The sequence below is a fragment of the Actinomycetota bacterium genome (genome assembly GCA_040881665.1).
Lineage (GTDB): Bacteria > Actinomycetota > UBA4738 > UBA4738 > HRBIN12 > JBBDWR01.
Genome location: JBBECT010000006.1, coordinates 57672 through 106461 on the forward strand (window position 1 = coordinate 57672; position 48790 = coordinate 106461).

General features: G+C 68.3%; 48 protein-coding genes (1 of these 48 running past the window's edge). 4 read left to right on the plus strand and 44 right to left on the minus strand.

All coding sequences use genetic code 11. From position 1 onward, the window contains the following. The 23 genes from WEF05_09970 to WEF05_10080 form a co-directional block, all read right to left on the minus strand. Nucleotides 1-1312, minus strand: partial view of an ATPase, T2SS/T4P/T4SS family gene (locus tag WEF05_09970; GenBank protein MEX1102208.1) — the 5' portion only. 377 nt of this gene lie to the left of the window's left edge; 1312 of the gene's 1689 nt are visible here — the first part of the coding sequence; it begins with the start codon at nucleotides 1310-1312; its stop codon lies off the left edge, out of view. A gap of 48 nt (nucleotides 1313-1360) precedes the next feature. After that, nucleotides 1361-2080 (minus strand): hypothetical protein, encoded by a 720-nt coding sequence (locus WEF05_09975; GenBank protein MEX1102209.1) that lies wholly within the window; start codon nucleotides 2078-2080, stop codon nucleotides 1361-1363. A gap of 99 nt (nucleotides 2081-2179) precedes the next feature. Continuing rightward, the gene (aroE, locus tag WEF05_09980) at nucleotides 2180-3019 is read right to left on the minus strand and encodes a shikimate dehydrogenase (GenBank protein MEX1102210.1); all 840 of its coding nucleotides are present in this window, start codon (nucleotides 3017-3019) and stop codon (nucleotides 2180-2182) included. A 20-nt stretch (nucleotides 3020-3039) separates the two neighbouring features. Then, nucleotides 3040-4137, minus strand: coding sequence for an endolytic transglycosylase MltG (mltG, locus tag WEF05_09985; protein ID MEX1102211.1), 1098 nt, complete (start codon nucleotides 4135-4137; stop codon nucleotides 3040-3042). Nucleotides 4138-4160: 23 nt separating this feature from the next. Beyond that, entirely contained in the window at nucleotides 4161-4634 is a 474-nt protein-coding gene (gene ruvX / locus WEF05_09990) for a Holliday junction resolvase RuvX (protein MEX1102212.1), read from the minus strand. After that, entirely contained in the window at nucleotides 4627-7254 is a 2628-nt protein-coding gene (alaS, locus tag WEF05_09995; GenBank protein MEX1102213.1) for an alanine--tRNA ligase, read from the minus strand. Before alaS ends, ruvX begins: the two co-directional genes overlap by 8 nt. 25 nt (nucleotides 7255-7279) lie before the next feature. Continuing rightward, nucleotides 7280-7558 (minus strand): hypothetical protein, encoded by a 279-nt coding sequence (locus tag WEF05_10000; GenBank protein ID MEX1102214.1) that lies wholly within the window; start codon nucleotides 7556-7558, stop codon nucleotides 7280-7282. Between the two features lies 1 nt (nucleotide 7559). Further along, nucleotides 7560-7940 carry a DUF948 domain-containing protein gene (locus WEF05_10005; protein MEX1102215.1) on the minus strand — a complete coding sequence of 127 codons (381 nt, stop codon included), beginning with the start codon at nucleotides 7938-7940 and terminating at the stop codon, nucleotides 7560-7562. Nucleotides 7941-8011: 71 nt separating this feature from the next. Then, nucleotides 8012-9265 carry a replication-associated recombination protein A gene (locus WEF05_10010; protein MEX1102216.1) on the minus strand — a complete coding sequence of 418 codons (1254 nt, stop codon included), beginning with the start codon at nucleotides 9263-9265 and terminating at the stop codon, nucleotides 8012-8014. A gap of 9 nt (nucleotides 9266-9274) precedes the next feature. Next, a complete protein-coding gene (aspS, locus tag WEF05_10015; protein ID MEX1102217.1) occupies nucleotides 9275-11053 on the minus strand; it encodes an aspartate--tRNA ligase in 1779 nt (592 codons plus the stop codon). Nucleotides 11054-11082: 29 nt separating this feature from the next. Next, nucleotides 11083-12354, minus strand: coding sequence for a histidine--tRNA ligase (gene hisS, locus WEF05_10020; GenBank protein ID MEX1102218.1), 1272 nt, complete (start codon nucleotides 12352-12354; stop codon nucleotides 11083-11085). Continuing rightward, the gene (locus WEF05_10025) at nucleotides 12354-12989 is read right to left on the minus strand and encodes an MBL fold metallo-hydrolase (protein ID MEX1102219.1); all 636 of its coding nucleotides are present in this window, start codon (nucleotides 12987-12989) and stop codon (nucleotides 12354-12356) included. Before WEF05_10025 ends, hisS begins: the two co-directional genes overlap by 1 nt. A gap of 65 nt (nucleotides 12990-13054) precedes the next feature. Then, nucleotides 13055-13504: a D-aminoacyl-tRNA deacylase gene (gene dtd, locus WEF05_10030; GenBank protein MEX1102220.1), complete on the minus strand. Its 450-nt coding sequence runs from the start codon at nucleotides 13502-13504 to the stop codon at nucleotides 13055-13057. Between the two features lie 15 nt (nucleotides 13505-13519). Next, a complete protein-coding gene (locus WEF05_10035) occupies nucleotides 13520-15757 on the minus strand; it encodes a bifunctional (p)ppGpp synthetase/guanosine-3',5'-bis(diphosphate) 3'-pyrophosphohydrolase (protein MEX1102221.1) in 2238 nt (745 codons plus the stop codon). Nucleotides 15758-15961: 204 nt separating this feature from the next. Beyond that, nucleotides 15962-16207, minus strand: a complete 246-nt coding sequence (locus tag WEF05_10040; GenBank protein ID MEX1102222.1) for a hypothetical protein — start codon at nucleotides 16205-16207, stop codon at nucleotides 15962-15964. Between the two features lie 192 nt (nucleotides 16208-16399). Continuing rightward, nucleotides 16400-16921 (minus strand): adenine phosphoribosyltransferase, encoded by a 522-nt coding sequence (locus WEF05_10045; protein MEX1102223.1) that lies wholly within the window; start codon nucleotides 16919-16921, stop codon nucleotides 16400-16402. A 3-nt stretch (nucleotides 16922-16924) separates the two neighbouring features. Then, nucleotides 16925-18028 (minus strand): protein translocase subunit SecF, encoded by a 1104-nt coding sequence (gene secF, locus WEF05_10050; protein ID MEX1102224.1) that lies wholly within the window; start codon nucleotides 18026-18028, stop codon nucleotides 16925-16927. Nucleotides 18029-18033: 5 nt separating this feature from the next. Further along, a complete protein-coding gene (gene secD / locus WEF05_10055) occupies nucleotides 18034-20010 on the minus strand; it encodes a protein translocase subunit SecD (protein ID MEX1102225.1) in 1977 nt (658 codons plus the stop codon). Beyond that, nucleotides 20007-20759, minus strand: a complete 753-nt coding sequence (locus tag WEF05_10060; GenBank protein MEX1102226.1) for an HD domain-containing protein — start codon at nucleotides 20757-20759, stop codon at nucleotides 20007-20009. Before WEF05_10060 ends, secD begins: the two co-directional genes overlap by 4 nt. A 50-nt stretch (nucleotides 20760-20809) precedes the next feature. Further along, nucleotides 20810-21211: a preprotein translocase subunit YajC gene (gene yajC, locus WEF05_10065; protein ID MEX1102227.1), complete on the minus strand. Its 402-nt coding sequence runs from the start codon at nucleotides 21209-21211 to the stop codon at nucleotides 20810-20812. Nucleotides 21212-21287: 76 nt separating this feature from the next. Next, nucleotides 21288-22358, minus strand: a complete 1071-nt coding sequence (ruvB, locus tag WEF05_10070; GenBank protein MEX1102228.1) for a Holliday junction branch migration DNA helicase RuvB — start codon at nucleotides 22356-22358, stop codon at nucleotides 21288-21290. Next, nucleotides 22355-22924 carry a Holliday junction branch migration protein RuvA gene (gene ruvA, locus WEF05_10075; GenBank protein MEX1102229.1) on the minus strand — a complete coding sequence of 190 codons (570 nt, stop codon included), beginning with the start codon at nucleotides 22922-22924 and terminating at the stop codon, nucleotides 22355-22357. The genes ruvB and ruvA overlap by 4 nt, the downstream gene beginning before the upstream one ends. Further along, the gene (locus WEF05_10080; protein ID MEX1102230.1) at nucleotides 22921-23433 is read right to left on the minus strand and encodes a crossover junction endodeoxyribonuclease RuvC; all 513 of its coding nucleotides are present in this window, start codon (nucleotides 23431-23433) and stop codon (nucleotides 22921-22923) included. Before WEF05_10080 ends, ruvA begins: the two co-directional genes overlap by 4 nt. 95 nt (nucleotides 23434-23528) lie before the next feature. Here WEF05_10080 and WEF05_10085 point away from each other — a divergent pair, with 95 nt between their 5' ends. After that, nucleotides 23529-24776: a cation:proton antiporter gene (locus WEF05_10085; GenBank protein ID MEX1102231.1), complete on the plus strand. Its 1248-nt coding sequence runs from the start codon at nucleotides 23529-23531 to the stop codon at nucleotides 24774-24776. A 24-nt stretch (nucleotides 24777-24800) separates the two neighbouring features. Here WEF05_10085 and WEF05_10090 read toward each other — a convergent pair whose 3' ends face one another. The 9 genes from WEF05_10090 to WEF05_10130 form a co-directional block, all read right to left on the minus strand. Then, nucleotides 24801-25553 carry a YebC/PmpR family DNA-binding transcriptional regulator gene (locus tag WEF05_10090; protein MEX1102232.1) on the minus strand — a complete coding sequence of 251 codons (753 nt, stop codon included), beginning with the start codon at nucleotides 25551-25553 and terminating at the stop codon, nucleotides 24801-24803. 5 nt (nucleotides 25554-25558) lie between these two features. Further along, the gene (pdxT, locus tag WEF05_10095) at nucleotides 25559-26116 is read right to left on the minus strand and encodes a pyridoxal 5'-phosphate synthase glutaminase subunit PdxT (GenBank protein ID MEX1102233.1); all 558 of its coding nucleotides are present in this window, start codon (nucleotides 26114-26116) and stop codon (nucleotides 25559-25561) included. Nucleotides 26117-26135: 19 nt separating this feature from the next. Then, nucleotides 26136-27020, minus strand: a complete 885-nt coding sequence (gene pdxS / locus WEF05_10100; GenBank protein MEX1102234.1) for a pyridoxal 5'-phosphate synthase lyase subunit PdxS — start codon at nucleotides 27018-27020, stop codon at nucleotides 26136-26138. A 152-nt stretch (nucleotides 27021-27172) separates the two neighbouring features. Beyond that, nucleotides 27173-28234: a DUF3048 domain-containing protein gene (locus WEF05_10105; protein ID MEX1102235.1), complete on the minus strand. Its 1062-nt coding sequence runs from the start codon at nucleotides 28232-28234 to the stop codon at nucleotides 27173-27175. 123 nt (nucleotides 28235-28357) lie between these two features. Beyond that, complete coding sequence (locus WEF05_10110; GenBank protein ID MEX1102236.1) at nucleotides 28358-29266, minus strand: M48 family metalloprotease; 909 nt, start codon at nucleotides 29264-29266, stop codon at nucleotides 28358-28360. 6 nt (nucleotides 29267-29272) lie between these two features. Then, a complete protein-coding gene (locus tag WEF05_10115; GenBank protein ID MEX1102237.1) occupies nucleotides 29273-29845 on the minus strand; it encodes a LemA family protein in 573 nt (190 codons plus the stop codon). A gap of 1 nt (nucleotide 29846) precedes the next feature. Then, nucleotides 29847-31004 carry a glycosyltransferase family 4 protein gene (locus tag WEF05_10120; GenBank protein ID MEX1102238.1) on the minus strand — a complete coding sequence of 386 codons (1158 nt, stop codon included), beginning with the start codon at nucleotides 31002-31004 and terminating at the stop codon, nucleotides 29847-29849. Further along, nucleotides 31001-31987, minus strand: coding sequence for a phosphatidylinositol mannoside acyltransferase (locus tag WEF05_10125; protein MEX1102239.1), 987 nt, complete (start codon nucleotides 31985-31987; stop codon nucleotides 31001-31003). Before WEF05_10125 ends, WEF05_10120 begins: the two co-directional genes overlap by 4 nt. Next, the gene (locus WEF05_10130) at nucleotides 31984-32547 is read right to left on the minus strand and encodes a hypothetical protein (GenBank protein MEX1102240.1); all 564 of its coding nucleotides are present in this window, start codon (nucleotides 32545-32547) and stop codon (nucleotides 31984-31986) included. The genes WEF05_10125 and WEF05_10130 overlap by 4 nt, the downstream gene beginning before the upstream one ends. 125 nt (nucleotides 32548-32672) lie before the next feature. Between WEF05_10130 and fusA the strand changes: the two genes are divergently transcribed. Both fusA and WEF05_10140 read left to right on the plus strand, forming a co-directional pair. Further along, nucleotides 32673-34748 carry an elongation factor G gene (gene fusA, locus WEF05_10135; GenBank protein MEX1102241.1) on the plus strand — a complete coding sequence of 692 codons (2076 nt, stop codon included), beginning with the start codon at nucleotides 32673-32675 and terminating at the stop codon, nucleotides 34746-34748. Between the two features lie 61 nt (nucleotides 34749-34809). Beyond that, nucleotides 34810-35718 carry a hypothetical protein gene (locus WEF05_10140; protein MEX1102242.1) on the plus strand — a complete coding sequence of 303 codons (909 nt, stop codon included), beginning with the start codon at nucleotides 34810-34812 and terminating at the stop codon, nucleotides 35716-35718. Between the two features lie 6 nt (nucleotides 35719-35724). On the opposite strand, the gene WEF05_10145 is transcribed toward WEF05_10140, so the two are convergent. From WEF05_10145 to WEF05_10180, 8 genes are all read right to left on the minus strand, one after another. Continuing rightward, on the minus strand, nucleotides 35725-36243 hold the full coding sequence (locus WEF05_10145) for an HIT domain-containing protein (GenBank protein MEX1102243.1): 519 nt from the start codon (nucleotides 36241-36243) through the stop codon (nucleotides 35725-35727). Between the two features lie 7 nt (nucleotides 36244-36250). Further along, nucleotides 36251-38185 (minus strand): threonine--tRNA ligase, encoded by a 1935-nt coding sequence (thrS, locus tag WEF05_10150; protein ID MEX1102244.1) that lies wholly within the window; start codon nucleotides 38183-38185, stop codon nucleotides 36251-36253. Between the two features lie 64 nt (nucleotides 38186-38249). Beyond that, complete coding sequence (locus tag WEF05_10155) at nucleotides 38250-40793, minus strand: FtsX-like permease family protein (GenBank protein ID MEX1102245.1); 2544 nt, start codon at nucleotides 40791-40793, stop codon at nucleotides 38250-38252. Beyond that, nucleotides 40794-41546: an ABC transporter ATP-binding protein gene (locus tag WEF05_10160; GenBank protein ID MEX1102246.1), complete on the minus strand. Its 753-nt coding sequence runs from the start codon at nucleotides 41544-41546 to the stop codon at nucleotides 40794-40796. Nucleotides 41547-41627: 81 nt separating this feature from the next. Then, entirely contained in the window at nucleotides 41628-41765 is a 138-nt protein-coding gene (locus tag WEF05_10165) for a hypothetical protein (protein ID MEX1102247.1), read from the minus strand. A gap of 74 nt (nucleotides 41766-41839) precedes the next feature. Further along, nucleotides 41840-42661, minus strand: a complete 822-nt coding sequence (locus WEF05_10170) for a hypothetical protein (GenBank protein ID MEX1102248.1) — start codon at nucleotides 42659-42661, stop codon at nucleotides 41840-41842. 160 nt (nucleotides 42662-42821) lie between these two features. After that, nucleotides 42822-43847: a phage major capsid protein gene (locus WEF05_10175; protein ID MEX1102249.1), complete on the minus strand. Its 1026-nt coding sequence runs from the start codon at nucleotides 43845-43847 to the stop codon at nucleotides 42822-42824. A gap of 510 nt (nucleotides 43848-44357) precedes the next feature. After that, entirely contained in the window at nucleotides 44358-44606 is a 249-nt protein-coding gene (locus WEF05_10180) for a P27 family phage terminase small subunit (GenBank protein ID MEX1102250.1), read from the minus strand. Nucleotides 44607-44987: 381 nt separating this feature from the next. Here WEF05_10180 and WEF05_10185 point away from each other — a divergent pair, with 381 nt between their 5' ends. Then, complete coding sequence (locus WEF05_10185; GenBank protein MEX1102251.1) at nucleotides 44988-45848, plus strand: hypothetical protein; 861 nt, start codon at nucleotides 44988-44990, stop codon at nucleotides 45846-45848. A gap of 108 nt (nucleotides 45849-45956) precedes the next feature. Here WEF05_10185 and WEF05_10190 read toward each other — a convergent pair whose 3' ends face one another. The 4 genes from WEF05_10190 to WEF05_10205 form a co-directional block, all read right to left on the minus strand. Next, nucleotides 45957-46172 (minus strand): hypothetical protein, encoded by a 216-nt coding sequence (locus WEF05_10190; protein ID MEX1102252.1) that lies wholly within the window; start codon nucleotides 46170-46172, stop codon nucleotides 45957-45959. Between the two features lie 87 nt (nucleotides 46173-46259). Continuing rightward, nucleotides 46260-47135, minus strand: coding sequence for a hypothetical protein (locus WEF05_10195; protein MEX1102253.1), 876 nt, complete (start codon nucleotides 47133-47135; stop codon nucleotides 46260-46262). A gap of 106 nt (nucleotides 47136-47241) precedes the next feature. Further along, a complete protein-coding gene (locus WEF05_10200; GenBank protein ID MEX1102254.1) occupies nucleotides 47242-47727 on the minus strand; it encodes a hypothetical protein in 486 nt (161 codons plus the stop codon). 164 nt (nucleotides 47728-47891) lie between these two features. After that, nucleotides 47892-48506 (minus strand): cation transporter, encoded by a 615-nt coding sequence (locus tag WEF05_10205; GenBank protein ID MEX1102255.1) that lies wholly within the window; start codon nucleotides 48504-48506, stop codon nucleotides 47892-47894. Between the last annotated feature and the right edge of the window lie 284 nt (nucleotides 48507-48790).

Sequence of the window (48790 nt, forward strand, 5' to 3'; positions counted from 1 at the left end):
CGACCAAGAAGGTCTCGACGTCCATCTCGGTGAGCCTGGTGATCGCCGAGGGAGCATCGTTGGTGTGCAACGACGAAAGCACGAGGTGACCGGTGAGCGCGGCCTCGACCGCGATCATCGCCGTCTCGCGGTCGCGGATCTCTCCGATCAGCACGATATCGGGGTCCGATCGCAGGATCGATCGCAGCGCCGTGGCGAAGGTCAGGCCCGCCTTGTTGTTGACCTGGATCTGGTTCACGCCGGGAAGTCGGTACTCGACCGGATCCTCGACGGTGATGATGTTGCGCTCCGGGTCGTTGAGGATGTTCAGCGTCGCATACATCGACGTCGACTTCCCCGACCCGGTCGGGCCGGTGACGAGCAGCGCGCCATACGGCTTGCGGAACGACTGCTCGAACCGCTTGTAGCTGTCCTCGAGGAACCCGAGCTCCTCGAGGCGGATCAGCGCGTGGCTCGTGTCGAGGATCCGGATCACGATCTTCTCGCCGTAGACGGTCGGCAGGCTGGCGAGCCGCAGGTCGACCTTTCGACCGCCGACCGTCATGCCAATGCGGCCGTCCTGGGGGAGGCGCTTCTCCGCGATGTTGAGATCGGCCATGACCTTGAGCCGGCTGACGAGGCCGTTCTGGACGTTCTTCGGGACGCGCTGCATCGCCTCGTGGAGCACGCCGTCCACGCGGAAGCGGACGCGGACGTCCTTCTCCCCCGGTTCGATGTGGACGTCCGATGCCCGGTCGGCGACGGCCTGGGTCATGATCGAGGTCACGAGCTTGACGATCGGTGCGTCCTCGACCGCCGCCTCGACGTCGCCCAGACCGTCCTCACCGGCCTGCACGTCCGCCGACGCCTCGGCGACCATGTCGTCGAGCTGCGCATCGAGCGACGCGAACTTAGCGATCGCCTGTTCGACGTCGCTGGCCGTCGCCACGACCGGCTTCACGTCTCGGTTCGTGATCGCCCGGATGTCGTCGAGCGCGTACACGTTGGCGGGGTCGGACATCGCGACGAGCAGCTTGTCTTCGCGGGTCGCGATCGGGATCGCCCGGTAGCGGCGGGCCAGGGTCTCCGGCAGCAGGGAAGCGGCCATCGGATCGATCTGGAAGTCGGAAAGGTCGACGAACTCCAGGCCGACCTGCTCGGAGAGGGCGCGCACGAGGTCGGCTTCCTTGATGAAGCCCTTGTCGATCAGGACGCGGCCGAGCGCCTTCGGCGTCTTCTTGTGCTCGTCGAGTGCCTGATCGAGCTGTTCCTGCGTGAGGAGCCCCTGCTCGATCAGGATCTGACCGAGCTGCTTGGGCTTGCGCTTCGCCATATCCTCCCCTTGGGGTCACGCCCCTCGCTGGCGAGTAGTTCGGACTACTTAGGACTCTTCGTCATCGACGCTGGTCTCCTGAAGGAGTCGGGAGAACTCCTGGGCGAGCAGCACCCGATCCACCTCCCCGTCCTCTTCCGGCGACGGCTTCGGTGCCTTCGCCGGCGGGTCCGCCGGAGGCGTCTGCGCGGCCGGCTCGGGCTCCGCCGCAGCCGGTTCCGGGGCCGCCGCCGGCTCCGGAGCGGGCGCGTTCCCGGCGGGTCCGGCGCCTTCGCCCGGGCCACCGGCCGCCCCTGCGGCGGTCTGCTTGGATTCCGCGGCGATGGGCTGCTCGACCGGCGCCTTCGCGTCCTTGTGCAGAGATGTCCGCGGCTTGCCGCTGGGAGCGGCGGGAGCGTCGGGGATCTTCAAGGCGTCCTTCTTCGCGCGCCCCTCCTCGGCCTGCAGCAGTGCTTGCTCGAGCTGATCGATCAGCAGTCCCGGACGGATCGTCGTCCCCCCCAAGGCGAACGCGCCGTACGGACCGCGACGGACATAGACCCAGAGTTCGTCGGCGAACTCGAGGAAGCCTTTGTCGGAGTCTCCGAGCGTCGCGAACCGGAGCCAGGCCGGCTTGATCTCCTGCTCGGCGTCCGGGGGGAAGGCGCCCAGGACCAGACCGTCGCGTGAGACGATCAGCACGCCGCGCAGGTCGTTGAACGACACCGCGATCCGTGACGCGAGCGCCGCGAAGTCTTCCAATCCCGGATCTCCTCTCTGAGGAGGCATCGGGAGCGCATCCGGAGCGCTTGAGGCTCCCCGCGCACGCACGACCGGGAACCATCACAACGGCCCATCCCGGCGTGGTTCCGCCGTGGAACGACGGTCCTACGAGGGCTCGGCCAGCTCCACCAGCGCGGCCGCCGACATCCGCTCGAGCGGAGGCGTTCGGCCGGTCCAGAGCTCGAAGGCCAGCGCCGCCTGGTGCAGCAGCAGGCCCAGTCCACCGAACACCGTCGCACCCGCCGCCCGAGCGGCGGTCTGCAGCGGGGTCACCGACGGCCGGTACAGCAGATCGACGACGAGCACGTCCGGGTGCAGGGCGGGGTGTGGCAGTTCCTCCCCCTGGGCGCCGAGCGGGGTGGCGTTCACCACGAGCGGCACGTCGAGCCCGGCCGCATCGGCGATCGGAACGACCGAGACCTCCGTGGACATCCCCTCCAAGCCCGACGTGAGGGCACCTGCGCCGGCCGGGTCGCGCACGGCGACGTGGAGGCGACCCAGGCCCGCTCGTGAGAGTGCGAGTGCACACGAGCGTGCCGCTCCCCCGGCGCCGAACACGAGCGCATCACGATCCGCCGGATCGAAGCCGGCGTCGAGCCGAAGGAAACGATCGAACCCCGGTGTGTCGGTGTTGTGTCCGACGAGTGCGGTCGGCGTCACGACGATCGTGTTCACGGCCTGCAACCGTTCCGCGTCGTCGGAGAGCTCGTCGCAGATGGATGCCGCCTCGGTCTTGTGCGGCATCGTCACGTTCGTCCCCGAGAACCCCAGGACCCGCAGACCGCGTACCGCGTCGGCGAGCCCGTCGGGTGGCACCGGGAGGGGCACGTACACCCAATCGAGATCGAGCGCACCGAACGCCGCGTTGTGGATCGCGGGCGACAGGCTGTGCTCGACGGGCCACCCGATCACCCCGACCGTGTGGGTTCCTCCGCGCACCCGCATCGCGTTCCCTTCCTCAGCCATCAGCCGAGACAGCGCTGTTTGTCGGCGAGGAACTCGTCGTAGTCGTCGGTGAACTCGTGGCTGCCGTCCTCTCCGCACAGGACGTAGTAGCGCACGTTCGAGTCCGCCGGCTCGAGGGCGGCTCGGATCGAGTCCAGGCCCGGGTTCGCGATCGGTGTCGGCGGCAGACCCTTGAACAATCGCGTGTTGTACGGGCTGTCGATCTCCAGGTCGGACTGGGTCAGCCCATCCTCGGGATTCGGGTCGATGTACTGCAGGGTGGCGTCGATCCCGAGGATCTCCCCGACCTCGAGACGGTTGTAGATCACCGCCGACACGAGCGGCCGTTCGTCCGTGACGGAGGCCTCACGCTCGACCATCGAGGCGATCGTCACGATCTCGTACGGCGTGACGCCCAGCTCCTTCGCGTTCTCCCACGGGAGCTTCGCGACCTGGGAATCGAACTGCTGTAAGAGGACGTCGATCGCTTCGCCGGGGTTCGTTCCCTTCGTGAAGAACTCGTAGGTGTTGGGGAACAGGAACCCCTCCGTCGTCTCCGTGCCCTCGGGGAGGGAAGGCGGCAGCGACCGAGACCCGTCGGTGGCAGCCGTCAGGAGCTTGTTCTCCGACAACCCCAGCTCGTCGGAGAGCACCTCGACGATCTGCTCGACGGTGTAGCCCTCGGGGATCGTGACCGTGGTCGTCGGAGTGGCCGGGGGCAGGGGTTTCGACAGGATCCTGATCGCCTGGTCGAGGGAGATCTCGGTGCGCAGCTCGTGTTCGCCCGCGCGGACGTCCTCGGCCTTGTCGTTGCCGTTGAGCAGGATGCGTCCGATGAACCCGCCGCACCGGATCACCTCCTCCTCGCTGAGCACCTGGACGACCTGCTCGCCGGTCGCTCCGTCGGGGATCGTGATCGTGATCGGCTCGTGGCGATCGCCGCTCCCCTTGCACCACGAGTAATAGGTAGCCGCCCCGGCCACGCCTCCCGCGACCACGAGGAACGCGACGATCAGCGCCACGAGGCCCCAGCGTCGTCGGCGCCGGGATCTCCGTGACTCCTCCTGTGGGTCGGGTCCGGGGAGGTTGCCGAGCAGGGTCTGCGGGTCGTGTGGCATCCCGGCGAGGATAGCGGCCGGGGTCAGGTCCGGCTCGGCCCGGCGGTCGCGCTCGTGCCCCGGCGCCGGTCGAGCCAGGACTGCAGGATCACCGTCGCGGCCGAGCGGTCGGACGCCCGCTTGCGCTCACGTGCCGACGCACCGGCCGCTGCGAGCGCGCGCTCGGCCTCCGCGGTGGACAGGCGCTCGTCCTCCAACTCGACGGGTACCTGCAGGAACGTCCGCAGGGCGCCCGCGAACGCCTCCGCGTGGTCGGCCCGGGTCCCCGCCGCGCCCGACATCGACAGCGGCAGGCCGACCACGATCGCCACGATGCCGTGCTCGCGAACGAGCGAGGCGACCGCCTTGAGATCGGCGGCAGCACCCGTGTGGATCGTGCCGAGCGGCACGGCGAGTCGCCGGCCGGGATCGGAGATCGCGACACCGATCCTGGCGTCGCCGTGATCGAGGCCGAGCACCCGGCCGGTCGCGGGAACGGCATCCCCGCCCTCAGTCACCGGCGGTCAGGAGCTCCTGGAGCCGCGTGGGGATCGTCGCGAGCGCGTCCGGGACGGCGTCGCCCTTCTTGCCGCCGGCGAACGCGAGGATCGGTTTGCCTCCGGCTCCGCCGCCGACCTGCTTCGCGGCGGCCTCGAGCAGCTTCGGCGCCTCGACGCCGCGCTCGAGCAATCGCTTGGAGACGGCGGCCACCAGCAGGGCCTTCCCCTCGGAGCCGTTGCCGAGCACGACCGCGGCTCCGCCCTTGCCTTCGAGCTTGCCGACGGCCTTCTGGGCCAGCTCGCGCAGGGAGTCGGCGTCGGCGTCCTGCGCCGACGCCACGAGTCTGGCTCCTCCGACCTCCGAGGCGCGCCCGACGATCTCGTCCACGAGCCCGACGACGTCCTGCTTCTTCAGCGATCCCAGCTCGTTCTGGAGCCGCTTCAGCTCCGCCATCACGTGTGACGCGCGTTCGGGCGCCGAGCGCAGGTCCCCCGCGCGGAGCACCTCGCTGACCTCCTCGAGCAGGCGGCGTTCCAGGTTGATCTCCCGGATCGCGTCGGGTCCCACGAGCGCCTCGACCCGGCGCATGCCCGCACCGATGCTCGACTCTCCGAGCACCCGGAGGATCGCGACGTTGCCCGTGCGGAGCACGTGTGTTCCCCCGCACAGCTCGCGGGAGTACTCACCGATCTCCACGACCCGGACGAGGTCTCCGTACTTCTCGCCGAACAGCGCCGTGGCTCCCAGACGCTTCGCCTCGTCGAAGGTCGTCTCGAAGATCCGGACCGACTCGTCGTCGGCGAGCCGGCGGTTCACGAGCTCCTCCGCCTGTTCGAGCTGCTCGCGGGGCACCGACGCATGATGGGAGAAGTCGAACCGGAGCCGCCCCGGCGCGACGAGGGAACCCGCCTGCCGGGCGTGCTCCCCGAGCAGGTGCTTCAACGTCCAGTGGAGCACGTGCGTGCCAGTGTGCGAACGCGCGGTCGACGCGCGGAACAGCGGGTCGACGGCGGCGTGGGCGTGCTCACCGACTCGGATCTCGCCCGACGCCACGAGTCCGCTGTGCACGATCACCTCGCCGGGCGCCCACTGTGCGTCCGTGACGCGGACCACACCACCCGAGGTCCGGATGACGCCCTGGTCTCCGACCTGCCCTCCGGCCTCGGCGTAGAACGGGGTGCGCGGCAGGATTAGGCGGACCTCGTCGCCCTCGCCCGCGACCTCGACCCCACCGACGGGCGTCAGCAGCGCGGCGATCTCGGCGTCGGACTCGAGCTCGCGGTATCCCACGAAGTCGGTGGCGCCGGTACGACCGACAGCGTCGGCCACCGCCGCGTCGACCGATCCCTTCTTGACGGCGTCCTTCGCGCGGCGCCGCTGCTCGTCCATCAGTGCCTCGAAACGATCGAGGTCCACCTCGAGACCCGCGTCCCCCGCGAGCTCGAGGGTGAGTTCCTTCGGGAAACCGAACGTGTCGTGCAGCTTGAACGCGTCGTCGCCCGAGAGCTTGGTTCCCGCGTCGGTTCGATCGATCGCCTCCGCCAGCAGGTCCCGGCCTTGGCGGAGCGTTCCGGAGAACCGTTCCTCTTCCGAGCCTGCGACCTGGGCGGCGAACGCCCGGTTCTCGCGCAGCTCGGGGTAGGTATCGCCGAGCAGCTCCACGGTCGTGTCGACGAGCGGCTCGGTGACCGTGCCCGCGATCCCGAGCCGGCGGGCGTGGTCGACCAGCCGGCGCAGCATGCGCCGCAGGACATAGCCCCTCCCCTCGTTCGAGGGTTGCACGCCGTCGGCGATCAAGAACGTCGTCGCCCGCCCGTGCTCCGCCACGATCCGCAGCGAACGATCGGTCACCTCCCCCTCGCCGTAGCGCTTGCCCGACAGCGACTCCGCCACCTCGACGAGCGGACGCATCAGGTCGGTGTCGTAGAACGAGTCGAGCCCGTTCAGCACCGTCGCGAGCCGTTCGAGGCTGGCGCCGGTATCGATGTTCTTGCGCGGCAGGTCCCCGATGATCTCGTCGTTCACGTCGACCTCGTTCTGCATGAAGACGTGGTTCCAGATCTCGACGAACCGCTCCTCGTCGACGGCCGGACCGCCGTCGGGTCCGTACTTCGAGCCCCGGTCGACGAAGATCTCCGAGGACGGACCGGCCGGGCCCGCTGCGTGCATCGACCAGAAGTTGTCGACCTTCCCCCGCTTGACGATCCGATCGCGCGGGATGCCGATGTCGTGCCAGATCTGCACCGCCTCGTCATCGGTCTCGTAGGTGGTGACCCACAGCAGGGCCGGATCCAGTCCGTAGACCTCGGTGACCAGCTCGTAGCCCCAGGCACACGACTCGGCCTTGAAGTAGTCGCCGAAGGAGAAATTGCCGAGCATCTCGAACATCGTGAGGTGCCGCGCGGTCCGCCCGACGTTCTCGATGTCGTTCGTCCGGAAGCACTTCTGGGCGGAAGTCGCCCGTCCGAACGGGGGCTCGGCGATCCCCAGGAAGGAGGGGATGAACTGGTTCATGCCCGCGTTCGTCAGCAACAAGCCGGACTCGGGTGGGGGGATCAGCGACGCGGACTTGACACGCGTGTGCCCGCGCTCCTCGAAGAAGCGCAGGAACCGCTCACGGATCTGGCGACCCTCCACGGGGGGTGAGTCTACCGGCGGAGGCTCAGTCGGCCGGCAGGCGAGGAACGTCGCGGCTCTGCCGGCCGCGCCGCGCGGCGTCGAGTCGGTCGCGCGAGTCGTCCTCGGCGGCCGCCATCGCACGCTTGCCCTCTTCGAGCGACTCGCTCACGAGCTTGGAGAACTCGAGGAGGCCGCCCTTCGCCTCGCGCGCGATGCTCGCCGGAGCGACCCTGTTGGCCTGCTTACGCGTCCAGCGGGTCGCGGCGACGCCCGCCACGGCGCCGGCGCCGAGTCCGAACGCGAGCCAGAAGATGCGCCGCACGTCAGGCCTTGGAGCCCTTCGAACCGCCCATCCGGGAGGCGAAGTTCTTCAGCCCGGCCGAGAACCCGATGAACTTCACGAGCGGACTCGATGCCGCCTGCTCGACGAGATCGGTGATCCGCTCGACGCGGGCGACGATGTTCCCCGCCGATTCCAACATGCCGTCGACGCGCTCGAGCTCCTTGTTCACGTTCTGCACCGAGACCTTGACCTCGCCCATCAGAGGGAGGGTCTCCTGACGCACGCCGTCGATCAGCATCTTCGTGCTCTCGAGCACGCGGAAGGTGTTGAGCAACACGACGCAGAGGAACAGCACGAGCAGACCCCAGAAGGCGGCCAGGATGATGAGGGCGATATCTCCCCCGGAGGCGGCAACGAACATCGGCTTCTCTCCTCTGGACTCGAGACCTGGACGCGGAGGCCGTAGTCTACCCACCCGGTTCCCGGCGGTGTCTACTCGGAGCGGTCGCCTCCGTGCCAGGTGACCGACTCCTCGCCCTCGCCGCTGGGCTCGTAGTACCGCTCGCCCTCGAACCGGGCCGGTCGATGTGCCTGCTCGACCCAGTGACCCGGCGCGTCGTGCGGATACCGGTAGCCCTTCCCGTGCCCGAGCTGCTCCGCTCCCTTGTAGTGGGCGTCGCGCAGGTGCAGCGGGACGGGCTCGGCGCTGCGGGCGTCCTGGGTCGCCGCGCCGAGCGAGGCGATCACGCTGTTGGACTTCGGCGCTCGCGCCAGGTACAGCGCGGCGTGCGCGAGGTTGAGCCGAACCTCCGGCATCCCCACGTGCTCCACGGCCTGGGCCGCCGCGACGGCGACGAGCAGCGCGCGGGAATCGGCCAGGCCGATGTCCTCGCTCGCATGGACCACGAGCCGGCGCGCGATGTACCGGGGGTCCTCGCCCGCTTCGAGCATGCGGGCGAGCCAGAACAGGGTCGCGTCCGGATCCGAGCCGCGGATGCTCTTGATGAAGGCGCTGATCACGTCGTAGTGCGCGTCTCCCTGACGGTCGTACACGATCGCGTTCTTCTGCACGGCGTCCGACGCGATCGCGAGATCGATCTCGCCGCCGTCCCCGACCGCGAGCGCGGCCGCCTCGAGTCCGGTGAGCGCAACGCGGGCGTCACCACCGGAGAGCTCGACGAGGTGCTCCCGGGCCTCGTCGGTCACGCTCACGCCCATCGAGCCGAGCCCGCGGACCTCGTCGGTCAGCGCCCTGTCGAGCAACGCCCGGAGCGCGTCCGGTTCCAGCGGTTCGAGCCGCAGCAGGATGCTTCGCGACAGCAGTGGGGTGTTGAGCGAGAAGTACGGGTTCTCGGTCGTCGCACCGATCAGCGTGACGGTGCCGTCCTCCACGCCGGGCAGGAGCACGTCCTGCTGCGTTTTGCTCCAACGGTGGACCTCGTCCACGAACAGGACCGTGCGGAACAGGCCCGGACCTCCCTTGGCCGCATCGAGCACCTTCCGCGCATCGGCCACGCCGGAGGACACCGCGGACAGCTGGACGATCTGCGCGCCGACGGCGTCGGCGAGCAGGTGGGCGAGCGTGGTCTTCCCGGTTCCCGCGGGACCCCACAGCACGAGGGAGGGGAGGTGGCCGCCCTCGATCAGCTTCGTGAGCGCCTTCCCGGGCCCCAGGAGGTGCTCCTGCCCGACGAACTCGTCGAACGCGCGAGGCCGCATCCGCGCGGCGAGGGGTTGGTCGGTCACGTCGTCAGGCTAGACATCGCCCACGGATCCGTCGGGCGGCTCGTGCGGTCGCAGCAGCGCGAGATTCAGCTCGCGCAGCTGCACCTCGTCGACCGGGGCGGGAGCGCCGGTCATCGGATCCGACCCCGACTGCGTCTTCGGGAACGCGATCACCTCGGAGATCGATCGCTCCCCGGCCAGCAGCATCACGAGACGATCCCAGCCGAACGCGATCCCGCCGTGCGGCGGCGCGCCGTAGCGGAAGGCCTCCAGCATGTGTCCGAACTTCTCCTCCGCCTCGTCCGGGGAGATCCCGAGGACATCGAGCACCGCGCGCTGCATGTCCGCGCGATGGATCCGGATGCTGCCCCCGCCGAGCTCCAGCCCGTTCAGGACGAGGTCATAGCCCCGGCCGGTCGCCGTCGCAGGGTCCAGATCGTCGGGGTCGGTCGGCGCGGTGAACAGGTGGTGGACGGCGCTCCACCGCCCGTCGTCCTCGCTCCACTCGAACAAGGGGGGCTCGGTCTGCCAGCAGAACGCCCACTCCCCCTCCGGGATCAGGTCGAGCCGTTCGGCGAGGCTGCGACGGAGCCCGTCGAGGGCCACCGCGACCCGGTCCGGTTGGTCGGCCACGAGCAGGATCAGGTCGCCGTCGTCGGCGCCGGTCGCCTTCACGACACCGGCCAGCTCCTCCGGGGTGAGGTGCTTCTCCACCGGTGACCGGAAACCGCCGTCCGCGTAGACGATCCAGACGAGCCCGGCGGCTCCGCGGCCCTTCGTGTCGGCGACGAGCTGATCGAGCTCCTTGCGCGAGAGCTGGGCTCCTCCCGGCGCCGCGATCCCCTTGATCGCTCCGCCGCCGTGCAGGACCGATGCGAACGCTCGGAACCCCGTTCCCTCGAACACCGGCGCCTGGTCGGCCAGCTCCATCCCGTAGCGCAGATCGGGCTTGTCGCTCCCGAACCGGTCGAGCATCTCCGCGTAGGTCATGCGCGGGAACGGAGCCTGTACGGTCGCGCCCGCGAGCTCGGCCAGGAGCTGCACCATGAGCCCCTCCATCAGCCGGATCAGGTCCTCCTCTTCCACGAAGGACATCTCGAGATCGAGCTGGGTGAACTCGAGCTGACGGTCCGCTCGATGATCCTCGTCCCGGTAGCACCGGACGATCTGGTAGTAGCGATCCTGCCCGGCGACCATCAGCAACTGCTTCAGCTGCTGCGGCGACTGCGGCAGCGCGTAGAACGCTCCCGCGGACTGGCGGGAGGGAACGAGGAAGTCGCGCGCGCCCTCGGGCGTGCTCCGTGTCAGCGTCGGGGTCTCGATCTCGGTGAACCCCCGCTCGTCGAGGTAGCGACGGGTCAGGCTGTTCACGGCAGCCCGCAGCCGCAGGCGCTCGGTCATCTCCGGCCGGCGCAGATCCAGGTAGCGGTAGCGCAGGCGGAGCACCTCGTTGGCCTCGACCCGGTCCTGGATCGGGAACGGCGGGGTCTCGGCGGGTGAGAGCCGGTCCACCACGCTCGCCGCGACCTCGACCTCACCCGTCGGCAGCTCCGGGTTCACAGCGCCCTCCGGGCGGGGCCGGACCAGCCCCTCGATCCGGACGACGTCTTCCGAGCGCAGCTCCTGCGCCGCGGCATGCGCCTGGGGCGCGTCCTCGGGATGGAAGACGAGCTGGATCAGCCCGTCACGGTCCCGCAGGTCGACGAACGTGACCCCGCCGTGGTCGCGGCGGTTCGCGACCCACCCGCACAGCGCCACGTCCGTGCCCGCATCGCCCGCCCGCAGGGCTCCGCACCGATGCGTGCGCATCGAGGTCGACAGATCGGTCCGTTCCTCGCTCACGCGCGCTCCTGTTCCACCGTGACGAGGCGCGCCACCGCCGTCTCGATCGGGATCGTCTCCTGCTCTCCGTCGGCCATCCGCCGGAGGGTCGCCTGCCCGGCCGCGATCTCGCGCGCTCCCAGGATCGCCGTGAACGTGGCGCCGCTGCGGTCGGCCATCTTCAGCTGCGCTTTCATCGGGCGGTCCTCGAGCGCCGTGGTGACGGGGACACCGGCGGCGCGCAGGTCGGCGATCAGCGTTCCGGCGGCCGCGCGCGCCTCGTCCCCGAGTGCCACCACGAAGCAGGCGGGGGCGGTCGAGGGAGCGGGTGGTGCTTTCTCCGCGTCCGCCGCCAGCAGCACGCGGTCCAGCCCCATCGCGAACCCGACACCGGGTGTCGCCGCCCCGCCGAGCTGCTCGGCGAGTCCGTCGTAGCGCCCGCCCGCGTTGATCGTCGACTGCGCCGCGTCCAGCGCGCTCGAGATCCACTCGAACGCTGTCCGCGTGTAGTAGTCCAGACCGCGGACGAGCCGAGCGTCCAGCTCGTAGGCGACGCCGGCCCCGTCCAGCCCCGCCCGGACCTGAGCGAAGTGCTCGGTGCACGCCTCACAGAGATGCTCGACGATAGCGGGCGCCGACCGGACGAAGTCCTTGTTCCCGTCCACCTTGCAGTCGAACACCCGCAAGGGGTTGGAACGCAAGCGCGTCCGGCAGTCCTGGTCGAGCTCGTCCAGGTGCGGTTCAAAGTGAGCCACGAGCAGCTCCCGGTAGGCCGGACGGCAGGCGGCGTCGCCGATCGAGTTGAGGTGCAGGACCTGGTCGCGTAGCCCGCGATCGCGGAGGAAGCGCTCGCCGAGCTCGATCACCTCCACGTCGGCGTCCGGTCCGGCCACCCCCAGGACCTCGACCCCGAACTGGCGGAACTCCCGCAGACGCCCGGCCTGCGGGCGTCCGTGACGGAACTGCGATCCGACGTAGTAGGCGCGGAACGGCGCACCGAGATCGTGCTGGTGGGTCAGGTAGGCGCGGACGACCGACGCCGTGTTCTCGGGTCGCAGCGTGAACGATCGGCCCTTCGTGTCCTCGAACGTGTACATCTCCTTGGTCACGACGTCGGAGGTCGCGCCAGAGGTCCGTGCGAACAGCTCCGTGTGCTCGAAGGTCGGCGTCTCGACGTAGCGGTAGCCGTACAGGCGCGCCGTGCGGTGCGAGCGTTCGTACAGATCGAGCATCGCGTCCGCGCGCGGGGGCAACAGGTCCGCGGTCCCCCGCGGCGGCGCGAGCTCCATCAACGCGTCCCGAGGAACCCGCCCGGTTCGAGGAACGGGTTGGTCGCGCGCTCGCGCCCAAGGGAGGTCGACGGCCCGTGGCCGGGATGAACGGGGAGCGCGTCGTCCAGCTCGAGGAACCGTCGCAGGCTCTCCCGGATCTGGGACGCGGAGGAGTTGGGGAAGTCGTGGCGCCCGATCGAGCCGGCGAACACGAGGTCACCGGAGAACACGAGCCCATCGGTCCGGAAGCACACGCTCCCGGGCGTGTGACCCGGCGTGTGGAGCACCTCGATCTCGAACCCCGCGAACATCAGCCGTTCGCCGCCGGCGAGCGTGCGGACGTCCTTGACCGGAACCGGGGGGGCGGCGTACCCCGCACCCCAGGTCTCGGCGTCGGACAGCGCGAGCGCGTCGGCCTCGTGGATGTAGAGCGGGACCTCGTCCCCGCAGAGGTTGGCGGCGGCGCCGATGTGATCGTGGTGCCCGTGGGTCGCGAGCACCGCCACGGGTCGCTTCCCCGCCTTCTCGAGCTGGCGGAGCACCCGCGGGGCCTCGAACCCGGGATCGACGACGACCGCGTCGTCGCTGCCCTCGGCCGCCACGAGCCAGCAGTTCGATGCCATCGGGTTGTCGTTGAACACGTCCAGGAACATGAGGCCCCTATCCTAGCGGGGCACCTGCGGCCGACCGGGGTCCGTGGGCTTGCCGAGGCCGGGACCTAGAAGGTCTTCTCGGAATCGAGCATGAGGGTCACGGGGCCGTCGTTGTTCAGCTCGACGTCCATGTGCGCGCCGAACCGGCCGCGTTCGACGCGAACCCCGCGCTCCTCGAGTGCACGAGCGAAGGCTTCCACGCCCTCGGCTCCCTGCTCGGGAGGCGCGGCTCCGAGCCACGAGGGGCGACGGCCCTTGCGCACGTCGCCGTAGAGCGTGAACTGCGAGACGACGAGTGCCGCTCCGTCGACCTCGGCCAGCGGCAGGTTCATCTTGCTCTGCGCATCGGAGAACACGCGCAACCCGACGATCTTGTCGGCGAGCCACGCGACCTGCTCGGGCGTGTCCTCGTGGCCGGCCGCGACCAGAAGCAGGTACCCGCGACCGATCTCCCCGGTGACCTCGCCGTCGACGGTCACCGATGCGCGCGAGACGCGCTGCAGGACGATCCGCATCCGCGAGCGCGCGCCTTACCGGGGAACGACCCGGTACGCGTCGTAGACACCCTCGACCTTCTTCACGGCCGACAGCACGCCGGTGAGATGGGTGATGTCGGCGAGCTCGAAGGTGAAGCGGAGCTTCACGATGCGGTCCCGATTCGTGGTCGAGGTCGCGGACAGGATGTTCACGTGATTGTCGGACAGCACCGTGGCGACGTCGGAAAGCAGCCGCGTTCGGTCGAGCGCCTCGACCTGGACCGCGACCGTGAAGATCGTCGGCTTGCCCTCGGCCCAGCTGACGTCGATCAGGCGCTCGGGTTCGCGCGCGAGCGCCTTCGCGTTCGGACAGTCTGTGCGATGCACGGACACGCCCTGACCCCGCGTCACGAACCCCATGATCTCGTCCCCCGGCACGGGCGTGCAGCAACGGCCGAGCCGTACCCACACGTCGTCGGCGCCGGGAACCACCACGCCTGCGGTGACGTCCGGGCGGGCGATCTTCACCGGTCGCGCGAGGGGGACCTCGGTGACGTCCTCCTCCGGCGTGCCGGCCAGCATCCGGGACATCCGGGCCACGATCGACTGCGGCGACACCCGGTTCTCCCCCACCGCGACATAGAGCGCGTCGAGGTTCGGGTAGTGCAGCTCGCCGGCGATCTGGTTCAGCGCCTCCTCGGTAGCGCGGCGCTTCAGTGGGGCGTGCTGCTTGCGCAGGACCCGCTGGAGGGTGTCCCGCCCTTGCTCGAGGGCGTCCTCGCGCCGCTCCCGAGAGAACCACTGCTTGATCTTGTTGCGCGCGCGCGGCGTCGCCACGAACTGGAGCCAGTCCTGCGAGGGACCCTCCATCCGGGACTTCGAGGTGAGCACCTCGACCGTGTCCCCGGTTCGCAGCTCGTAGTCGAGCGGCACGAGCTTGCCGTTCACCTTGGCGCCGATCGCGCGGTGACCGACCTCGGTGTGGATCGTGTAGGCGAAGTCGACGGGCGTCGCGCCGGTCGGCATGTTCACCACGTCGCCCTTCGGACTGAAGACGAACACCTGCCCGCCGTAGAGGTCGACCTTGAGCCCCTCCATGAACTCGCGCGGGTCGCGCATGTCCTTGAGCCACTCGAGCATCTGTCCGAGCCAGGCCAGGTCGGCGTCACCCTTGGACTGTTTGCCGCCCTCCTTGTAGCGCCAGTGCGCGGCGATCCCGTACTGCGCCGTGCGGTGCATCTCGCGCGTGCGGATCTGGAATTCGATCGGCGTACCACCCGGGCCGAGAACGGTCGTGTGCAGCGATTGGTACATGTTGTTCTTGGGCATCGCGACGTAGTCCTTGAAGCGACCCGGAACCGGCTTCCACAGCGCATGGATCGCCCCGAGGGCGCCGTAGGTGTCGCGCACCTGATCGACGAGCACCCGCACGCCGACGAGGTCGTAGATCTCGTTGAACTCCTTGCCGCGCAACACCATCTTCTCGTAGATCGAGTACAGGTGCTTGGGTCGCCCTTCGACCTCGCCCTTGATGCCGAGCTCCTTCATCTTCGAGCGCGCCTGCTCGAGGACGTCGTCGATCAGCTCCTGACGCTCACCCCGTCGCTTGTCGACCAGGCTCGCGATCTCGCGGTAGGGCCCCGGGTGCAGGGTCTTGAACGACAGGTCCTCCAACTCCCACTTGATCTGCTGCACGCCGAGGCGATGTGCGAGCGGCGCATAGATCTCGAGGGTCTCGGTGGCCTTCGCGCGCTGCTTGGGCGCGGGCATGCTTCCGAGGGTGCGCATGTTGTGGAGCCGGTCGGCCAGCTTGATCAGCAGCACGCGGATATCGCCGGCCATCGCGACGATCATCTTGCGAACGTTCTCCGCCTGTTCCTGCTCGCGGCTGCGGAACTCGATCGCCTCGAGCTTGGTGAGCCCGTCCACGATGCCGGCCACGTCCGGGCTGAACCGGTGCTCGAGCTGCTCGATCGAGACCTCGGTGTCCTCGACCGTGTCGTGCAACAGCGCCGCGACGATCGTCGTCGTGTCCAGGTGCAGGTCGGCCAGGATCTGCGCGACCGACAGCGGGTGCTCGATGAAGTCCTCACCCGAGACGCGCTTCTGTCCGGCGTGGGACGCCTCGGCGAGCCGATAGGCGTCCTGGACCTCGTCGAGGTCCGCCTTCGGGTTGTAGGACTTGATCACCCGAAGGAGCGGCTCGATCCCCTCGGGCGGGGCCTCCGCCGGCCGCAGGCGCGACAGCAGACGAGGTCGACGCTCGCTCCTGACCTGCTCACGGCTGTCCACCGGCGTTCCTCCTCGTCACAGCCAGTGTAGCCGCGCAGGTCCTCGACCCCGGGCAGCCGATGTGGAGAGCTGATGGGGGCCCGGAGGTCTCCAGGGTCGCACTGTCGAGCAGACCAAAGTCCCGGAGCATCGTCTGCCCAAGCACCCGTGCGTTGATCCGGGCAACATCGTCCGCCGTCAGGTACTGCATGCCGCCTTCCCTCTCTACAGGTCAGCGAGCTTTTCGAGCGCCACCGCGTATCGGTCCTGCGCCCGCCGAGCGAAGCTGTCGACGGCATCCCGGTGCCCCTCGTTCGACAGGTAGTCACGAACCGCTCGCAGCACGATCTCGTTCGCGCTTACCTCGATTGCCACCGACAACGTCCGGATGGCCTCGTGCACCTCCTCGGGAACGCGGACCGTGAGCTGCCGAGTGGCGCCTTCCCTTCCGTTCTTGGATCGCTTCCGCATGTCCTGCATGGCCCAGGCCTCCCAAAGGACCCCGCCCGGGATCCCTCCGAAGGTAAAAGTATGACCTCATGCTGTCATGCTGTCAATGGCCTCTGTGGTATCTGCCCGACGGGACAACAGGAGGCCGTAAAGACACCGGGAGAAACACCCAGCCAAGGAGGGCTGTACCCCCCGCCTGGAGTGAGGCGTCTCTCAGTACTCGAGGAGCGTGAACAGGTCGTAGCCGTCGACCTGCTTGGCGCCTTCGAGGAACCCGAGCTCGATCAGGCAGGCGATCCCCACGACCTTGCCCCCGATCCGCTCGACCAGGTCGGCCGTGGCCTTCGCGGTGCCCCCGGTGGCGAGCACGTCGTCGACGATCAGCACCCGCTCCCCGGGGTTCACGGCGTCCTTGTGGATCTCCAGGGTCGCCGTCCCGTACTCCAGGGAATACTCCGCGGCTTCGGTCTCCCAGGGCAGCTTGTCGGCCTTGCGCACGGGGACGAACCCGGCACCGAAGTGGTAGGCGACCGGCGAGGCGAGGATGAAACCGCGCGCCTCGATCCCCACGACCTTGTCGATGTTCCCTCGGCCGAAGTGGACCACGATCAGGTCGATGATCGTCGAGAACGCGATCTCGTCGGCCAGCAACGGCGTGATGTCCTTGAAGACGATGCCTTCCTGCGGGAAGTCGGGGACGTCCCGGATCAACGACTTGATGGCTTCGATCTGCACCGCTTACCTCCGTTTGGGCTTCTTGGGTGGCTTCCGCTTGCTCTTGGGTGGCGGCTTGGAGCTCCGTCCCGCGCCCGAGGAGGGCTTCGGCCGGGCGCTCACGGCGGCGGCGGTCTCATCGGCCTCGACCGACCCGGTGGCCCGCGCACCCGCAGCTGCGGCCGCCACCTGACGGGTCTTCGAACGTTCGCGGAGCTGGCGGTAGCGCGGATCGCGCTCCTTCAGCACCACGAGCGCCGGCGCCGCGATGAAGATCGACGAGTAGGCGCCGGTCAGGGTTCCGATGAACATCGCGAAGGCGAAGTCCTTGAGGGTCTCGCCGCCGAACAGGAGCAAGCTGAGGATCGGGAGCAGGACGACGACCGAGGTGTTGATCGACCGCATCAGGACCTCGTTCATCGAACGGTTCACGACCCCGTCGTACCCCTCCTTGCCGACGGCGGCGAGGGAGGCCGCGTTCTCCCTGATGCGGTCGTAGATCACCACCGTGTCGTAAAGGGAGAACCCGAAGATCGTGAGGACCGCGATCACCGTCTCGGGGGTGACCTCGCGGCCGGTGAAGACGTAGACGCCGGCGGTGATCGCCACGTCGTGGAACAGCGCGATGATCGCGCCGATCGCCATCTTCCACTCGAACCGCAGGGTGATGTACAGGGTGATCGCGGCGAGGACGACGACCATCCCCGTCAGCGCCTTGCGCGAGATCTCTGCGCCCCAGGTGGGACCCACGTCCTCGAGCGTGACCTCACCCTGTGGCACCCCCACCGCTTCGGCGATCGAGGCGATCACGTCCTGGGCACCGCCGGAGCCGAAGCTCTCGGTCCGGATCGTGATCGTGTCCCCGCCCACCTCCTGGACCTCCGCCCCGGACACCCCGGCCTCGGTCAGGACGTCCTCCACCTGCTCGACCGTGATCGCGTTCGGGTTGTCTACCGTGATCAGCGCACCGCCCTCGAAGTCGATCGAAAGGTTCAACCCGGGCCAGAACAGCCCGACGATCGAGACCGCGATCAGCACGCCGGAGATCGCGAACCAGATCTTGCGCCTGCCCATGATGTTGAATTGGGGCGTCTCCTGACCGCGGAAGATCGCTACGGCGTGCGACATCGTGCTCATCGCTCACCTCCCGCGATCGGCGCCGTCTCCGCGTCGTGTGCGATCCCGAGCCCCGCCTTGAGGCCGATACCCGGGATCGACACGAGGCGTTCGTTCCGAGCGATCAGGAACGCGACCGGCCGTTTGAAGAAGTAGACGACGAACAGGTCGAGGAACACCGCCACGCCCAGGGTGAGCGCGAACCCGCGCACCGAGCTGACGGCCGTGACGTAGAGGCCCATCGCCGCGATCCCGGTCACGACGTCGGCGGCGACGATCGTGTGCCACGACTTCGCGAACGCCGGCTCGACGGCCGTCCGCGGGGTCTTGCCCCTTCGGACCTCGTCCTTCAGCCGTTCGAAGAACACGATGTAGGAGTCGGCCGTCACGCCGAGCGAGATCACGAGCCCCGCGACGCCTGCCAGCGTGAGCGAGTAGCCGAACGCCTCGCCGCCGAGCGAGATCAGGCCGAGGGCGAGCACACCCCAGGTCGCCATCCCGAGCCAGGCGACCAGCCCGAGGATCCGGTAGTAGAAGAACAGGTACGCGGCCAGCAGGAACAGTCCGGCGATCCCCGCGATCAGGCCCTGCCGGAGAGATTCCTCACCGAGGGTCGGGCTGACGGTGACGAGCTGCTGCTGGGTGAGCTGCACCGGGAGCGACCCGGCGTTGAGCGTCGTGGCCAGATCGCGCGCCTCCTGCTCGGTGAAGTCGCCGGTGATGTTCGCGCGGCCGCCCGTGATCGGCTCGTTGATCGATGGGGCCGAGACCACCTCCTGGTCGAGGACGATCGCCAGCTGGCGGCCGACGAGCTCGGTGGTCACCTCGCCGAACGTGTCCGCTCCCGCCCCTGTGAGCTGGAACTCGACCGACCACCCCGCGGCACCCGTGGTCTGCTGACCCGGTGCGCTGAACACCGCGGTCGCACGGCGGATCGCATCTCCCGTGAGCCGGACGGGGCCGAGACGGTACTTCGGCGCGGTCTCCGGATCGCCCGGGCCTCGGAACACGACCTCTTGATCCTCGAGCGCCTCGAACGAGCACTCCTCGGTCTCCTGTTGCTGCAGGGTCGCGCAGGTGACCTCCGCCTCCTCGAACCCCGGAACCCCGGGTGCGAGCGTCTCGAGCACCTCGCGCTCCTCGAGGCGGGCCGTCGCCCCGATCAGCTGGATCAAGCGCTCCTGGCCCGTCTCCTGCAGGCGCGCCTGTGCGGCGTCGCGCGTGAAGAAGCATCCGAGGTTCTGTTCCGCCGAGGACACGACGCAGAACCGGCGGTCGACCTCGCGGATCTGGACGGAATCGAGCAGCTCCTGCGCTTCCTCGTTCGTCGGGAAGCAGTCGACGTTCTCGCCGTCCGCGTCGCGCACGCACGAGGCGGTTTGCTCCTCGATCCGTAGGTCCTGGACGAACGCCTCGGCGTCCGCCCGCTCGGGGAAGCAGCGCAGGTTGCCGCCGCCCTGGCTCGTCACGCAGAACTGGTCCCCCTGGCGGGCCACGTTCGCCGAGTCGAGCGATGCCTGCGCGTCGCGCTCGGACCCGAAACACCCGAACTGCCCGTCGTCCCCCACGATGCAGTACTGCGGCGGCACGTCGACCACCTCGAGCTGATCGAGCACCGTCTCGGCCTCGGCCGAGGTCGGGAGACATCCGAGGTTGCGGTCGCCGCGCGCGATCAGACAGGACTGCGGCTCACGGTTCTCCTGGATCGTTCCCTCGGCGAGTCCGGGGATCTGGACCTCGATGCTCGTTCCCGTGACGAAGATCTCGGGTTCGGCGACGCCGAAGGCATCGACGCGGTTGCGGATGCTCTCGAGCGCTCGGTTCATCACCGGCTGGGGCGTGCCCTCGGGCGCCGAGAGCGTGACGGAGACCCCGCCCTCGAGATCGAGGCCGAGCACCGGGACGATGCCGACGATCCATCCCACGATCGAGGCGGCCACGAGGGCGACCGAGAAGAAGATCGACAGCCACCAGTTGCGCGTGCGCTTCTTCACGCGAGCTCGGCCTTGTTGATCGTGAGCTTGAAGCTACAGCCGAGCTTCTCGGCCGCGAGCCTGCACATCTGCATCCTGCCCAGGAAGATCTCGAAGTACTCCATCACTTGGCTGATCTGGGTGTCGATCGTGAGCTCGAGGGTGATCGTGCGGGCACCGGAGTCTACCCGCAGGAAGCTCTGCTCCGCCGCGTAGTTCACGCGATCGTGGATGTCGAACTCCGGCCGGCCGGACTTGCGCACCCGGCTGCGGTGCACGTCCGACTTGTCCGCGAGGATCACCGCCGCCGACTCGATCGAGATCCGCGACCCCTCGGGTTCCTCGTGGTTCGCCACGGCCGCGACGATCGTCGTCAGATCCTGCGGGGAGACCTGGTCACGGAGTGCCTCGTAGACGAGCACCGCACCGGTCTGCCCGTGCATCTCTCTAGAGATCATGTTCCCGACGTCGTGCAGGTAGGCCGCGACGCATCCACGGACCGCCTGCTCCTCGTCGAAGTCGAGCCTCGCGAGGACCTGGTAGGCGATCTGCGCGGTCAGGTTCGCGTGGCGGAACCCGTGCTCGGTGTAGCCGAGCCCCTCCATGACGCGGTCGGCGGCCGCGATGAAGCTCGACAGCTCCGGATGATCACGGACGAGCTCGAGCGTGATGCCACGGGCCTCGGGAGCGTCGACCGGGTCCTCGGGGAGGATCGCTCCCCCCGTCTCCGCGCCGGTTGCATCATCGGGTGGGCCGGGAACAGTGGCCATCGCTGCGTCGGCTGCGCGTCGGCGTGACGCCCGCTCAGCGGGTCCCGCGCTCAGCGGGTCCCGCGCTCGTCGGCCGCGTCGTCCGCGTCGTCGAGCTCCACGACCTCGTCGTCCTCGTCGACGTAGGTCTCGTCGTCCTCGTCCACCATCTTCTGGGAGATCGCGCGACGGACCATCCGCGTCTGGACGCCGGGGGCGATCTCGACCGTCACGATGTCGGCATCGTCATCGATGTCGATCACGGTGCCGATCAGCCCGCCTGCGGTCATCACCTCGTCGCCCGTCTCGATGCTGGAGAGCAGCGCGGCCTGGGCGCGAGCGCGCTTCTGCTGCGGCCGGATCAGCAGGAAGTAGAACAGGCCGCCCATCAGCACGAGCGGCAGCAGGAACCCGACGATGTTGCCGCCCCCGTCCGAGGTCTCTGCGGCGATGGATGCGATCAGCTGGGTCATGATGTGGGGGCCCCTCCTCGAGCCTCGGGGAGCTTACAGGCTACCGCCGCCGCCCCCGGAAGGTCGATCGGCGCAGCTACAGGGGCAGCGCGCCCTCGGCGGCGATGCCCAGGTGCCGGTAGGCACGCTCGGTCGCCACCCGCCCACGGGGGGTCCGGTGCAGGAACCCGAGCTGGAGCAGGTAGGGCTCGTAGACGTCCTCGACGGTGTCCGACTCCTCGCCGACGGCGGCTGCCAGGGTCGACAGCCCCACGGGACCTCCCCGGAAGCGCTGCACGATCGCCTGCAGGATCGCCAGGTCCACCTTGTCCAGGCCCTCGTCGTCGACCTCGAACAGCTCCAGACCCGACCGTGCGACGTCCGCGGAGATCCGGCCGTCGCGTCGCACCTGCGCGTAGTCGCGCACCCGCCGCAGCAGCCGGTTCGCCACACGCGGGGTGCCGCGCGAACGTCCCGCGATCTCGGCTGCCCCCTCGTCGTCGAGCTCTGACTCGAGGATGCCCGCGGACCGGTGCACGATCGTGCCGAGGTCGTCGGCGGAGTAGTAGTCCAGCCGGGGTGAGAACCCGAAGCGCTCCCGCAACGGCAGGGTGATCCGCCCGGGCCGGGTCGTCGCCGCGACGAGGCTGAAGTGGGGAAGCTCGAGCCGGATGCTCCGGGCGCTGGGGCCCTTGCCGAGGATCACATCGAGCTTGAAGTCCTCCAGGGCCGGATACAGGATCTCCTCGACCGCGCGCGGCATCCGATGGATCTCGTCGACGAACAGGACGTCGCCTTCCTCAAGGTTGGTCAGGATCGCCGCGAGGTCGCCCGCGCGCTCGAGCGCCGGACCCGACGTCGGCTGGAACCCGACCCCCATCTCGTGCGCGACGATGCTCGCCAGGGTGGTCTTGCCGAGCCCCGGTGGACCGCTGAACAACGTGTGGTCGACGGTCTCGCCGCGCGACCGGGCGCCGTCCATCAGCAGCTGCAGCTGTTCCTTGACCTTTGCCTGGCCGACGAACTCCGAGAGCGTGCGGGGGCGGAGAGCGTTGTCGAAGGAACGTTCCTCCTCGCCCAGCTCGCCGGTGTCCACGAGCCGCGCACCTTCGCCGAGATCGACGACCGCATCCGCGTCTGCGTCGGTGCCGTGGGGCTCGCCGGTCATGCCCGTCCCACCTTCTGCAACGCCTCGCGGAGCAGTTCCTCGGCGGGACGGGTTCCGTCCGGGCCGAGCTCGGCGATCGCCTCGGTCGCCTCCTGTGGCGTAAGCCCCAGCGACAAGAGCGCCTCGCGCACGTCGGCAAGCGGACCTTCGAGCACGATCACGTCGCCGCCGAACGTGTCCTTCAGGTCGAGGACGACCCGTTGCGCGACCTTCTTGCCGACGCCCGGAACGACGGTGAGCGCCGTGACGTCGCCGGCCAGGATCGCCCGACGCAACGCATCCGGCGTGAGGGCGGACAGGAACGCGAGTCCGACCTTCGGACCGACCCCCGTCACGCCGGTGAGCAGATCGAACAGCGTACGCTCGTCGGGAGAGGAGAACCCGTACAGGGTGATGCCGTCGTCGCGCACGACCATGCGGGTGTGGATCTTCGCGGGCTTGCCGACCCCCGGGAGCCCCGCGACGGTCGACGTCGGGACCGCGAGGTCATAGCCCACGCCCCCGGTTTCGACCACGACGCGGTTCGCGCCCTTCTCGGCCACGGTCCCCGACAGGAAGGCGATCATCGCGCCACCGCCCGGTCCGCGGCCCGGCGCAGACGGGACTGCGTCACGTGGCACACGGCGACGGCGACGGCGTCCGCTGCGTCCGGTTGCGAGGGCACCCCGCGGAGCCCATGCGCGGACACCAGGGCGGCGTGGACCTGTCGCTTGCTCGCGTTGCCGACCCCGGTGATCGCCAGCTTCACCTCGAGCGGACCGTACTCGGCGACGTCGATACCGGCGTCGGCCGCGGCCAGCAGCACGACACCGGTCGCCCGGGCGACCTGCAGACCGCTGGTGACGTTCCGGTTCCACGCCACACGCTCTACCGCGAGCGCGGCGGCCGCGTGGGCGTCGATCGCGGCGCGCACCGCCGCATAGATCCGCGCGAGCCGGTGCTGCTCGCGCTGATCCGCCGGCGTGCGGACGGTCTCGGTCCACAGCAGATCGGGACGGCGGTCGCGACGCGCCACGGCCGCGATCCCGAGCGAGGCGATCCCCGGGTCGACGCCGAGGACACAGGAATCGAACATATGTGCGGAGTCTAGGTCGCCCGCGAGACGTGGGCAATCATCCCCCCCGGGCGCTTTCCGGGAGCGAGCGCCGACGACCTGAGAACATCGACCACATGGAGGAGCACGCCCCCGAGTTGATCGCGACGATCGCGATCGCGCTGCCGGCCGCGTTCGTCGGGGGGTTCGTGGCTCGTCACCTGCGCCTGCCTGCGATCGTCGGCTACCTGCTCGCGGGCGTGGCGATCGGGCCCGCCACCCCCGGACTGGTCGCGAACACCGACATCGCGCTCGAGCTGGCCGAGATCGGCGTGATCCTGCTGATGTTCGGCGTCGGCCTGCACTTCAGCGTCCAGGACCTGCTCCGGGTGCGCTCGGTCGCGCTGCCGGGGGCCGTCGGCCAGATCACGGTGGCCATCGGGCTCGGCATGGCCGTCGGGCTGGCGATCGGAGGCGACCCGCTGGAGTCGTTCGTGCTCGGACTGGCGATCTCGGTCGCGAGCACGGTCGTCCTGCTCCGCGCCCTCGAGCGACGCAACGCGGTGAACACCCCTCCGGGGCAGGTCGCGGTCGGGTGGCTGATCGTCGAGGATCTGTTCACCGTGATCGCCCTCGTGCTGCTTCCTACCGTGGCGACCGCGTTCGGGGCCGAAGGTCAGCCCGGCTCGGAGGGCTCGGCACTCGTGTCGGTGGCGGCCGCGATCGGGAAGGCGATCGTGTTCACCGCGCTGATGCTCGTCGTCGGGGCGCGCGTGCTGCCGTGGATCCTGGATCACGTCGAGCGCGACGGGTTCCGTGAGATCTTCACGCTCGCGGTGCTGTCGATCGCGCTCGGCATCGCGTTCGTCGCCAGCGTCGTCTTCGATGTGTCGCTCGCGCTGGGCGCGTTCCTGGCAGGAGCCGTCCTGAACGAGTCGCACCTCACCGAGCGCGCGGCGAAGGACATCCTTCCCTTGAGCGACACGTTCGGGGTGTTGTTCTTCGTCGCCGTCGGCATGTTGCTCGATCCTGCGATCCTCCTCGACAGTCCGGCCGCGATCGCGGCATTGGTCGGCGTCGTCGTGATCGGCAAGTCCCTCGCCGCTCTGTTGATCGTGTTGCTCCTTCGACGGCCTCTATCGATCGGCCTGACCGTCGCCGCGGGCCTGGCGCAGATCGGTGAGTTCTCGTTCATCGTCGCAACCGCGGGCACGCAGCTGGGGATGCTGTCCGACGAGGGGTTCCAGCTCGTCGTCGCGACCGCGGTGCTGTCGGTCTCTATCAACCCGCTGTTGTTCGCCGCGATCGAACCCGTCGAACGCTGGGTGCGCCGACGCCCGTCCCTCGCTCGCACCCTGGAGCCGGGATCGGCAGACGTCACCTGAGCCGGCCGCTGGGCCACCGCCTGCTCAGCCGAGCTCGGCCATGACCGCCTCGGGGATGTCGAAGTTCGCGTAGACGTTCTGGATGTCTTCCAGCTCTTCGAGGGCCTCGATCAGCGCGAGCACCTGCTTCGCCTCGCCGCCCTCGACCGGGATCGTGCTCTTGGGGATCATCGTGATCTCGGCCGAGAACACCGGCACGCCCGCCTGCTCGAGCGCACTCTGCACGGCCTTGAACGCCGAGGGGTCGCACACGATGTCCCACGAGCTCTCGGAATCCCGCAGATCCTCGGCGCCGGACTCGAGCGCCAGCTCGAGCATGCGCTCTTCGTCCGGAGCGAGCGACTTCTCGACGACGGCCAGGCCCTTTCGCTCGAACATCCACGCCGTGCTCCCCTGCTCGCCGAAGTTGCCGTTCGAGCGTGTGAACGCGTGACGGACCTCCTGACCGGTCCGGTTCCGGTTGTCGGTCAGCGCTTCGACGAGCACCGCGATGCCGCCGGTCGCATACCCCTCGTAGAGCAGCTCCTCGTACCGCGCGCCCGAGTCGTCCTCACCGCTCCCGCGTTTGATCGCCCGGTCGATGTTGTCGTTCGGGACCGACAACCCCTTCGCCTTCTCGATCGCCGATGCGAGGGTCATGTTCCCGTCGGGATCTCCCCCACCTTCGCGCGCCGCGACCTCGACCGCGCGCAGCAGCTTCGCGTACATGTTCGAACGCTTGGCGTCGTTCGCCGCCTTCTTGCGCTTGATCGTCGCCCACTTGGAGTGCCCGGACATCCCCGCTACACCTTCTCCAGCCAGTACGCGTGGAGGCCCGTCTCGCCCACCAGCTCCGGGTGGAACGACGCGACGAGGACGTGCTCGTGCTCCAGGACGACGGGGCGGCCCTCGTGTTCGGCGAGGACCTCGACTCCGGGACCGATCCGCTCGACCCAGGGAGCGCGGATGAAGACCCCACGCACCGGATGCTCGATCCCGCGGACCCGCAGATCGGCCTCGAACGATTCCACCTGCGGTCCGTAGGCGTTGCGCCGCACGCTGACGTCGAGGAGCCCGAGCAAGGGTTCGCCGTCGAGCACTTCCGCTGCGAGGACGATCATGCCCGCGCAGGTCCCGAGCACCGGCATCCCGGCGTGGACGCGATCGCGGATCGGTGCGACGAGCCCGGCGGACACCGCGAGCTTGCCGATCGTCGTCGACTCGCCGCCGGGGATCACCAGCCCGTCGACCTCGGCGAGATCGGCGGGTGTCCGGACCTCGAGCGGCGTGGCGCCGGCGTCGGCGAGGGTGCGAACGTGTTCGCGGAAGTCTCCCTGCAACGCGAGCACGCCGACCTTCATCGCGCAACGCCTCCCGGTGCTACCAGCCGCGCGTCTGCAGCAGGTTGTCGCCGAGCTCGGCGATGTCCAGGCCCGGCATCGCGTCGCCGAGGTCGTGGGAGACCTTCGCCACGACGTCCGGGTCGTTGAAGTGTGTCGTCGCTTCGACGATCGCGCGCGCCCGGCTCGCCGGGTCCGAGGACTTGTAGATGCCCGAGCCGACGAACACCCCGTCGACGCCCAGCTGCATCATCAGGGCCGCGTCGGCCGGGGTCGCGATGCCCCCGGCGGCGAAATCGACGACCGGAAGTCGCCCGGTCGAGGCGACGTCGCGGATCAGGTCGACCGGCGCGCCGTGTTCCTTCGCGAGGGTCACGAACTGCTCGGGGGAGGCCGTCGTGAGCTGCTGCATCTGACGCGTCATCGTGCGCTGGTGGCGCACCGCCTCGACCACGTTACCGGTGCCGGCCTCGCCCTTCGTGCGGATCATCGCCGCGCCCTCGGCGATCCGGCGGAGCGCCTCACCCAGGTTGCGCGCGCCGCACACGAACGGAACGGTGAACGCCCACTTGTCGATGTGGAACTCCTCGTCCGCGGGCGTCAGCACCTCGGACTCGTCGACGTAGTCGACACCGAGCGCCTGGAGCACCTGCGCTTCGACGAAGTGACCGATCCGCGCCTTGGCCATCACCGGGATCGAGACGACCTGCTTGATCTCCTCGATCTTGGTGGCGTCGGACATGCGCGCCACGCCACCGTCGCGACGGATATCGGCGGGAACCCGCTCGAGCGCCATGACCGCGCACGCGCCGGCGTCCTCGGCGATCTTCGCCTCGTCGGCCGTCGTGACGTCCATGATGACGCCACCCTTGAGCATCTCGGCCAGGCCGGACTTCACCCGGAAGGTGCCGGTCTCGCGTTCCACGCGGATCTCCTCCTCGACGGGCCCCGACCCGGGAACGAGACGGGAACGGTGCGCCTGCTGGGTTCGCCCGAACGAGGCGTCCGGGCCGCTTCCGGCAGTGTACCGCCGCCGGCGCACCCGCAGGCACGCCCGGCGGCGTCACAACGCGTCGCCTACTTGGAGACCTCCAAGCTGGACTCCACGAACCCGTCGCTGCTGGGGAACAGCTCGATCCAGGTGTTCCCGGGGGTCAGGACGAAGGCGTCTCCCTCCCTCGTCGTGAACGTCGTCCGGTCCTCGAGCGAGGGCCGCTCCCAGGTGCCGGAGAAGACCCGGCCGTCGCGGAACAGCATCGCCTTGCCCTTCCCGGTCACCTTGACCTCCGGCGACGGGGAACCCGACGCGTCGGTGATCTCGCCTTCGGTGACCTTGACCATCTGGACGACGACGTTGTTCGCGAGGATCTGATCGCCGTTCTCCAGCACGTTCGGGCTGCCGCCGTCGAATCGGGCCCAGCGCTCTTCGCCCTTGTTCCATTCCCAGGCCGCCTGGTTGATCGACGAGAAGACCATGTCGATCTGACCCGCCTTCTTGCTGCGGCCCTCCGGCAGCTCGTCCGAATACTCGAACTGTGGTTCGGGCACCTCGGCCTTCGCCTTCTTGCCCTGCTTCGCGAGCTTCGGTATGTCGAGGAAGAGATCCTGCGGGGGAACGCGGCTGGGATCTCGGGTGAACGCCTCGCCGCCCGCGTCCTCGTCGAACGCCTGGACGCCGGACCGCTTCACGTACTTCACGACCGACTTCGCTCCACCGGAGAAGCCGAGCACGGGCTTGCCGAACTGGATCAGCACTTCCGCGTCGGTCGTGCGCGCGCTTCGGATCGGTCCGACCCGGTCGGGCTTGGCGCACTGGAACACGACGATCCAGCGGGTGATGCCGCCCTCGACGAGCTCCTCGTACACGAGGTCGGCTTCGTCGATGCCGACCTGCGGACGCGCGGCCTCGGTGTTGTCGACCTTGACGGCGACGACCGGCTGGTTCGCGGCCTTCTCGCTCGCAGCGTTCTCGCCGGTGAGCGGGCACGTCGGCGGCTCGTCCCCGCCGGTGATCGGATCCGTGATCGCCGCGACCGGGTTCTCCCCGGTCGCCAGGGCGTACCCGACGACCGCGATCACGGCGACCGCGATCACTCCGACGATCGCGGTGATGATCTTTCCGCGTTGGGACAGCGCCAAGGGACGTTCCTCCTCAGGGATCTCGATCAGGGGTCTGGTGGAGAGGTTGGGCACGACCCAAAGGGATCGGCCGCTCCGATGCTAGCCCCGGTTCGGGGGGCCCTCAACGACCCGGGGCATTCGTCACATCTCCTCAAGACGCCGGATCCGCTCCTCCAGGGGCGGGTGCGTCTCGAACAGCCGCTCCATCGCGCCGGTCTTGCTGCCTCGGAACCGGGACGGGGTGGCGATCCACAGGTGGGCCGTGGCGTTGTTCGCGGCGTGCATCGCGGCCGGTGTCCCGCCGATCTTCCGGAGCGCCGCGGCGAGGCCCGGCGGGTAGCGCGTGAGCAGCGCGCCCTGCGCGTCGGCGAGGTACTCACGGTTGCGTGACATCGACAGCTTGATCAGCTCACCGGCGATCGGCGCGAGGATCATCAGCAGGATCCCGACGAGCGCGAGGATGCCCGCGGCCGGTCCCCCGCTGTTGTCGTTGCCACGGCGCCCGCCGATGCCACCCCAGAACCACGCGCGCAGCATGAACTCCGAGATCAGCACGACCGCCCCGATCAGCGTCGCCACGATCGTTCCCAAAAGGATGTCGCGGTCGACCACGTGGGCCATCTCGTGACCGATCACGCCCTCGAGCTCCACCCGGCTCATCGCATCGAGCAACCCGCGGGTGACAGCGATCGAGGAGTGCTCCGGATCGCGCCCGGTGGCGAACGCGTTCAGCGCCTGCTCGGGGATCACGTAGACGGAGGGCTTCGGGACACCGGCGGCGATCGCGAGCCCTTCGACGATGTTGTGCAACCGGGGTTCCTCGTCGGGGGTGACGGGCTTCGCCCGCGCCGACGCAAGGACGATGCGATCGCCGTAGCGCCACGACGAGAACGACAGGACCGCCGCGACGGCGACCGCGATCGCGAGGCCGACCGGACCGGAGGACCCGGCGAGCACCCCGAGCGCGAAACCGACGGCGGCCAGGAGCGCGAACGCCCCGAAGACGATCAGGACCGTCTTACGCTTGTTCGATGCGATCTGTTCGTACACGCGCGGCTACTCGTCCACGGCGAGGTCCACCTGCACCGGCGCGCGCGCGGGTTCCTCGATGTCGAAGAACGGACGCGGGGCGAACCGGAACGAGCGGGCCACGAGGTTGGCCGGGAAGGACCCGATCAGCGTGTTCATCCGCATCACCTGGTCGTTGTAGAACTGGCGGGCGTACGCGATCTTCGACTCCGTCCCGGTGAGCTCCTCTTGGAGCGCCAGGAAGTTCGCGTTCGCCTTGAGGTCGGGGTACTGCTCGGCGACGGCCAGCAGCTGGCGCAGGGTGCGGGACACCGCGTTCTCCGCCTGGGCTTGCCCCTCGACCCCGGTGGCGTCGAGGGCTCGCGCACGGGCCTGTGTCACCTGCTCGAAGGTCTGGCGCTCGTGACGGGCGTAGCCCTGCACCGTCTCCACGAGGTTCGGGATCAGGTCGTAGCGACGCCGCAGCTGCACGTCGATCTGGGACCACCCGTTGTCGACCCGGTTGCGCAGCGCGACGAGGCGATTGAAGACGAGCGCGAGGGCGAGCACCAACAGCACGGCCACGCCGATCAGGATCCAGATGAGAAGCACGGCGGTCATGCTAACAACGGGGCGCCCGGGCCCTCGCTGCGGTGATCGCCTCCTCGTAGCAGGCCACCAGGTGGCCCGCGATCACCTCCCAGGAGAACGAGGCCGCGCGGCGCTTCCCGGCCGCCGCGAGCCGAGCCGACAGGGAGGGCTCACCGAGCACCCGCGCGAGAGCCTCTGCGGTCGCGGCGGGGTCGCGCGGACCGACGAGCAGTCCGTCCACCCCGTCGCTGATCACCTCGTCGTAGCCGGGGATCCGGCTCGCGACGACCGGCAATCCCGCCGCCATCGCCTCGACGAGCACGACCCCGAAACTCTCCCCTCCCACCGAGGACCCCACGAACGCGTCGCACGCCGCCGTCACCGAAGGAAGCTCGGCGTTCGGAACGTGTCCGAGCATGCTCACCCGTGAGCGCACATCGGACCCGAGGGTCTCGACGGCCGAACGATCGGGGCCGTCGCCGGCAACGACGAGCCGAACCGTCGGGTCGTCGGCCGCGAGGCGCGCGAAGGCCTCCACCGCGGTGGGGAATCCCTTCCGCTCGTCGAGCCGCCCCACGAACAACACAACCTTGCCGTCCTGCGCTCCGCCGGGGACCCCGGGCAGCGACGCGGGACTCGCGTCGCGGAACCGTTCGACGTTCACGCCGTTGCCGACGATCCGGAACGCTCCGCCGATCCGCCGACCCGCGAACGCGGCCGCCGCGCGCGAGACGGCCACGCGGACATCGATCCGGCGGGCCTCGCGGCGCAGCACGGGTGCGGCCAGGTCGTAGAGGAGCGCCCGCGAAGCTCCCGAGTGGAACGTCGCGACGACCGGAACGCCTGCGGATCGAACGGCGAACAGCGACGTGCTCGGCGTGAGCGGCTCGTGCGCGTGGAGCACGTCGGGAGCGAACGCCGCCAGTGCATCGCGAACGCGCCGCGACGACGAGGGCCAGGGGCAGATCGGCGCCACCGATGCGTTATACGGGATGTCCACGGGACGACCGACCACGTGGACCCACGGTTGCGCCGGCTCCGAGCGCGAGGGTGCGACGACGAGCACCTGGTGACCTCGTTCGCGCAGATGCTCGGCGAGCTCGGCGACGTGCACCTGGACACCGCCGGGCGCGTCCCAGGCATAGGGACAGGCGAGGGCGACCCGGAACGATCGTTCCGAGGACGTCACGGAGCCGCCGCGGGTTCCTCGGACGTCGCGCGCGGTTCGGGCCACCCGGGTTGGAACACGTGCCAGTCGGCCGGATTCGACGCGATCGCCTCCTCGAACCGTTCGGCGAGGCGGCGGGTCAGGGCGGTCACGTCGGCCCGGCGATCGCCGGTCGACTCGCAGCGGATCGGCGGTTCGATGTTGATACGCCATCCCGTAGGCGTCGTCGACACCACGCAGACGAGCACCGGCGCCTCGGTCGTCAACGACAGGAGCGCGGGACCCGCCGGGACCGTCCGCTCGCGCCCGAACATCTCGACCGGGACCCCGCGCCCGGACAGATCGCGATCGGCGACCAGGGCGACGAGCGACCCCTGGTCCAGCGCCCCGGCGAGCTTGCGGCCGACGCCGCCGTTCCTGTTGAGGCCCACGATCTGCAGGCCCACCTGCTCTCGATGACGCTTGAAGAGCTCGAACAGGCGTCGGGGGCGGAGCTCCTCGGCGACCGAGACGACCCGAACGCCCTCGGCGGCGATCCATGCCCCCGCGGCATCCCAGTTTCCCATGTGGGGGAGCACGGCGATCGCTCCTCGCCCTTCGCGCAGCGTCTCGGTGATGTGTTCCAGCCCGGTCGCATCCATCCGGTCGAGGACCTGTTCGCGGGACAGATCGCGCAGACGGAACGTGTCCACCCAGTAGCGCAGGTACAGGCGGAACGCCTCCCGTGTCGAGGCCCGCACCAGCGGATCGTCCTGCGGCAATCCGAGCACCTGCGCTTGGTTGCGGGATACTCGCTCACGGACCGTCCGCAGCATCGCGTGACCCGTCGCGGCGAGCACCCGTGCCAGCACACGAGCGCCACGCTCCGAAAGGGCGCGGGCGAGCCGATCCCCGGCTGCGTAGCCGTGATAGGTGAGCCGCTCCGCAAGGGTCTCCCGGTCCGCCTCCGGGAGATCGTCGGCCGGGAGGGGCCGGGGAGACGCCGTTCGTTCGTTCGCACTCACGCGCGCTCCTCCTTCGCCACCTGGCTCGAGCGGACGAGCGTCGCGAGGATCGACACGCCGGCGGCGGCCCACACGGTCCACCGAACCCATCCGTCCACGAGCAGCCCGGCGGTGATCAGGCCGTACCGGAGCCCGCGTGTCCGTGGGCTCTCCACGACCCCGTAGCCGAGCGAGGTCCCCTTCGCCCGGACGTAGGCGCCGAGGAACCCGGCCGCCATCGCGACGAGGGCCCCGAGGGAGGTGGCGGGCTCCGCGGCGCGCGTGGCCCAGGCGATCGAGGCGAGGACCGTGGCGTCGAAGGTCCGGTCCGCGAGGGAGTCCAGCACGAGGTCGAGGCGTGTCGCGCTGCGCCGTGCGAGGATCCCTGCACCGATCAGCCCGAGCCCCGAGGCCCCGACGAGCACGCCCCCGAGGCGGGTCTGCAGATCGAGGATCGCCCAGGACCCCAGCCCCGCGAAGAGGACGCCCGCGAACACCGCGAGCCGGGCACCGATCGAGGCGGCGCGCGCGCGATCGCCTCCGGGCGAGGGGCTGGCTGTTGGGGGGGTCGTGGCCGTCATCGTCAGGAACCGGAGCGTAGCAACCGGTCCCGCGGCGCGCCGCGTCCCTTCCCCCGCGGGAGCCGCCCCGCATACAATCGCGCCTCACAGCGCTGCCACGCGACCCGCGGCGCGAAGGAGGGCGAGTGAAGATCTACGACGCCTCCGACATCCGCAACGTGCTCCTGGTCGGGCACGGCGGAGCCGGCAAAACCACCCTGCTCGAAGCGATGCTGTTCGCATCCGGTGCGACCACGCGGATGGGAACCGTCGAGGACGGCTCGACCGTCTCCGATCACGACCCCGAGGAGATCCGCAAGGCGATCAGCGTGTCGCTGTCGATGGCGCCCGTCGAATGGGAGGGCGTGAAGGTCAACGTGCTGGATGCGCCGGGCTACGCCGACTTCATCGGCGACATGCGATCGGCGATCCGGGCGGTGGACGCCGTCCTGCTCGTGGTCTCGGCGGTCGACGGCGTCGAGGTGCAGACCGAGGCCGCGTGGGACCTCGCCGTCGAAGAGGGTCTGCCGCGCGCGATCTTCGTGAACAAGCTCGATCGCGAGCGCGCCTCGTTCACCGAGACACAGCGCCAGCTCGTCGAGGCGTTCGGCAAGCAGGTCGCCCCGGTCGAGCTGCCGATCGGCGAGGAGCACGACTTCCGTGGGGTGGCGGACCTCCTGCACCGGAAGGCCGACCTCTACCCCTCCGGACCGATCGCCGAGGAGGCCGACTGGCCCGAGGATCTCGCCGCGATCGCCGCTCCGGCGCGGGAGCTACTGATGGAGTCGGTCGCCGAGACCGACGACGCCCTGATCGAGCGGTACCTCGAGGACGGCGAGCTCGAGGAGAAGGAGATCATCGAGGGCGTCAAAACCGGGTTCGCACAGGGGAAGATCGCGCCGGTGTTCGTCGGATCGGCGGCCCGCGCGATCGGCGCCGATCGACTCCTCGCCTTCATGCGCGAGGAGTTCCCCTCTCCCGCCGAGCGCGACCCGATCACGGTGACCACGACCGACGGTTCGAACGAGCGCGACGCCTGCGACGCCGCCGGTCCACTGGCCGCGTACGTCTTCAAGACCCTGTCGGACCCCTACGTCGGTCACATCACGATGTTCCGGGTCTTCTCCGGATCGGTGGAGCCCGACTCCTCGGTCCACAACGAACGCGCCGGTGTCGACGAGCGGGTCGGCCAGCTGTTCACCCTGCGGGGGAAGGAACACGAAGCGCTCTCCGTGATCCCCGCCGGGGACATCGGCGGGGTGGCCAAGCTCACGAAGACCCACACCGGCGACACGCTCAGCGACAAGACGCATCCGGTCACGATCGACGCGCCACCCCTGCCCGAGCCGTTGCTCGCGTTCGCGATCGAGCCCAAGACCAAGGGAGACGAGAGCAAGCTTTCGGCCGCGCTCGCCCGGCTGCGCGAGGAGGATCCCACGCTCCGGGTCGAACGCTCGGACGAGACGCACGAGACGGTGCTCTACGGCATGGGCGACTCGCATCTGGAGGTCGCGATCGAGCGGCTCCGCGACAAGCACGGGGTCGAGGTGCAGACCCGCCCGGCTCGGATCCCCTACAAGGAGTCGATCCGCAAGGCCATCGAGGCGACGGGGCGTCACGTGAAGCAGAGCGGGGGTCACGGCCAGTACGCCGTCTGCTCGATCAAGGTCGAACCGCTCTCGCACGGCGCCGGGTTCGAGTACGTCGACAAGATCGTCGGCGGCGCCGTCCCCCACCAGTTCATCCCGTCGGTCGAGAAGGGCGTTCGCAAGACGATGGCGCAGGGCGTCGTCGCGGGCTACCCGATGGTCGACATCCGCGTGACGTTGCTCGACGGCAAGGCCCACAGCGTGGACTCGAGCGACATGGCCTTCCAGATCGCGGGCTCGATCGCCCTGAAGGAGGCCGTCGAGGCGGCAGGCGCGGCCCTCCTCGAACCGATCGTCGATCTGGAGGTCGTCGTTCCCGAGGACTTCACCGGAGACGTGATGGGCGACCTGAACGGGAAGCGGGCGAAGATCCAGGGGATGGAGCAGGCGAGCGCCGGCAAGCAGCGCGTCCGAGCGCAGGTGCCGCAGGCCGAGGTCGCCCGCTACGCGATCGATCTGCGTTCGATCACGGGGGGACGCGGCATGTTCTCGATGGCCTTCTCCCACTACGAGCCGGTCCCGCCGCAACTCGCGGAGAAGGTGATCGCCGAGTCGCAGGCCGACGTTTCCTGATCGACCTGTCTCGATGCATGACGCCGCTCAAGTCCCGCGGAACGTCGTCGAGGAGGTACGCATGGGGAACCGGACCCGACCGACGTTCCGATGGCTCTGGCCTGCGTGTTCGCTGGCCCTCACGGTTCTGTTCGCGTGCCTGACCGCGCCCGCGTCGACGGCCGACTCCGGCCGGGCCGCGGGTTCCAACGCCCCGAGAGGGACGCTCCCGCCCGTGCTCGTGGACCAAGATGAGACCGACACCGGCAACGGCGTCACCTCCCAGCGCTACCCGGAGGACTCGGGGTTGTCGGCCTCGGATGCGGAGGCGGCCGACGACTTCCGCATCCCCACCGGGAAGACCTGGCTCGTCCGCCAGATCGCGGTCGGCGGACAGCTCCCGTCGGGCGCGCCGATCCCGCAGGTCGAGGTCCGCATCTACCGCGACGCCGGGGGGCTGCCGGACCTGCTGCTGTTCGAGCAGACCGTCGACGCGCCCGGTACGGATCGACAGATCGATCTGGCGACCGAGGTCGCCCTGCCCGCGGGTCGCTACTGGCTCTCGGTGGTCGCGCTCGGCGGCGGCGAGGGCAACCAATGGTTCTGGAGCACCTCCGACACACAGCACGGACGACCGGCCGTGTGGCGCAACCCTGGCGACCAGTTCGAGAGTGGATGCATCGACTGGACCCCACGGCTCGACGGATGTCCCGAGCCCGAGACCGTAGGCGTCGATCAGATCTTCGTCCTGTACGGCACCGCGTCCGATCAGGCGTGTGACAACGTCGCGACCAGCGGGCGCGACCGGATCCCCGGAACGACCGGCCGGGACGTGCTCTGCGGCTTCGGCGGGAACGACACGCTGCTCGGTCGTGGGAACGCGGACCGGCTGATCGGAGGCGGTGGCAACGACCTCCTCAAGGGAGGGCCGGGACGGGACACGTGCATCGGCGGACCGGGACTGGACCGCGAGCGCTCCTGCGAACGCTGACCGCCCTCAGCCGTCGAATCGCGGCGCCAGGCGCCGATAGGTCTCGTCGAGCAGCTCGGGGAGCACCCGCGTCTGTCCCGTGATCGGCATGAAGTTCGTGTCGCCGTTCCACCTCGGAACCACGTGCCAGTGCAGGTGCCCGGGGAACCCCGCGCCGGCGACCTTGCCGACGTTCATGCCGATGTTGAACCCGTGCGGCTCCATCTCCTCGCGCAACGCCGCTGTCGCCCGCCGCATCAGGTCCATCAGATCCGCGTGCTCGGCGACCGACAGGTCCTCGAAGTCCCCGCTGTGCCGCCAGGGCGCGACCATCAGGTGGCCCGGGTTGTAGGGGAACGCGTTCAGGATCACGAACCCATGCTCGCCGCGCGCGAGCACGTGCGCCTCCTCGTCCGGTGCCTTCGGCAACTCGCAGAAGATGCAGCCCGGAGCGTCGACTTCGGTCGCCGTCCGGATGTACTCCATCCGCCAGGGCGACCACAGGTGCTGCATCGGCCCCGCGTCGGTCTCGTCCTGCTCGCCCATCGACCGCCTACCCGAACGTGCTCTGGTCCAGGGCTCGCGTCTCGGCTTCGCGGGCGAGCGCATCGAGGAACGTCTGCGGCGCGACGCCCGGATGCTCGCTGCCGTCGCGCAGGCGGACCGTGAGCGCGCCGCCCTCGAGCTCCTTGTCCCCGAGCACGAGCGTGTAGGGCGCCTTCATCAGCTGCGCGTTCCGGATCTTCTTGCCGACACTCTCCTTCGCGTCGTCGACGAAAGGCCGCAGTCCCGCCTCGCGGACGGTGGCGGCCAGTGCGTTCGCCTGCTCGACGTGCCGGTCGGCGACGGGGACCAAGCGGACCTGTTCGGGAGCGAGCCACAGGGGGAACGCACCGGCGTAGTGCTCGATCAGCACGCCGCTGAACCGTTCGAGCGAACCGAGGATCGCACGGTGGACCATCACCGGACGGTGACGGGCGTTGTCCTCGCCGACGTACTCCATCTCGAACCGCTCGGGCAGCGCGAAGTCGCACTGGACCGTGGAGAGCTGCCACAGGCGCCCGATCGCATCGTGGAAATGGAAGTCGACCTTCGGCCCGTAGAACGCCCCCTCACCCTCGGCGACCGTGTACGCGAACCCGCTGCCCTCGAGCGCCCGGGTGAGGGCGTCGATCGCCTTCGCCCACATCGCCTCGTCGCCGATCGCCTGCCCGGGCTTCGTCGACAGGTTCACGATCGGCTCGGAGAACCCGAACGTGCGATGGATCTCGAGGGTGAGCGCGAAGACCTTCTGGATCTCGTCGACGAGCTGATCCTCACGACAGATGATGTGCGAGTCGTCCTGGGTCATGCCCCGCGCGCGGAGCAGACCGTGCAGCGTTCCCGCGCGTTCGTATCGGTACACCGTGCCGAGCTCGGACAACCGCATCGGCAGGTCCCGGTAGCTCCGCGTCGCGCTCTTGTAGATCAGGACGTGGAACGGGCAGTTCATCGGTTTGACGAAGTAGCTCGCCTCGTCCCGGACCATCTCCGGATACATGTTGTCGACGTACTTGTCGGTGTGGCCGGAGGTGTCCCAGAGCACCCGGCGCGCCAGGTGCGGGCTCTGCACCGGCTCGTATCCACGATCGAGATGCAGATCCCGCACGTAGTCCTCTAGTTGCTTGCGGAACACACCCCCGCGCGGGTGCCAGACCGCCAGACCCGGGCCGAGCTCCTCGGGGAAGCTGAACAGGTCGAGCTGCCGGCCGAGCTTGCGGTGGTCACGCTTCTCCGCCTCCTCGAGGCGATGGAGGTACTTCTTCAGATCCTGCTTCGTCGGCCAGGCCGTGCCGTAGATCCGCTGGAGCATCGGGCGGGATTCGTCGCTTCGCCAGTACGCCCCGGCAACCGACAGCAGCTTGAACGCCTTGAGACGGCCGGTCGACGGCAGGTGCGGTCCGAGGCACAGGTCGGCCCACCCGTCGTTGCGGTAGACGCTGACCGTCTCGCCCCCGCCGGTCTCCCCCGGCGCCTCCCCGTCGTCGAGTCCCTCGATGATCTCGCGCTTGAAGGGTTGATCGACGAAGCGCTCGAGCGCCTCGGCGCGGCCGAGCTCTTCCCGGACGAACGCTTGGTCGGCCTTCACGAGCTCGGTCATCCGCGACTCGATCTTCGGCAGGTCCTCGGGCGTCAGCGGTTCGGGAAGCTCGAAGTCGTAGTAGAAGCCGTCGGCGATCGCCGGTCCGATCGCATACCTCGCGTCGGGCACGACGTCGCAGACCGCCTGCGCCATCACGTGCGCCGCGGAGTGGCGCAGCACGTGCAATCCGTCGGGCTCGTGCGCGCGAACCGGTTCGACCACCGCATCGCCCGCCGGGACGAACGAGAGATCGCGCAGCTGCCCTTCGACACGCGCGGCCACGGCGTCGGGTGGCAGAACGCTGCCGACCGGCTCCCCTTCGGGGAGGTCGGTGGTCGTTCCGTCGGGCAAGCTCAGGCGCGGCATCGGGCTGATGATAGCCGCCGCACCCACGGAGCCCGGAACCCCCGAGCCCTCGAGCCCGTTCCGTCTACTCGTAGGCGATCGCGTCGAGGATCTTCAGCTTGGCGGCTCGGCGCGCCGGGAACAAGGCGGTCAGGACACCGGCGAGCGCCGCGAAGAGGACGTAGAAGACGAGCTGTCCTCCGGGGATCGCGAGCTCGGTGATCCCCTCCGACACCAGCGCCTGCTGCAGCGCCCATCCGAAGAGGATGCCGAGCACGACGCCGAGCAACGCGCCCAGGATCGCGATGATCACGGCCTCCCAGCGGACCATCGAGCGGAGCTGCCCCCGTGTCATACCGACGGCGCGCAGCAAGCCGAGCTCGCGCGTGCGCTCGTAGATCGACAGGCTCAGGGTGTTCGCGATGCCGAACAGGGCGATCACGATCGCGAGGGAGAGCAGGGCGGTGATCAGGTTCAGGAGCTGGTCGATGAAGCCCGCCTGCGTCTCGCGGAAGGCGGCTTGGTCCTGCACGTCGACCCCCGCCACCTCGCCGACGGCGGTTTCCACGGCGGCGGCCAGCGCCGCCGGACGCACGCCCTCCTCCCCCTTCACGAGCAGGAACGAGTCCAGGCGATCCACGTAGTTCTCGTCGAAGGTCTCGAGCGAGATCACGTACTCGTTCAGGATCGGGTTCTCCTCGAAGAGGCCCCCGATCGGGATCCGCTGCAGCCCCGTGCGCGCGAACCGCATCGGGACGATATCTCCGACGGTCCACCCGCGATCGGACGCGACGTCAGAGGATACGAGCGCCGCCCCGTCCGCGAGCGATGCCACGGAGCCGGCGGTCATCTCCACCGAGGTCGTGTCCTCGATCGTCTCCGGATCCACCGCGTTCACCACCGCGGGCGCTCCGTCGAGCTGGAACACATCCTGGCGGATCTGGGTGACCGCCGAGACCTCGGTCACCCCCTCGACATCCTCGGCGACCGAGGTCGGGATCGGCAGGAAGGTGGTGTTCAGGACGATCAGGTCGGCCTTCATCGTCTCTTCCAGGGCAGCCTCGCTGCTGGCCTTGAGCGAGGCGCCCAGGATCGCGACGAACACGACGAGCGCGACCCCGATCATCAATGCCGATGCGGTCGCCGCGGTTCGCCGTGGGTTCCGCATCGCGTTCTCCCGAGCGAGCCGTCCGGCGATGCCCGTGCCACGCAGCGGCGCCCCGATCAGCCCAGCCAGCGGCCGCGCGACGAGCGGCGCGAGCATCGCGACGCCGAGGAACGTGACGAGCACGCCGAGTCCGACGAGCTCGAGCTGGCCGGACTCGGCACCGAACAACCCGTACAGGAGCGCCACGGCGCCGATCACCGTCACCGCCACGCCGATCGTGACGCGCCGTCCGGCCGCTCCCTTCGGTGTCGAAGGCGCCTCGCGCAGGGCCTCGATGGGCGTGACCGAGGCGGCCCGGCGAGCAGGAAGGATCGCCGAGACCCCCGTGATCACGAGCCCGACCACGATCGAGACGACGAACGTGCGAGGTTCGAGCTGCGTCGCGGTACTCGGGATGTCGATGCCGACCGCCGACAATACGGCCTTGAGCCCGATCGCGATGCCGACGCCGGCCACCACACCGATCGCCGAGGCGACGATCCCCACCACGATGGCCTCCAGGATCGTCGAGACGAGCACCTGCCGGCGGGAGGCCCCCAGCGCCCGCAGCAGCCCGAGCTCCCGGGTCCGCTGCGCCACGATGATCGAGAACGTGTTGAAGATGATGAACGCGCCGACGAACAGCGCCACGAAGGCGAACACGAGCAGCGCGGTCCGGAAGAAGCCGAGTCCTTCCTTCAGCTGATCCGCGCTCTCCTGCGCGACCGAGGTGCCGCTCACCGCCTCGAATCCCCCGGGCAACACGCCCTGGACCCCGACCCGCACCACGTCCGGATCGGCTCCCTCGGCGGCGACCACGCTGATCGAGTCGAACACGCCCTCTCGGTCCAGGACGTCCTGCGCCGTCTCCAGGTCGAATAACGCCAGCGTCGCGCCGGCCAGGTTGTCGGCCTCGCCGAAGCCCACGATCCCCGACACGGTGAACTCCTGCGGTCCCGACTGCAGCAGGACCTCGACCGTGGCGCCGACATCGAACCCGTATGCCTCGGCGGTGCGCGCATCGATCGCCACCTCGTCGGGCGCGTCGGGGCTGCTGCCCTGCCGCAGCTCGAGGATCGGACTGTCCGGGTCCCAGCTGGAGCCGAGCGTGGGAGGACCGAACCCGCCGATCGGTTCCCCGGTCGCGGGGTCGACGAACTGGGCGTAGCCGCCCACCTCACCGGTCGCGCGCGCGACTCCATCTACCCCCGCCACCTGGGCCACGACCTCTTCGGGGATCGGTTCGCGGTCGTCGCCGCCGCTCGCCCCGGGACCCGCCGACTGCTGGAACTGCGACTCGCCGCGGACCACGACGTCGATGCCCTCGGTGGTCGAGGTGAAGACCTCGTCGAACGCGGCGTTCATCGTGTCGGTCAACACGAACGTTCCCGCCATGAAGGACACGCCGATGACGATCGCGACCACCGTGAGGATCAGTCGGATCTTGCGCGCGAACAGGCTCTTGAGCGAGGCGCGGAGCATCTACACCTCGAGGGACTTCAAGCGGTCGAAGACCGACTCGGATGTCGGAGACCGAAGCTCGTCGACGATGCGGCCGTCGCGCAGGAACACGACGCGATCGGCGAAGCTGGCGCCGCGCGGGTCGTGAGTGACCATCACGATCGTCTGCCCATGGTCGCGGACGGCGTCGCGCAGGAACCCGAGCAGATCGGCCCCCGAACGGCTGTCCAGATTGCCGGTGGGCTCGTCGGCGAACACGACCTCGGGCCTGCTCACGAGGGCGCGGGCGGCGGCGACGCGTTGCTGCTGGCCGCCGGACAGCTCGCTGGGGCGATGGGCCAGACGGTCGGCGATGCCGACGGTTCGGACCACCTGCTCGTACCACGCGCGGTCGACATCGTTCCCCGCGATGTCCAGCGGCAGGGTGACGTTCTCCTCCGCGGACAACGTCGGCACCAGATTGAACGACTGGAAGACGAAGCCGACCTTCTCGCGCCGCAGGAGCGTCGTCTGCCGTTCGCTCAATGTCGTGACGTCGACGTCACCGATGTACACACGCCCGGTCGTGGGAACGTCCAGTGCCGCCATGCAATGCAGCAACGTCGACTTCCCGGACCCGGACGGGCCCATGATCGCCGTGAACTCCCCGGCCGCGAAGTCGACGTTGACGCCGCGCAACGCCTCAACGGCCGCGTCACCCTCGCCGTAGACCTTCGAGAGGTCAACGGCACGCACCGCCGACCTCGCGGGTTGTATCGCCGGATCCATCGCCATGCAGACCTCCGTCGTCCGTCCAGCGAGACACCCTACGAAAGCCCGGGTCGAACGACCGGCGGGGTAGGCGGGCGAGTCGGATCAGGCGATCCGGCGATCGGAACCGGAGTCGCGGTCGCCGGGATCCTCTCCGAGGTCGACGTCGACCTCGAAACCCCACGCGACCACGAGTGCCGCGAGCGCGACCCCGATCAAAAGCAGGACGACGGCAAGGAACACGGGCGACCTTCCCTCAGGGAGCCTGCCCGAGAAGCCTGCCACGAGGAGAGCTGCGTTCCCAGCACCCGGGTCCACTACGTCGGAGTCGCTGGGAGATGTACTGGATGAGGTGCCTGGGACCGGTGTGGTGGGCGTGACAGGGATCGAACCTGTGACCTCGCCTTGCCCATCGCGCCGGCGAACGTGTTACCTGCGGCCTCCGCGGAGCCACCGAACTCGGTTGTCAGCTCGGCCAGGATCATCTTCTGTGCGCCGAGCAGGTCTCCCGACTCCTGCAGGGCCGCGATCTTCTCTTTCTCGGTCTGCGTGAACGACACACCAACGCGCTGCAGGGCCGTCATGCCGACCAGCGGGTTGTTGAGCGCCTTACCGACCTGCAGGCTCGCCGACTTGAGGTCGAGGTTCGCGATCGAGCCCTGGTTCATGGCAACAGCCATATCCAGCACCGCGGCCTGGGTCTGGTTGAAGATGTCGTTGTTCGCGCCGGCCTGGTTCTGGATCTCGGTGAAGGTCAGCAGCAGGTTCGAGGAGGACTGGATCACTTCGTCGTCGACGCCCGACAGCGCTGCGAGCTCGTTGGCGAGCGCGACGATCTGCTCGGCCGTGACGTTCGCCGCCCCGCCCGTCGACTTCAGGACCGCCTCGGTCTGGGCCATCGCTTGCTCGGCTTCCATCGCGGCCTGCACCGCCGCTTTGCCGACGAGCGCGAGTCCGACGCCGATGCCTGCGGCGAGCATGGGACCGATGTTCTTGGCTGCGGCCGCCATCCTCGACGTCCCGGCCTCGACCTCGCCGCGTGCCTTGGCCAGACCAGTCGAGAGTGACTTTGTGTCGAGGCCGACCGTGACCACGGCGTTGCCGAGGGCCGCGCCGCCGAGTGCGCCGAGGATGCTCATTCAGCTACCGCCTTCCCGTGGGGCGAGGAGCCACCCGCCCGGCCTGTCGAACCCCGCAACGACAGAGACTTGAGACCGGAGGAACAGGGTTCGACAGGTTCAACATCCGGGCGGGTGGCACAAGGAGCCCTCCGGTCTCAGCTGTGGTGGGCGAATCGGGCTACGGGGTGGTGTCGACGAGGCCGAACGCACCAGGGGCGTAGACCGCCAGCGCGAATCTTTCCTCTGCCCGGATCGCCGTCTTGTCGTGGGTGAAGTAGTCCGAGTGCGAGTTCGAGGCTTCCACCGTGATACCGCTGCGCCGGAAGATCTGCGCTTGCGAGAAGTCGCCGACGAGCACCGAGCCCTGCGCGATCGCGGGGGTGACGACGACGTTGAGGCCCCAGAAGGTCTCCCCGATGATCCCTCCGACCCCGTACTGACCGGTGAACGGCCCGCCTGCGAAGTACTGCTCATTGCCGTCCTTGGCTAGACGGAAGTCAGAGCTGCCCCAGTCGATCGGGTGGATCACCATGCCGTTGGGCTGGTAGAAGGCGTCGCGGATGGTGGTGACCATCTGATACACCGAGTCCGCGGCGTTCAAGGCGCCGACCGTGATCGTGGTCTGCAGGCCCGAGCGGTCCAAGATCCCCGAGATGTTCGGAGGGGTTCCGTCGCCGTTTAGGAGCTGGTCCTCCTCCTCGAGCTGCACACCCGTCGTGAGCCGCACGTCGATGAACGACCGCAACGCCTCGACGTCCTCCAGCATCTCGTCGGTGACCGGCAGCCACGTGGCGACTTTTCGTACCGGTTCGTTCACCTGGTTGAAGACCATCGCTGACTCGGGCTTCTCCGCTGCCTCGGCCACGGTTGCGGCGGCGTTGGTGAACGACTGCTCCTCGACGTACAGGACAGCGTTGGAACTCGTGGATCCGGGAAGCAAGAGGTCGGCCAGCTGCAGCCGGCGAAGGCTCAGCGGACGGATGCCCGGCAGGCGTTCGGGGATCACCGCGTCGCCGCCGGAGCTGCCACCCGAGTCGAGCAAGGTACGCAGCTCCACGTTCCCCGAGGTGAACTTGCCGGCGAAGCCTTTGGCTCGGAGCTTCTGGTACTGCTCGGACTCGACGAACTGTTCGCCGAGCGAGGGCGGAGCGGTCGGTTCGGTTTGTGAGCTCATCAGTCGTTTCTCCTGTTTGTCCGAAGCCAGTGACGGATCGCGGCGCGTGCTTCAGCAGCGACGGAGCGACCGTCTTGGCGGGCGAGGGTGGCGAGGTCACGGGCGATGTCTGGTTCCTCCGCGACGACCAGGCGGTGTGAGAAGCGGGTTCGCCTCTCGGGAGCGTGGGGCAGTGTCTGTTTCATGCCCTGAACGCTGATGGGCCGTGCAAGGTTTCGCCTTACGGCGATGGCCAACCGCCCTCCCGCGATCGCCTACTGCGACGTTCCCGGGCCTCGATCCACGGTTCGTGGTTTTCGCATCGTGGCTGGCACCCGCAGTGCTCCTTGGACCAGGCTCGGACCTGTTCCTGCCAGCCGTCGCTGAGGTAGTGCTCGTACAGCGTTTTCTCTTCTGCCATCGATATGTCCAACAGCGGCCCACGAGCGAGGAGCCGTACGACGGCCTCCTCCGTGACGTCATCCGTTCCCGCGACCTCGAGCGCTTCCACCACGACTCGCATGAAGTCGCCGCGTCGCTTGCTCTCCCGCCGGCGAGCCATCAGCGGGGCACCCGCGGATCGGGGTCGGGTCCACCTTCGAGGTGCAGCTCTCGCAGCAACCTCGCCAGGCCGATCCGGGCGTCCTTCTCTGCTCCAAGGAGCGGATGGGGCCGAAGCTGGCCCTTCGAACCCGGAACAGTGAGCCCCTCCTCGTCGATCAAGGCGCGCACCTCGTCCAGGCGATCCATCGTCTCGCAGGCGCTCCGCAGCAGGACGTAGTCACCTTCGGTGAGCTCGTAGGTAGCCACCACAGAGCGCCAGAACGACCGAGAACGGCGCTTCAGATGCTTAGGGGGACCCGGGGCGTCCGCAACTTTCTTGCCTGGCATGGCCCCAGGGTGAGGGTGGTGGCCAGGAAAACGCCAAACCGGGGGCGCGTCCATGCGTCTAGGCCAAGAGTCGGCCTGCTGCTGTGGGATCAACTGAACTTCTGAGCCAGGGGGAGGGGCCCCTGACCTGCGCAGATGCAATGACCTATGAAGGGGGGTACCCACCCCGTACCCCGGGGCCGTCCATGCTGTCACCTGAACCGAAGGCATCTGTCGGTTAGATTTCTCCCTCGAGCAGGCAGGACCCACTCCCCCATTCGAGATGGATGATTTCCGTTTAGTCCGTTTAGAGGGAGCGCGATGCGTCGAGATCCGTTCGATGAGCCACCGGATGATGACCCGTACGAGCTGTATGCGTCCGAGGAAGAGGTGTTCTCCGCAGACACTCACGTCGACCCTGCCGAGGAGCGAGCTGTCGCGGAACTGCGGGATAGGTTCAAACAGGATCGTGTCTTCTACTCCAGACAGCTTGAGGTGCAGCTTGAAGGGAGCTTCTTTCACTGGGTGACCAACCGAGCGGTTAAGCGACTCGTTGCTGAAGATCATGTGGTTGCTGAGGAAAGAGATGTTGAGAACTCGAGCAGTGTGAATCTCCTTTGGCGAAAGAGTTATCGATACCCCCGGAGAGAAGCTGCAAAGGTCCATGCGCTGGTAGAGGAGTACTCCCGGCCGGCAGTATCGGAGGCCGTAGGTTCGAATGGAGAGAATCTCGTACTGGAAGGGTTCTCCCGACACCAGTTCGTACAGCGGGGACGTAATGTCAACGCATTCGGGGCCAAGGCGTGGCAGCGTACGAACCAGGACATCGACTTCATATTCGAACGTGACGGGCACGCGTATGGGATCGAGGTAAAGAACGCCCTCGGATACATGGACAAAGACGAATTCGATTCGAAATCCGACCTGTGCTTTGAGTTGGATCTGATACCGGTGTTCGTGGTGCGAATGGTACCGAGGACGTGGCTGGAGGAGCTAAGGAAACTGGGCGGCTTCGTTCTTGTCATCAAGTTTCAGCTGTACCCCAAGTTGCTAGGACCCCTGGCATCAAGGATGAGAGACGAACTCGGGTTGCCAGTGGACACGCCGGCAACGCTTTGGGAAGGCACCATGGAGCGGTTCTTGAAATGGCATCACGCCCCGTCCGGCGATGGTGATTCGTGAGGGCAATTCACAAGCGGGTTCTGCAAAAGCGCTGGTCAGGCCGATTTTCGGCGTACCTCCATGAATACGTGGTTGGTAGGCGAGGGACGGCCCGAGGAGCCGGACCTCTCAGTGAGGATCGCGCCAGGGGTCGGTGGACTCGCCTGCTTCGAGCGCCAGCAATAGCGCCTGCAAGTCCTTCCTTCCCCGCGCAAAGTGAGTGTCCGGCGGCGGTCCATCAGAGCGCGTCCATCCGCTCGGCTGTACCCAGTATTCGTACGGTGCCTTGGCAGACACGAGCGTTACTTCCCAACCCAAGTCATGGGCCTTGTCATAGACATTCATCGGGTTAGCTTATCCTCGCTTACTGGTGTGGGTCCCAGAGTCGGTCCGGCGGGAGGTTGCACGGGAGGTTTCGCGCTTCTAACGCGCCTACTCGCCTTCGGTCAAGAGCCTCTCGAGGAGTGTCTTGACTAAGCGGCGCAGTTCCCCGTAGACCGCGGAGATCTCAGTTGCTGAGCGCCCAATGTGTGAGAGGTCGCTCCGGGCATCGTAGCAATCGGATGCAAATCTGCCTGCCGGCTTGCCATCGAAGTATTCCCCGTCCGGAATGTGGCGCTTGACCACCCCTCGGATGGCGCTTCCTATCGATTCCTTCTTTAGATCCTGCAACGAACCCACTAGAGATCTTGCAGACTCTGCATCAGATTCGGGAGCGGTGCTGATGTGGAGGTTGGTCTGTGCGATGAACGAGTCGATGAGATCGATGAGCGTCTCAGGCCGGTCCTCCCGAGTGGAGAGGACCTCCACCGCCGTCACCAGATTCAAGAATCGAGCTCGATCGGACGCTTCGTGATCTGTAAGGAAATAGAGGTCGATGGCTAACGAGAGATCCCCGGCGAGAACCCCGCGGGATGTTAGCTCGTGAATCAGCAGATCGGTGAACTGATTCAAGGGCGAGCTCACGTAGCCGCCAGTGAAGCTGATACTGAGTACTTTGACGGGGACCTCTCCCTCCTCGTATACATCGAGCCCGTCAAACCGACCTCGCAAGATCAGTCCCTCTTCCGCTGCCTTGTCTTTCAGGTAGTCGGACGGGCCCCCTGTACTCTCGTCTCTCCCCAGGTCAAGCGCCACGCCAGTCGCCACTCCCACTGCCCGGAGGGCAGAGCGAGCCTTCTCACCCGCCTCTGTCGCGGTCGCTTCCGACTCGAACCCCCTTGCGATTGCTATTAGCTCCGTCGGCATCGCTGGCCCTGACTGGGTGATAAAGAGCTCGATCGGAACCACGCCCTCTGGAGCTATCACCAGTGGGCTGTCGTGATCCCCGGGGAGCAAGAAGCGGTTCGGAGTAGTGGTGGCTCGAAGTCGGAACGTAAAGGGCATGCTTCAACGACTACGTTCTATTCGAGTCTCACGAAAGATCTCGTCTCGGCGGCGTCTGCGAAAGGGAGTTCTCCGTCTTCTGTTCCCCTGCGAAGAGTCCAAGGAATCCGGCAACCATCGCTAGCACAGAACCAGTGCCCAAAATCCAAATGCCGCTGCCGACCGAGGCCACTCCGAATTCGCCGGCCGTCGACGTAAAGGATGCCACCCGATTCTGTACCTCGTCGTAGTTGACCCAAGCCGTTCCCAAACCGATGAGCCCGCCGATCAGTCCTAGTACGAAGACGCCCGCATGGTCGAGCTGAATCAGACCGAGCACACCCAACAGCGCGACGACGATCCCGACCACGAGCGTGATCACTCCGTCTCCGCCTCCATCGATTCCGGAGCGAGAGACGGTGCCGACAAACGCAGCGGTTGCGCTGACCCAGGGCAGGAGAGACCCGGCGACGATCAGGGCTCCGGCGACGATCAGGGCGATCGAAGCGAGTTGGCGTTTTGGATTGGTAGCCATTTGTCTTGGGAGGCATGTTGCCCCAAGGCAATCTTGCAAGTCCAGCCCAAAAGCAGCGGCTGTGCCCATTCAAGTTGACAGGACGCACAGCTGGGCGATGATGGAATGGAGGGGACGACCGTCACCGCCCTTTTTCCCCTCGGATCTGCGAGCGACTCCCAATCTCATCCCCGGGAGTCACTCGTGCCCGAATGGTGCCAGGCCTCGACCCCTTCCTTCACAGCGAGACCTGCGATGGCCAAGGCTGCCAGCGGATCTGCCCACCACCACGAGACAACGGAGTTCAACAGTAGCCCACCCAGGAGGATCGCGGACAAATAGGAGCACAGCAGCGTCTCGGTTGCGTCGGCCATAAGAGTGGCGCTCCCCAGCTGCTTCCCCGTACGTCGCTTCGCAAGCACAAGAACTGGCATCACGACGAGTGACACGATCGAGAGCACGATCCCGACAAGGGACGAGTCCGGCTCGCTTGATGCGGTGAGGTCGCGAATCGCCTCCACAGACACATAGGCAGCAAGGACGAAGAAGGACACAGCGATCAGCCGGAGCGCGAGACGCTCTCGTTCCTCCGAGGGGTCGCCTTTGAACTCCCAGATGACGACTGAGGCAGCGAAGACTTCGATGAGCGAGTCGAGACCAAAGGCGACGAGCGCGATCGAGCCAGCGGCGAGTCCAGCGCCAATCGCCACGACGGCTTCGATCACGTTCCATGCGACGGTCAGGTATTCGAGACGCAGCCCTCGACGTCTGAGAACGGTCTGCGCCTCTGCGGAGATCATCGGATGAACACTCCATCCACAACTTGCGGGCTGTTGACTACGAGTTCCACGACAGCACGAGGATACGGAGAAAGCCTTGTGTAGGCTCCCGAGTAGAGTACCGGCGACCCGATCCCGAGACACCCGATGCACCTAACGCTTGAGGGGGGACACCCGGAATGCGCATGGTGACGGGCAGAGTCTTGCTCACGTGATCCTGGCCTCCCTATCCGGTCCACGACGTCTTTGTTAGGGTGCCGACATGAGTCGCCAGCCGCTTGGACGAGTGACTTGTCTTGTTGCTG

Excerpts from the sequence above, each read along its gene's own strand:
- hisS (MEX1102218.1), bottom strand. The coding sequence starts at position 12,354 with ATGGAGCTCGCGCCGCCGCGGGGGACCGCGGACCTGTTGCCCCCGCGC.
- yajC (MEX1102227.1), bottom strand. The coding sequence starts at position 21,211 with ATGACCCAGCTGATCGCATCCATCGCCGCAGAGACCTCGGACGGGGGC.
- WEF05_10145 (MEX1102243.1), bottom strand. The coding sequence starts at position 36,243 with ATGGGCGAGCAGGACGAGACCGACGCGGGGCCGATGCAGCACCTGTGG.
- WEF05_10130 (MEX1102240.1), bottom strand. The coding sequence starts at position 32,547 with ATGACGGCCACGACCCCCCCAACAGCCAGCCCCTCGCCCGGAGGCGAT.
- ruvA (MEX1102229.1), bottom strand. The coding sequence starts at position 22,924 with ATGATCGCCTTCCTGTCGGGGACCGTGGCCGAGAAGGGCGCGAACCGC.
- WEF05_10040 (MEX1102222.1), bottom strand. The coding sequence starts at position 16,207 with ATGCGGAAGCGATCCAAGAACGGAAGGGAAGGCGCCACTCGGCAGCTC.
- WEF05_10200 (MEX1102254.1), bottom strand. The coding sequence starts at position 47,727 with ATGGCTACCAATCCAAAACGCCAACTCGCTTCGATCGCCCTGATCGTC.
- WEF05_10185 (MEX1102251.1), top strand. The coding sequence starts at position 44,988 with ATGCGTCGAGATCCGTTCGATGAGCCACCGGATGATGACCCGTACGAG.
- aspS (MEX1102217.1), bottom strand. The coding sequence starts at position 11,053 with ATGCGCACGCATCGGTGCGGAGCCCTGCGGGCGGGCGATGCGGGCACG.
- thrS (MEX1102244.1), bottom strand. The coding sequence starts at position 38,185 with ATGCCGCGCCTGAGCTTGCCCGACGGAACGACCACCGACCTCCCCGAA.
- aroE (MEX1102210.1), bottom strand. The coding sequence starts at position 3,019 with ATGCGGGTGCGCGGAGGAACCCACACGGTCGGGGTGATCGGGTGGCCC.
- WEF05_09975 (MEX1102209.1), bottom strand. The coding sequence starts at position 2,080 with ATGCCTCCTCAGAGAGGAGATCCGGGATTGGAAGACTTCGCGGCGCTC.
- WEF05_10115 (MEX1102237.1), bottom strand. The coding sequence starts at position 29,845 with ATGACCGCCGTGCTTCTCATCTGGATCCTGATCGGCGTGGCCGTGCTG.
- WEF05_10025 (MEX1102219.1), bottom strand. The coding sequence starts at position 12,989 with ATGTTCCTGGACGTGTTCAACGACAACCCGATGGCATCGAACTGCTGG.
- WEF05_10085 (MEX1102231.1), top strand. The coding sequence starts at position 23,529 with ATGGAGGAGCACGCCCCCGAGTTGATCGCGACGATCGCGATCGCGCTG.
- WEF05_10090 (MEX1102232.1), bottom strand. The coding sequence starts at position 25,553 with ATGTCCGGGCACTCCAAGTGGGCGACGATCAAGCGCAAGAAGGCGGCG.
- mltG (MEX1102211.1), bottom strand. The coding sequence starts at position 4,137 with ATGCCACACGACCCGCAGACCCTGCTCGGCAACCTCCCCGGACCCGAC.
- WEF05_10205 (MEX1102255.1), bottom strand. The coding sequence starts at position 48,506 with ATGATCTCCGCAGAGGCGCAGACCGTTCTCAGACGTCGAGGGCTGCGT.
- WEF05_10060 (MEX1102226.1), bottom strand. The coding sequence starts at position 20,759 with ATGGCCACTGTTCCCGGCCCACCCGATGATGCAACCGGCGCGGAGACG.
- WEF05_10170 (MEX1102248.1), bottom strand. The coding sequence starts at position 42,661 with ATGAGCATCCTCGGCGCACTCGGCGGCGCGGCCCTCGGCAACGCCGTG.
- WEF05_10160 (MEX1102246.1), bottom strand. The coding sequence starts at position 41,546 with ATGGCGATGGATCCGGCGATACAACCCGCGAGGTCGGCGGTGCGTGCC.
- pdxT (MEX1102233.1), bottom strand. The coding sequence starts at position 26,116 with ATGAAGGTCGGCGTGCTCGCGTTGCAGGGAGACTTCCGCGAACACGTT.
- WEF05_10140 (MEX1102242.1), top strand. The coding sequence starts at position 34,810 with ATGGGGAACCGGACCCGACCGACGTTCCGATGGCTCTGGCCTGCGTGT.
- ruvB (MEX1102228.1), bottom strand. The coding sequence starts at position 22,358 with ATGACCGGCGAGCCCCACGGCACCGACGCAGACGCGGATGCGGTCGTC.
- secF (MEX1102224.1), bottom strand. The coding sequence starts at position 18,028 with ATGTCGCACGCCGTAGCGATCTTCCGCGGTCAGGAGACGCCCCAATTC.
- WEF05_10005 (MEX1102215.1), bottom strand. The coding sequence starts at position 7,940 with ATGTTCGTTGCCGCCTCCGGGGGAGATATCGCCCTCATCATCCTGGCC.
- WEF05_10190 (MEX1102252.1), bottom strand. The coding sequence starts at position 46,172 with ATGAATGTCTATGACAAGGCCCATGACTTGGGTTGGGAAGTAACGCTC.
- dtd (MEX1102220.1), bottom strand. The coding sequence starts at position 13,504 with ATGCGGATCGTCCTGCAGCGCGTCTCGCGCGCATCGGTGACCGTCGAC.
- WEF05_10155 (MEX1102245.1), bottom strand. The coding sequence starts at position 40,793 with ATGCTCCGCGCCTCGCTCAAGAGCCTGTTCGCGCGCAAGATCCGACTG.
- WEF05_10080 (MEX1102230.1), bottom strand. The coding sequence starts at position 23,433 with ATGTTCGATTCCTGTGTCCTCGGCGTCGACCCGGGGATCGCCTCGCTC.